Source organism: Streptomyces sp. NPDC049627 (assembly GCF_044465645.1).
GTDB lineage: Bacteria > Actinomycetota > Actinomycetes > Streptomycetales > Streptomycetaceae > Streptomyces.
Map to the genome: position 1 here is coordinate 689,840 of NZ_JBITLW010000002.1, position 57,671 is coordinate 747,510.

The window sequence follows — 57,671 nt, forward strand, 5'->3', positions numbered from 1 at the left end:
CCCGGTGTCCGGGATCGCCCGCGCCATGGGCATCATCCGGCAGAGCGTGCAGCGCATCGCCGACCGGCTGGCGGATGCCTTCGGTGAGGCGCAGCTCGCCGGTGCGGTGCGGGTTCTGGAGCGGTCGTCGCCGAGTTCCGGTCCGCCCGGCCGGGGTGGGGGTGGCCGGGTGCTGGGTGCTGGGTGCTGTGCTCGGCGAACCCCTCCCGGTGTCCGGGATCGCCCGCGCCATGGGCATCATCCGGCAGAGCGTGCAGCGCATCGCCGACCGGCTGGCGGATGCCTTCGGTGAGGCGCAGCTTGCCGGTGCGGTGCGGGTTCTGGAGCGGTCGTCGCCGAGTTCCGGTCCGCCCGGCCGGGGTGGGGGTGGCCGGGTGGCGGGTGCTGGGGGCCGTGCTCCTCGGACCTCGCCGCGCCTGTTACGGAACCGTAGACGCCTACCCGTTCACCTCCCCGTTTGCCGCACTATCGTGGGGCCGAGGGCTTGGGCGGGGGTTGGTTGGGGGGCGTGCGATGGAGCAGTTGGGGGCGGGGGATCCACCGCAGATCGGGGCGTACCGGCTGTTGGGGCGGCTCGGGGCCGGCGGGATGGGGGACGTGTATCTCGCCCGCTCGGACCGTGGCCGTACCGTCGCCGTCAAACTCGTCCGGCGGGAACTGGCCGCGCAGGAGGAGTTCCGGGCCCGCTTCCGGCAGGAGGTGCAGGCCGCGCGGCAGGTCGGCGGGTTCTGGACCGCGCCGGTGCTCGACGCGGACACCGAGGCCGAGGTGCCCTGGGTGGCCACCGGGTATGTCGCGGGGCCCAGCCTCCAGCAGGTCGTCGGGCACGACCACGGGGCGCTGCCCGAGCGTTCGGTACGGATCCTGGCGGCGGGGCTGGCGCATGCGCTCAAGGACATCCATGCCGCGGGCATCGTGCACCGGGACCTGAAACCGTCCAACGTCCTGGTCACCATCGACGGACCCCGCGTCATCGACTTCGGGATCGCCCGGGCACTGGAGACGGTCGGCGAGAGCGGGCTCACGCGCACCGGCGCGCTCATCGGATCGCCGGGTTTCATGGCGCCCGAGCAGGTGCGCGGCGACCGGATCACGCCCGCCTGCGACGTGTTCTGCCTGGGCTCGGTGCTCGCGTACGCCGCGACCGGCAGGCTGCCCTTCGGGTCCCTCGACAGCGGCGCGCACGCCGTGATGTTCCGGATCGCCCAGGAGGAACCCGATCTGGACGGGATGCCCGAGGGCATCGCCGACCTGGTGCGCGACTGCTTGCGCAAGGAGCCGGGGGCCCGGCCGACGTTGAACCGGATCCTGGAGCGTACGGGGGCCGAGGACACCGTCTCCGGCGGACGGTCCCGCGATCCGTGGCTGCCGAGTGCGCTGGTGGCGCAGTTGGGGCGGCATGCGGTGCGGCTGCTGGACGCGGAGGATCCGGTGGGGCCGGGGGAGGGCGGTTCGGGCGCCGGTGCCGGTAGGGGGGTAGATGCGGCTCCGGGTGCAGCAGAAGGAGGCCACAGCGAGCCGACTCCCGCGGCCTCCCCCGAGCACGCTCCGGCCGCCGGCGTGACACCGCCGGATCACCTCCCCACCGTGACCGCCCCGCAGAACGGTCGGACCTCCCCACAGCAGCACCCGCAACAGCCGCAGCAGCCGCCCCACGGCTGTCCGCCGACCGAACCGCCCCCACCGGCCGCCGCGCCCTCGCCGTTCGGCCCGAGTCCGTCGTACGGCCCGGGTCCGTCGTACGGTCAGAACCCGCCGTACGGCCCGAACCCGCCGTACAGCACAAGTCCCCCGTACGGCCCCACCCCGCCCTACGACACCTACGACCCGCCCCTTCCCTACCTCCCCACCACCCCGCCCGAAGGCCCCCGTCGCAGCGGTCGCTCCACGGCGGCGCTCGTGCTCGTCGCGCTGGTCGTCGCGCTCGGGGCCGGTGGCTCGGTGTACGCCCTCATGAACGGTGGCGGTGACGACGGGACCGGCGGCGATCCGACCGCCACCCCGACGGTCACGACCACCACGACCGGCCCCCCGGCCTCCGGTCCGACCGCCTCCACCCCCGCTCCCGCCCCCGCCGACGGTGCGGTCCCCACGGAATACCTCGGCACCTGGACGGCCTCGATCGACAACGGCACCGGCGAGAACACCCGCCGGCTGACCATCCGGCAGGGCGAGGTGGGCGACACGGTCCTCTCCCTCGTCGCCGAGGGCCCCGCCGGCACCGGCACCTACCACTGCGAGTTCGCGGCGGAACTGGCCGAAGCACCCGGCGCGGACGGCCCGCTGGTGCTCGGCCCCTCCACGGTGACGGCCGGTGAGCCCGCGACCGCCTGTTCGCCGGGCGCCGCCACCGAGGTCACGCTGCTGCCGGACGGCAGGCTGGAGCGCGTGAACACGGACAGCGGGGAGAAGCTCACGTACACCAGGCGGTAACGCCAAGTACCGTCACCGGTAAGGCGGTTGAGGCCGTACGTGCCTACGGTGACCACGGTGGAGTGGTTGAGCGCAGAGAACATCGTGGCCGTGGGCACCGCGGTGCTCGGTGTCGTCGCGTCCGGCGTCATGGTCTGGTACGAGCGGCGCGTGCCGCGCAGGAAGCGCATCGGCTATCGCGTCCAGATGGACAACCCCATAGGCGACGACGTGCGGTCGGGCCGGGCCAACGTCAGGCTCGGCCTGTTCGACGCGGACATGGACGATGCGACCCTGGTGCTGCTGCGCGTCGAGAACGACGGCTCGCAGAGCATCGACCGCGACGACTACACGGGCCCCGAACCCCACGGCCTCACCGCGGTGTTCACCGACCGCACCATCCGCGGCGTCTCGGTCACCCAGCCGACCGACATCGACCACCTGATGGACCACTTCACCGCGCAACGCGGCTTCGGCTACGAGGACAACCGGCTGCGCATCCCGCGTGTCCCGCTCAACCCCGGCGACTACTACAAGCTGCTGGTACTGCTGTCCGGCGGTGACGTGGGCGCGGAGATCCGGCTGCGCGGCGGCATACGGGACGGCGAGGTGCACCCCAACCGCAGTGCGACCCCGGACGACAAGGCACCGGTGTTCAGCCCTCCCGCCAGGATCTTCACCGGCCTGCTCACCCTCTCCGTCCTCGCCCTCGCGGGCATCGTCGTCTTCCGCGACGGCAATCCGATCGAATGCGAGCAGGGTCAGCTGACGGTGATCGGCTCGACCGCCTTCGAGCCGGTGATCTCGACGCTGGCGAACCAGTACGAGGGCAAGTGCGCGGGCGCCGACATCGACGTGGAGGCGCGGGGCAGCGAGGCAGGGGTCGCCGAACTCGCCGCCCTGGCCGACCGGTCGAAGTCGTCGGCACGCTCCGTGATCGCGTTCTCCGACGGTCCGCTGGGCGACCGCCTGGGCCTGAAGGGGAAGAAGGTCGCGCTGTCCGTCTTCACGCTCGTCGTCAACGACGGGATCGACCTCGGGCCGGACGGCCTGTCCCTGCAGCAGGTGCGGGACATCTACAAGGGCCGGTACAAGCGCTGGGGCGAGGTGCTCCCCGGGACCGACAAGGCGACCGCCGACCTGCCCATCGTCCTCGTCAGCAGGAGTGACAGCTCGGGGACGCGGCAGGTCTTCCAGGACCGGGTGCTGGGGCAGTGGGAGCAGGCACAGAGCACGTCACTGGACTGCCGGCCGCCCCGGGGCACCGCGACCGCGGTCACGCGCTGCGAACTGCCCGGCACCGGTGACGTCCTGGACAAGGTCGCCGACCAGCCCGGCGCCCTCGGATACAGCGAGCTGGGCGTCGCCGCCCGGCACAAGGGCGTGCGTACGGTGCCCCTGGACGGCGACCGCGCGAACGTGGACGAGATCGAGCGCGGCGACAGCGCCTATCCGTACCGCGACATCGAGTACGCCTACACCTACGGTGCCGCTCCCCTCGACTCCCTCACCGCCGGTTTCCTCGCCTACCTGGACAAGGAGAGCAGCCGACAGGTGATCCGCACCCAGGGACACCTGCCCTGTGGGACGCCGGTGGGGCTGAAGCTGTGCGGGGAGGATGCGGGGCCCGCATCCTCCAGCCCGTCTGGGGGTGCCCCCTCCGGGGGAGTTTGAGGACGAGGCCGTCACCGCGGCTCCGGCGGCCGCTGCCGAGGCATGTTCGGCCGCGCCCCATTAGCCGGTGGCACAGAGAAGCGCCCCGACCCCACCCCCGCGTCCTGCCGCGCCCCGCCGGCCACCGCCGACTGGATCCCCATGGGGGCGGACCCGCTGCGGAACTCCACCATCCAGTCCGCCGTCTCCGCCCGCACCAACTCCGTCACGTCCTCCGAAAACCGCCGCAGAACCCCGAGGCACCGCTCCGCCGCCTCACTGGCCGTCCCCTCGGCCGGCCCCAGAATCTCCCGTACGCACTCCGTCGCCCAGTCGAACTGCAGCACCTGCAACCGCCGCTGCACCGCCTGAGCCGTGGCGACGTCCCTTATCCACCCGGAGGTCAGCCCGAAGAACCGGTCGATCGCCATGCAGGCCACGGACAGCAGCAGCGACAGATACCCCCAGGGCGCCACCCCGTCCGCGGCCCCCGTCAGATCGAGGAGAGGCAGCGCCGCCCCCACGACCGCCCCACCTGCCGCCCCACCCCGCAACGCCCGCGCCCCCCGCCGCTTCCACACCCGGTCCGCGAGATACCACGCGGCCGTGTTCAGCGCCCCCCGCTCCACCCACCGGTACAGCTCGTCCAGCCGCACCGCCGGCTCTCCCCAGTCCCCGAGCGGAAACGTCCGCCCCGTCAGATCACCCGGCCGCAGTCCGGCCGCCCCTTCGCCGCCACGCCCGTCCTGAGGCGACCTCTCGGGCTGCATCTCCGGCTGACCCACCCGGCACTCCCTACTGTCACGGTGCGTGACATCACGTACGACCTACGTCCGGGTATGACCCCCCGCAGCGCACGGAACGTCACGCAACACCTGAGGCTGACGCGCCGGACCCTTCCTACCGCCCAATGGGTGGCGAAGAGATGCCTTTCGCCTCTTTTCCGCCCGGAAGTGGGCCTTGGTCAGGTATAGGACTCCAGTTCCTCTCACTCGAAAGAGTGCTGGAGCGACGGCTGCCCGGACCACGTAGGCTCGTGCTGAACGGGAAAGCCGACGCAAGGAGCTGATCGTGATCCCCGGTGGTGGCCAGCCCAACATGCAGCAGCTGCTCCAGCAGGCCCAGAAGATGCAGCAGGACCTGCAGCGGGCGCAGGAGGAACTGGCGCGGACCGAGGTCGACGGGCAGGCCGGCGGTGGTCTGGTGAAGGCCACGGTGACGGGCTCCGGCGAGCTCCGGGCGCTGAAGATCGACCCGAAGGCGGTCGACCCGGAGGACACCGAGACCCTCGCCGACCTGATCATCGCGGCCGTACAGGCGGCCAACGAGAACGCGCAGACGCTCCAGCAGCAGAAGCTCGGCCCGCTGGCCCAGGGCCTGGGCGGCGGCAGCGGCATCCCGGGCCTGCCGTTCTGACGTCCAGGCGTTCTCCGGTCTCCGGTCTGCCTTTCTAAGACGGGCCGCGGGCAACTACCGTACGTACCGTAAGGAACCCCAGGAAGGACGGCAGTCCGTTGTACGAAGGCGTGGTCCAGGACCTCATCGACGAACTGGGGCGGCTGCCCGGCGTCGGTCCCAAGAGCGCGCAGCGGATCGCCTTCCACATCCTGCAGGCGGAACCGACGGACGTACGGCGCCTCGCCCAGGCCCTCCTGGAAGTCAAGGCGAAGGTCCGCTTCTGCGCCACGTGCGGGAACGTGGCGCAGGAAGAGCTGTGCGGCATCTGCCGGGACGCGCGCCGCGACCCGGCGGTCATCTGCGTCGTCGAGGAACCGAAGGACGTCGTGGCGATCGAGCGCACCCGCGAGTTCCGCGGCCGCTACCACGTCCTCGGCGGCGCGATCAGCCCGATCGAGGGTGTCGGACCGGACGACCTGCGTATACGAGAACTTCTCGCGAGGTTGGCCGACGGGACGGTCACGGAGCTGATCCTGGCCACCGATCCGAATCTCGAGGGCGAGGCCACGGCCACGTACCTCGCGCGCATGATCAAGCCCATGGGCCTGAAGGTCACCCGCCTGGCCAGCGGCCTCCCGGTGGGTGGCGACCTGGAATACGCGGACGAGGTCACCCTCGGCCGCGCCTTCGAGGGGAGACGACTCCTAGATGTCTGACGCCACGCTGCACGCGACCGAGCACAACCCGGACGACTTCGCGGTACAGATCGCGGACCAGATCGAGAGCTTCCTGGTCGCCGTCACGGAGGTCGCGAAGGGCGACGAGCCGGGCTCGACCGTGCCCTTCCTCCTCCTGGAGGTCTCCCAGCTCCTCCTGGCCGGCGGCCGCCTCGGCGCGCACGAGGACATCCTCCCCGAGGAGCGCTACGAGCCCGACCTGGGCCCGGAGCCGGACGTCGACGAACTCCGCGAGAACCTCGCCCGCCTGCTGGACCCGGTGGACGTCTACTCCGAGGTCTTCGACCCCTACGAGCCCCGCAAGGCCCCGGTCCCGGCCCGTATCTCCGACGACCTGGCCGACGTCATCACCGACCTCCGCCACGGCATGGCCCACTACCGCGCCGGCCGCACCACCGAGGCCCTGTGGTGGTGGCAGTTCTCGTACTTCTCCAACTGGGGCTCCACGGCCTCCGCCACCCTGCGCGCCCTCCACTCGGTCCTGGCCCACGTCCGCCTGAACCAGCCCCTGGAAGAGCTGGACGGCCTGGACACGGACCAGGGCGTGATGGGCGACGAGACGCTGGAGTTCGAGGCCGGCCGGGTCATGGAGCAGGAGATCGGGGAGCAGTTGGGGCTGCGGTCGGCTCAGTAGTCGGTGTGACGCGGGTTACAGGAAATGGCTTCTGAAGTGACGTAATGCTCGGGCCCCCCGGGTGGTCTCACAGGCACGACGGCCGCACCCGGCCGCTGCCCCGCCCCCCGAATCGGAGCCCGACCATGCACGTCACCCTGGAGCAGCCGACCGGCGCCCGACTGATCACCGCCACCGACCAGGAAATCGCGATACCCACCACCCTCCGCTACACCTCCGCCGACCCGCTGGCCGTGCACCTCGACTTCCCGCCCCATGTCACGCTCGACGGCGAGGTCACGACCTGGACGTTCGCGCGGGCGCTGCTCAGCGCTGGACTGCGCACCTCCGCCGGTCTCGGCAGCGTCCGTGTCCGGCCGTGCGGGGCGTCCCACACGTATGTCGAGTTCCAGTCACCGGTGGGCACGGCCATGCTCCGATTCACCACCTCGGACCTGTACCGCTTCCTGGCCCGCACGTACACCGTGATCGCGCCGGGCGAGGAGACCGTGGAGGCGGAGCTGGACCACGGCCTTGTGGCGCTGTTCGGGGGGCGGGTGTGATCCGCGGCGGCTCCGGACTCCGCTCCAGGGGGCCCGCTGTCCGCCCCGCGGGCGGTGCCGCGTACTGCCCCCGTACGGCGGCCCTGAACGCCCGAACTCCTCCATGATGGTGGCATGGCGATTCGCTCAAAGGCGTTGGTGTGGACGGGAATCGGGCTTTGCGTTGCGGGGGCCGCGGGGTTGGTCGTGGGCGGTGTGCTGGACGTCGACGCCGCGGATCCCTGGGCGAGCGTGGCCGGGGGAGCGGCGGGACTGCTCGGGCTGGCGGTGACGCTTTACGCCCTCATCGGGCCGGCGCCCACGTCGGCACCCACGGCCGGCGTGACCGCGAGCGGCCCCCGTTCCGTCGCAGCGCGCGGCAGCATCGGGTCGGTCGCAACCGGGGACAGGACCTCCGCGGCGCCGCCACCCACGATGCCCGCCTCGCCCACGCGACCGGCGAGCGGTCCTGTGACCGCGTCCGGGGAGCGTTCCGTGGCGGCCGGGGGTGACATCGGGTCGGTGTCGACGGGGGACGCGTGAGCGGGTCCGCGGAGGCGTCCGGGAACCGTGCCATCGCCGCGGCCGGGTCCATCCGGCAGGCGCTCAGCGGGGACGGCGCGGTCGCGTATCACGTGGAGAAGTCCCTGACACTGCCGCCGGAAGCACTCGAACTGCCACCGCAGGCTCCGCCCAACATGATCAATCTGCCGGAGCGAACGAACCTGTTCGTCGGTCGGCAGACCGAACTCTCGCGGCTGGACGCGGCGTTCGAGGACGCGGGCGGGGTCGTCGTGCACGCGGTGCACGGACTGGGTGGCATCGGGAAGTCGACGCTCGCGGCGAAGTGGGCGGCGGGACGGACGGCGTCGTACAACCCGGTGTGGTGGCTCACCGCCGAGACGCCGGTGGAGCTGGAGTCGGGCCTGGCCCGCCTGGCGGTCGCACTTCAGCCGACGTTACGGGAGGTGCTGTCGCAGGAGGCGCTGGCCGAACGGGCGGTGCAGTGGCTGGCGGCCCACGAAGGCTGGCTGCTGGTCCTGGACAACGTGGCCGATCCAGCGGACGTCCGGACGCTGCTGGGACGGACGGCGGGCGGCCGCTTCCTGATCACGAGCCGTCGGGCCTCGGGCTGGCACGGGATCGCCGAGCCGTTGTCGCTCGACGTACTGGAACTGTCCCAGGCGGTCGAGCTGTTCGAACGGATCTACGGTGGGACGGCCGAAGAGATCGGGGAGTTGTGCGGCGAGCTGGGGTGTCTGCCACTGGCCGTGGAACAGGCCGCCGCGTACTGCGCGGAGGCTCGCATCACTCCCCACGCCTATCAGGAACTGCTCGTGCACCACCCGGCCCAGGTCCTGGCGAACACGACCGAGGGCGGGGACGCCGAGCGGACGATCGCCCGGGTGTGGCAGGTGACCATGGACCGGCTGGCGGACACGCCGGCCGCGGCGGCAGTCCTGCGGGTGATCGCGTGGTGGGCGCCCGAAGGCATTCCACGGGCGTACATCGAGTCGCTGGGGGATGAGCCGGAAGTCCTGGAGGCGCTGCGTCGCCTGGCCGCGCACAGCATGATCACCCTGCACGGCGACGGGACCATCTCGGTGCACCGGCTGGTACAGGCGGTGTCGCGGGCGGGGGACGCCGCCGCCGAGGTGCGCGACACCGCCGCGCGTCTGCTGGTCGCAAGTGCCGACATCTCCAGTGCCCTGTGGCTCACGCACGCGGAGGCATTCACCGAACATGCCCGTGGGGAAGCGCCTTCAGCACCGGTGATCCTGCTGACCATCGTCATCGGCGGTTGGTACAAGGCGCATCTGTCCAGCCGGGCCGCCGATGTGTACGAGGCCGCGATGGCCGCCGCCGAAGAGACCCTGGGATGGCGGGACGACATCACTCTCCTTGCCTCCCGGTCCCTCGCACAGAGTTGTCAGGCGGCAGGCGACCATGACCGTGCCAAACGGCTGCTGACCGAAGGACTGGCCGCGGCCAGAGCCGGTTTCGGACGCAAGGCCCCGCAGACGATCCAGGCGCAGATCGCCCTGGCCGAGTTGAAGCTGGAGATCGGTGATCTCGGCGGTGGACTGTCCCTGGCCGCGAAGACGGTCCGACGAGCCGAGCGTGTCCTGGGTGACGGCGCTCCGCAGACAAGCACGGCCCGAGCGGTGCTGGCCACGGGATGGCGTCTGAAGGCCGCGTCGGATCCCGACCGGCACGCTGTGCGAGCAGTCGCCGAGATCGAGCGGCTGCTGGCCAAGGTGATCCGATCCGAAGGGACGTCCAGCCGAACGGCGCTGGACCTGATGTGGGAGCTCGGCAGCCTCCGGCAGGACGCGGGGGATTTGGCGGGAGCGCTCCGTATCACCGAGGAGTTCATCGAGAAGCGCCGGGCGACGAACGACGGCATCGACCTGCGCGTACTCGTAGCGCGCCACCGAATCGTCTCGCTCCTCTGCCAGAAAGGCGATTTCCAACAGGCACGAGAGCTGGCCGCTCCTCTCCTCGCAGAGACGGAACACGTACTGGTCGGCGAACTCGGCGGCCAGCTCCGCGACTTCCTCACTACCCTCCTCACCCTGGACGCCGCGGAGACGGCATCCGGTCAGGAGGGCGAATTGCGTTCGTAATGGTCACACTGCGGTATCCACTTGGCTACGCTCGGTAGCGGCTCAGGTGGTACTCGCTGTGGCGTATCGACCGGAGGTGGGCGCGGTGCCGAGTCCGAACAACTCCCAGCGGCCAGTCGCGTGGCGTTACAGCGGCGACCAGATGAAACGCCGGCGCACCAAGGCGGACGTCAGCCGCGAGCAGCTCGCCTCCGCCGCCAACTACTCCCCGGACACCATCGAGTCCATGGAGCGCGGCGTACGCAGGCCGACGCCGCGCGTGCTCGACGTGGCGGACGAACTGTGCGGGGCACAGGGCATGTTGAGCGCGGCCAAGGAGTTCCTGGACCGGGAGCGGTACTCGCCGCGGGCGCAGGCTTCATGGAACGCGAGAAGGAAGCGACCAGCATCTGGTGGTACGACGTCGTACGACTCCGATACGAACCAGCGCGACCGAGTCGAGAAACCCGACGGCTACGCGGCCGCCGGCATCCCCGTCTACCTCCTGATCGACCGCGACGACTGCTCGGTCGTCGTGTTCAACCAGCCGGAGGACGGCCGTTACCGGCGCGAGGAGAAGCTCCCCTTCGGCGCAACCGTGAAGCTCCCGGAGCCCGTGAACATCACCCTCGACACCGAGCCCCTGAAGGAGTTCGTGGACTGATCACATCCCCCACAGCCCCTTCCCCACAGCCGTCACCCCACCCGTCAGAGCCAGCAACAGCACGAGCAGCCGGGCTCGCTTCTCCGGTATCCGGGAGGCGAGTCCCCTGCCGATCAGACCGCCCGCTGCCATCGCCCCGACCACCAGAGCCCACTGCGCCCCGCCCAGCTCCGGCACCCCGTTCGACGCCACCGAGAACGCGTTCACGACGACGCCGTAGAACATCGCGTTCGGCACGAACTCCCGTACCGTCCAGCCCGCGTTGAGGGCGTACAGGGACACCGGCGGGCCGCCCACGCCCGCCGCCGAGTTCATGAACCCGCCCGCCGCGCCCGCGACCACGGCGCCCCGTCTGCCGCGCAGCGCCGGTACGCGGGCGCCGCGCAGGACGAGCAGTACGGCTGCGGTGACCAGGCCGCCCATGCTCAACAGGAGCCAGGGTTCCGGGAGTCGACGTGTCAGCCAGGTCCCCGCCGGGACCGTGCACGCCGCCGCCACGCACAGCGGCACCATCGCCGCCGGGCGCACGTACCGCCACCCGCCCACGAGCCCCACGAGGCAGATGGCCCCTGCGGCACAGTTGGCGAGGGAGACTCCCTCCACCGGGCCCAGTAGCAGTACGAGTGCCGGTACGGCGACCAGCGCGAAACCCATCCCCGTGAGCCACTGCACCGAGGCGCCGAGCAGCACGATGCCGGCCAGCAGTGCGTCGCCCGCCATGGTGGAGCCCACTTGTTCCTCTTCCTCTTCCTCTTCAACGCCGTCGGCGCGCCGCGTGAATTGGACGGGTGTTGTCCCGGGGCTGTACGTCCCCTGCACGGGCCCTAACCGGTGCACAGCGAGTCTGGAGTCACTTCCCCACCAGACCCGCACCGGAGACGCAATGACTCGTAGGGCAAGCAGGTCCATCAGTAAGCGCGCAGCCATTGTCACCGCCACCGCAGTGGTCGTCGTCGGCACGGTCACCGCCGGTGCCGCGGTCGCGGGCCCGACATGGGGTGCGGGCAAGCCCGCCGAGCAGCAGATAGCCGGGCTGTTCGACACCTGGAACAGAGCCATGCAGACCGGCGACCCGGAGAAGGTCGCGGACCTGTACGCGAGCGACGCGGTGCTGCTGCCGACCGTGTCCAACAAGGTCCGCGCCGACCGTGCCGCCATCGTCGACTACTTCGAGCACTTCCTGGCGAACAAGCCGGTCGGCAAGAAGATCGAGACGCATGTCAACGTCCTCGACGGGAACTCCGCGCTGGACGCGGGGGTCTACCAGTTCACGCTGACCGACCCCGGGACCGGGGAGAAGAGCGTCGTCAAGGCCCGCTACACGTACGAGTACGAGAAGCGGGGCGGCGAGTGGCTCATCGTCAACCACCACTCCTCGAAGATGCCCGAAGGCTGATCGTCACCTTCAGCCCGCCCCCGGGAGCGTCCCCGAGCGTCACGGTCCCGCCGTCGTCCGTCACCAGCTGTTTGACGACGGCGAGGCCGAGGCCGGAACCGGACTTCCCGGTCAGGCCCTGGCCGCGCCAGAAGCGGTCGAAGGCGCGGGACTTCTCCGCGTCGGACATGCCGGGGCCCTCGTCGAGCACCGACAGCACCACTTCGTCGCCCCTGGGTTCGATCCGGACGGTGATCGTGCCGCCGTCCGGGGACACCTCCAGGGCGTTCGAGAGCACGTTGTCCAGCACCTGGTCGAGATGACCGGGGCTGGCCAGCCCCAGCAGCCGGCCGTCGGCACTCCCCCTGAGCGCGATGGTGACTCCGCGCTCGTCGGCGGCCGGCCTCCACACGTCCAGTCTCTCCCGCACGATGTCCAGCAGGGGCAGCGGCTCCGCCGCCGTGACCTTCGCCTCGGCCCGGGCCAGCACCAGCAGGCCGTTGACCAGGCGGCTCATCCGGACGACCTCGGCCGTGGCCTGTTCGACGTCCTCCCGTACGAACTCGTCGTCCACGCCGTCCGCGATGTTGTCCAGCGACAGCCGCAACGCGGTGAGAGGAGTCCGGAGTTGGTGCGAGGCGTCGGCCACGAAGATGCGCTGCGAGGCGATCAGGGTGTCCAGACGCTCGCCCGCCTGGTTGAGCGTGCGGGCGAGGGTCTGCGTCTCCCGCGGACCCGTCACGGGAGAACGGGCCGTCAGGTCGCCGTCGCTGAACCTGCTCGCCGTGTCGTTGAGCTGGCGCAGCGGGCGGGTGAGCCGACGGGCCACCCCGGCGCCGACCACGGCGGCGACGACGAGCACGGCCACCGCGAGGCCCGCGCGGAAGCCCCAGATCGTCCACAGCCGGCTGGTCAGATCGTCGGTCGAGTACACGATGCGTACGGCGCCGACGACCGGGCCCCGGTTGCGGCCGTCGAGGTCCTCCTTGCTCGCGCGGGCGGGCACCGTGATCTTCAGCTCCGGCCCCCAGATGAAGGAGGAGCCCCAGTCGGTCGTGGACTTGCCCTCCGCCAAGGCCCTGGTCAGGGCCGCGTCCTTGTGCGGGCTCGCCATGTCCGTGCCACAGCGGTCGGTCACCTCGACCGCGCCGGGTGTCTGGCCGGCGTACGCCTCGGCCATCTCCTTCAGCGCCGCGCACGACGGGGCGTTGCCGTTGCCGAGCAGCAGGGCCATGGTGTCGGCCTCACGCCGGACGGACGCCGCGGTGTCGTCCCGCAGCTGGTCCGTGAGCGTGAAGGCCACGGGCACGGTGAACAAGGCGATGGCGCCGGCGACGAGCGCGACGTAGCTGCGGGTGAGCTGGCGGATCATGACGTGCCGCCACCGCCGTCGCCCCGGTCACCGTCCCTGATCTCCAGCCGGAAGCCGACCCCCCGCACCGCCTCGATCGCGATCGCCCCGGCGAGCTTGCGCCGCAGCGCCGCCACATGCACGTCCAGCGTCTTCGTCGGACCGAACCAGTTCGCGTCCCAGACGGCCTCCATGATCTGCTCGCGCGACATCAGCGCCCCGGGCTCCTCGGTGAGGAAGGCCAGCAGGTCGTACTCCTTGGGCGCGAGGGCCACCTCCTCGCCGTCCAGGCGGACCCGGGCCGCCTTGCGGTCGATGGTGAGGCGGGTGCCGTAACGGTCCGGACCGGCCTCGGCGGCGGGCGTACGGGGCTGCACACGGCGCATGACCGCTCGTATCCGTGCGATGACCTCACGGACCCCGAACGGCTTGGACACGTAGTCGTCCGCACCGAGCTCCAGCCCGACCACCCGGTCCGTCTCGTCGCTGCGCGCGCTGATCACGATGATCGGCACGTCGCCGCGCCCGCGCAGCGCCTTGCAGACGTCGAGGCCGTCGGTGTCGGGCAGACCGAGATCGAGGAGTACGACGTCGTAGGGGTCGGCGTGGCTCAGCGCGTCGGCACCCGTGGTGACCCACGCCACCTCGAAGCCGTAGCGCAGCAGTCCTCGCCGGAGCGACTCGGCGACCGGTTCGTCGTCTTCCACCAGCAGTACGCGCACAGGCGAACGATAGTGCTTGAACTTTAAAGACGACCGGCCGCCGAGCCAGCGAGGGATCAATGAGCGGACAAAACGGCTGTTACCACATCACCGGCAGCCGCTCCGGAATCCGCTTCATGAACCCCGTCCGCCACACCAGCTGCTCGATCGGCACCGCGAGCCGCAGCTCCGGCATCCGCTCCAGCAGGACCCGCAGACCGATCTCCGCGTGCCTGCGGCCCAGCGCGGTGGCGGGGCAGTAGTGGCGGCCGCCGCCGAAGGAGAGGTGGGCGGTGGCGTTCTCGCGGCCGAGGTCGACCGTGTGGGGGTCGGGGAAGGCGGCCGGGTCGAAGTTCGCGCCCTCGACCAGGACCAGGACGAGCTCGCCGGCCTTCACCTCCACCTCTCCCAGCCGCACGTCCTGAAGGGCCAGGCGCGGCAGACCGTCGCCGATGGAGAGGTTGATGCGCAGCAGCTCGTCCACGGCGGCCGGGATCTTTCCGGGGTCCGCGACCAGCTCGGCCTGCAGGTCCGAGTGCTGGATCAGCGACACCAGGGCCATGGTGAGGAAGCCCGAGGTGGAGATGACGCCGGCGCCGAACATGGTCACCCCGACCGTGGCGAGCATCTCGTCGGTGAGGTGCGCGTAGTCGGGGTCCGCGCGCAGGGCGGCCAGCTCGCCCATCAGGCCCGCCGTCGCCGGGTCGTCGAGCCGCTCCGTCATGTACGCGATGTCCCGGTCCCAGTTGAGCCGGGCGCCCGCGACGGGGCAGGCCGAGTTCATGAACGCGATGTCCAGGCTCCGCATCAGCTTGGGCGCGTCCCCCGGCGGGATGCCGAGGATCCGGCAGTGCATGCCCGCCGAGTACGGGTCGGCGAAGCCGCCGCGCAGATCCGCCGGGGCGCCCTCGCCGGTCAGCCCGTCGACGAGCTCGGCGGCGTACGCCCGCATCCACTCCGCCAGGCCGGGGCTCTTGGGGTTCAGCGCCTTCAGTACGGCCTTGCGCAGCCCGGCGCCGGTGATGTTCCCCATGTTGTTGACGACCTCGGGCGGGATCGTCAGCGCGTACTGGCGGGGGACGCCGGGGGCGGAGGTGTCCTTGAGGCTGAAGCGCGGGTCTTCGAGGACCTGCTTGCACAGGTCGTACGACGACACGAGCCAGGCCTCGTCGCCGGCGATGGTGCGCACGCGCCGCACCGGGCTGTTGGCGCGCAACTTCTCCACTTCTTCCGGGAGTTGGTCGCCGCGCCAGGAGAACGGGAAGTCGATGAGGTCGTCAGTGAGCATCGGTGGCCTCCTCCGTGCCGGTGTCCTCGGCCGGTGTGACGATGGCGTGCCCCTGGTTGCGCGAGGCGCGCAGGCCGGCGCCGCGGGCGTAGAGCAGCTCGGCCATCGGCAGGAGCTGGTGGTAGCAGTTGAGGGAGGAGGGGACGCCGAGGATGGCGGGGGTGTCGAGGAAGAGGGGCGCCTCGGCGCAGACGTAGGCGAGGCAGACCTCGCGCTGCGCGTCGGTCACCCGCCCTGTCTTGCCGGCCAGGAAGGAGTCGACGAGTTTCTCGCAGGTCGTGCGGAACTCGTCGTCGGTCGTGAGCCGCGCCTGGAGATGGTCGTGGATCTCGCGGTACGCCGTGTTGCCGCGGAAGTCGGACATGGCGTGGGCGTGCAGCCGGGTGCCGCCGGGGTCGACGGCCTGTACGGCGCCGAGGACCTTCGCCCGCACCCCGCGCAGGTTCTTCACCGCCTTGCGGCGGGCGTCGCCGGGCGGATATCCGGACGCCGCGTACATCTCGGCCACGTACAGGTCGGTGTAGACGAAGTCCACCCGGTCGAAGAGGGCGAGGCCCCAGCGGGCGAGGTCGTGGACGCGTTGGGCGGAGAAGTAGCTGTTGCCCGGGGAGACGCCGATGACGGCGTGGTCGCCGGCGGCGCGGATGACTTCGCAGTGGGGTGTGAAGGGCTGGATCTCGAAGATCTGAGTGACGTGCTGGATCTCGGAAACGGTCGCAGTCGTCAAAGGAGGAGAATCCTTCGCGTCGCAAGTCCCGATGGAGCCTTGTGCTCCTGGTGTGGCGACGACGACGCGAAGTTAGCGTTCGACTACGGAGAGCGTCAATGGTTGATCTTTCGACGTCCGGTCGCCTCCCCAGTGACCTGCACCACTTCTCCGTATGGCTTCGCCTCCACCGGGCAGGCACCAGACCGAGCGCCCGAATCTCACCATCTGGGAACCCCAAGGTCGTTTTCGGATGCTCGGTAAACTGAGCCGACACACACGGACTGAGCGAGGAGCGCACGTGGGCCTTGTCGTGCAGAAGTACGGAGGCTCCTCCGTAGCCGATGCCGAAGGCATCAAGCGCGTCGCCAAGCGAATCGTCGAAGCGAAGAAGAACGGCCACCAGGTGGTCGTCGTCGTTTCCGCGATGGGCGACACGACGGACGAGCTGATCGATCTCGCCGAGCAGGTATCGCCGATGCCTGCCGGGCGTGAGTTCGACATGCTGCTGACCGCCGGAGAGCGTATCTCCATGGCACTGCTGGCCATGGCGATCAAAAACCTGGGCCACGAGGCCCAGTCCTTCACCGGCAGCCAGGCAGGCGTCATCACCGACTCGGTCCACAACAAAGCCCGGATCATCGACGTGACGCCGGGCCGGATCCGGGAGTCCATCGACCAGGGCAACATCGCCATCGTCGCGGGCTTCCAGGGCGTCAGCCAGGACAAGAAGGACATCACCACGCTGGGCCGCGGCGGCTCCGACACCACCGCCGTCGCGCTCGCGGCCGCGCTGGACGCCGAGGTGTGCGAGATCTACACCGACGTCGACGGCGTGTTCACCGCCGACCCGCGCGTGGTGAAGAAGGCGAAGAAGATCGACTGGATCTCCTTCGAGGACATGCTGGAGCTGGCCGCGTCCGGCTCGAAGGTGCTGCTCCACCGCTGTGTGGAGTACGCCCGCCGCTACAACATCCCGATCCACGTCCGGTCCAGCTTCAGCGGACTGCAGGGCACGTGGGTCAGCAGTGAGCCGATCGATCAAGGGGACAAGCCGGTGGAGCAGGCCATCATCTCCGGTGTCGCGCACGACACCTCCGAGGCCAAGATCACGGTCGTCGGTGTGCCGGACAAGCCGGGCGAGGCCGCCGCGATCTTCCGTACGATCTCCGACGCCGAGATCAACATCGACATGATCGTGCAGAACGTGTCCGCCGCCTCCACCGGTCTGACGGACATCTCCTTCACGCTCCCCAAGTCCGAGGGCCGCAAGGCCATCGACGCCCTGGAGAAGAACAAGCACGGCATCGGCTTCGACTCGCTGCGCTACGACGACCAGATCGGGAAGATCTCGCTGGTCGGCGCGGGGATGAAGACCAACCCGGGCGTCACCGCCGACTTCTTCACCGCGCTCTCCGACGCCGGTGTGAACATCGAGCTGATCTCGACCTCCGAGATCCGTATCTCGGTCGTCACCCGCGCCGACGACGTCAACGAGGCCGTCCGCGCCGTGCACACCGCCTTCGGGCTCGACTCCGACAGCGACGAGGCCGTCGTGTACGGAGGCACCGGACGCTGATGGCGGGCGTGGAGTCCCGCCGGCCGACGCTCGCGGTCGTGGGAGCGACCGGAGCCGTCGGCTCGGTCATGCTCCAGATCCTGTCCCAGCGCGCGGACATCTGGGGTGAGATCCGTCTGATCGCCTCGCCGCGCTCGGCCGGCCGCAAGCTGGCCGTGCGCGGCGAGGAGGTCGAGGTGGTGGCGCTCACCGAGGACGCCTTCGCCGGAGTCGACGTCGCGATGTTCGACGTCCCCGACGAGGTGGCCGCGCACTGGGCGCCGATCGCCGCCGCCAAGGGCGCCGTGGTGGTCGACAACTCGGGCGCCTTCCGGATGAACCCGGAGGTGCCCCTCGTCGTTCCCGAGGTCAATCCGCATGCCGTACGGATGCGGCCGCGCGGGATCGTCGCCAACCCGAACTGCACCACCCTCTCCATGATCGTGGCGCTGGGCGCGCTGCACGCCGAGTTCGGGCTGCGCTCGTTGGTGGTCTCCTCCTACCAGGCGGTGAGCGGGGCCGGGCGGGCCGGAGTGGAGACCCTGAGGCAGCAGCTGTCCCTGGTCGCCGGTACGGAACTGGGGACCAGCCCCGGTGACGTACGGCGGGCCGTCGGGGACAACACCGGGCCCTTCCCGGAGCCGGTCGCGCTGAACGTCGTGCCGTGGGCCGGGTCGCTGCGCGAGGACGGCTGGTCGTCGGAGGAGATGAAGGTGCGGGACGAGTCCCGCAAGATCCTCGGGCTGCCGAAGCTGCCGGTCGCGGTGACCTGTGTGCGGGTGCCGGTGCTGACCGGGCACTCGCTGACCGTGCACGCCCGCTTCGAGGGCGAGGTCACCGTCGCCAAGGCGCGCGAGATCCTGGCCACAGCGCCCGGGGTCGTCCTGTACGACGACCCGGAGGCCGGGGAGTTCCCGACGCCCTCCGATGTGGTGGGCACCGATCCGACCTGGGTCGGACGGGTGCGGCGCGCGCTCGACGATCCGACGGCGCTCGAACTCTTCGTCTGCGGCGACAACCTGCGCAAGGGCGCCGCGCTCAACACCGCACAGATCGCCGAGCTCGTGGCGGCGGAGTTTGCGTGAGGAGCCCGTGGCGCCGCAAATCTCCTGGGGCATCCCCGGAACGTTTGTAGGATCTGTGTGAACAGTGTGAGCCGAACGATGGTCCGGACCACTTGATGCGGACCTCTGCGGCAGCAGAAGATTTCCTCCCCGCCCTGCAACCGCTTGCAGGGCGGGGAGCGTCTTTGCGATCGCCCTTCGGGGCGTGAGGCGCGTTTTTCGGCGTGGGGACGCCATGAGCAGGGCGTGGGGACGCCCGTTCAGATGGACATAAGGGAAGAGCGGGTAGGCATGTGGGCGTTTGACGCACGGTCAGTTGTACTGCCTGGCACGAGACGGCCGGCTGCGGGGGCCGGAGGGCCGGCTGCGGGGACTGACGCAAAAGTGACGTCCGGCACGTACAACCCTCACGGGGGGACGCGTGTCCAACTGGCGTGGCAGAGGTACTCGACTTCACAGCGGCGACGCGCGGCACTGCGCTGCGCCCCCGCAGACCCCGCATGCCCGGCGCGCCCGGCGGCATGCCGGTGATCGCGCCCATGCCCGCAGCGCGGCCCGCCCGCATTCCCAGTCAGCGCGACGGCGCCGAGCATGCCGAGAACACCGCGGCGGCCGGCACGACCGTCGACCACCTCACCGAGACCTACCGGGCGCACTACCGCTCGCTGCTGGGCCTCGCCGCCCTGCTGCTCGACGACACCGCCTCCTGCGAGGACGTCGTCCAGGAGGCGTTCATCCGCGTCCACTCCGCGCGCAAGCGCGTCCGTGACCCGGAGAAGACGCTGGCGTACCTCCGCCAGACCGTCGTCAACCTGTCCCGCTCCGCCCTGCGCCGCCGCATACTCGGACTGAAGCTGCTGTCCAAGCCGATGCCCGACATGGCGAGCGCGGAGGAGGGGGCCTACGACCAGCTGGAGCGCGACTCGCTGATCCGGGCCATGAAGGGCCTGCAGCGGCGGCAGCGCGAGGTGCTGGTCCTCAGGTACTTCGCGGACATGACCGAGGCGCAGGTCGCCGAGACGCTCGGCATCTCGCTGGGGTCGGTGAAGGCGTACGGCTCGCGCGGCATCGCGGCGCTGCGGGTCGCCATGGAGGCGCCGGCATGAGCACGGACCACGACGGGCGGCGTCATCTGCACGTCCCCCACGAGCATGAGCCGTACGCATGGCACGAGCCGACAGGCCGGCCGGACAAGCAAGAGCCGAAGCAATCGCACGCTGGGAACGGAACTGTGAACCACGGCCCCGAAGACCAGGGCCCCGAGGGGTTCGACTCGGACGAGCTGGCACTGCGCCGCATGCTGCACGAGGCGGTCGAGGAGATCGAGCCGCGCGACGGCACGCTGGACCATCTGCGGCGGGCGGTGCCCGCGCGGCGGGCGCGCAAGCGGCAGGCGCTCGTCGGCATGGCGGCCGCGGCGCTCTTCGTCGGCACCGCCGTCCCGGCCCTGGTGCACGTCTCCAACTCCACCGACTCCAGCGTCAACCCGGAGTACGCCGGCCACGGCGAGCAGGCGCAGGGCGGGGCCGGTCAGGGCAAGGAGACGGCAGGCGGCGACAGCACCTCCGGCGGTTCCTCGGGCAAGACCTCGGACAAGGGCAAGGGGAGCGAGAAGGAGGAGGACAAGGGCACCGGCACCGGTCCCGGCAGCGGCTCCTCGGGCTCCGGCGACTCCTCGGTGACCAGCCCGGCCGGCGTCGCCGCGTGCACCGCCGAGCAGCTCGGCGGGAGCGGCACCACCGACGGCCCCGACTCGTCCGGCACGGTGTACGGCACCTTCAGCTTCAGCAACATCTCCACGGCCGACTGCACGGTGAGCGGCCCGGGCCTGATCAACCTTGCCGCCGGCGGAGCGGCGGACGGCACGAAGATCACCGACCTCCGGCACGTCGCCGGTGACCCGGCTGCCAATCTGCCCGACCCGTCCCTGGAACTCACCTCACTCGTCCTCAAGCCGGGAGCGTCGTACCAGGTCAAGTTCGCCTGGGTCCCCTCGGAGGGCTGCCCGACGACGAGCGACCCCACCGGCGGCGGCACCGGCGGCCCCGACCCCTCGCCCACCCCGACGCCGACCGAGAACAACTCCGGCACGACGGACGGCACCTCCACGGGCGACACCGGCACCTCCACCCAGCTGATGAGGCAGGACACGACGGCCGACGGAAGCGTCACGATCACCAACACGTCGGCGGCGGGTACGACGGCCACGGTCGTGGTGTCGAACGCGTGCGCGGGCGTCGTCTACTGGACGGGCGTGCTGGCCGGGGCGTAGGGGGCCTCGTGCCCCGCCTCGGGCTCCCGGGACTCAGACCCGGGACTCAGACTCCCGCAGAGGGGGCACTGCCGGACGGGCTGGGAACAGGCTCCTCGTCCGGCGTCAGCCCCAGCTCGGCGTCCCGCGCGAACTCCACCTCGCGCCGCAGCAGCCGGAACCACATGAAGACCACGAAGCCCGCGAAGACGAACCACTCACCGGTGTAGCCGAGGTTCTGGAACGCCTTCAGGTCGAGGCCGGTGTCATTGGCGGCGGTCACCGGGACGGGCTTCATGCCGGAGTCGGCCCGGGTGAGGGTGACCCAGGCGTCGTAGACGTCGTACGACACCAGGTTCACCAGTGACGCCGCGCTGATCGCCGTCGTCTGGCCGGACGGCAGACCACCCTGCGCGGGCACGCCGTTCTCGCCCGGCACCTCGGACGCCTGGAGCGCGCCGGTGACCGTGACCTCGCCGGCCGGTGCAGCCGGGGCCTCGGCCCGGTCGGCGGTGCCGGGCAGCCAGCCCCGTACGACCGGCAGGGCCTTGCCGTCGTCGGTGCGCAGCAGCGTCAGGACGTAGAAACCCCGCTTGCCGTCCAGCTCCCGGTCCGGCACGAGCAGCTGCTCGCCGTACCGTCCGCGCGCGGTGACCTGCCGGCCGACCGTCGCCTTGTCCACGGGCAGCAGCTCGGTCAGCGGACGGTACGGCTCCTGCTGGTGCTCCTCGGCCTGCTCACCGGCGCTGCGATGGTCCTCGACCCGCGCCTCGAACCGGCTCAGCTGCCACGACCCCATGAACACGCAGAAGGGGATGGCGAGCAGTACGAAGACGTTGATCCCCCACCAACGGGGCGTCAGCAGAAACCGGTACACGCCCTCAACGGTACGGGGCTCCTGCGGAGGGCCGGGGCGCGGGGTCGAAGGGGCGGGGCCTCGTCAGGGATGGGACGGGTAGGGGCGGCGGGGGCGATGCACGCAGGTCTGCGGAGTTATCCACAGGCTGGGGGCCGCGCCAGCGGATTGTCGGTCGGGCCAGGCACTATGGGGCCATGACTGGTAGCCACGGGTCCGATTCGCGGGATCACCACATGCAGGACAAGGACATGCCGGACTGGGAGCGGCGCTTCCGGGCGCCCCGGGTGTCGCTGCCCGACTGGGCGGAGGACGCACCGGACCGCTCCTTGTTCGTGTCGAACGCCACGGGGACGTACGAGCTGTACGCCTGGAACCGTTCGACGGGCGAGCAGCGCCAGGTGACCGACCGGCCGAACGGCACGACGGACGGCGTGCTCTCCCCGGACGGCGCGTGGATCTGGTGGTTCGACGACAAGGACGGCGACGAGTTCGGCGTCTGGCGCCGCCAGCGGTTCGACGGCGGCGAGGACGAGCTCGCGGCGCCCGGCCTGGACCCGTCGTACCCGGCCGGCCTCGCCCTGAGCCGGGACGGCCGCACGGCGATCGTGGGCCGCTCCACGGACGAGGAAGGGACGACGATCCATCTCGCCCGCACCGGCGAGCCCCCGGTGGAGATCTACCGCCACCGCGAGTCCGCGGGCGTCGGTGACCTCTCGCACGACGGCACGCTGATCGCCATCGAGCACACCGAGCACGGCGACGCGATGCACTCGGCCCTGCGCGTGGTGCGCCCCGACGGCACGGCGGTCGCCGAGCTCGACGACACCAAGGGCGGTTCCGAGGAGCTGGGCCTGGAGGTCCTGGGCTTCGCCCCGGTGGACGGCGACACGCGTCTGCTCATCGGCCACCAGAGGCGCGGCCGCTGGGAGCCGCTGGTGTGGGACGTGGCCACGGGGAAGGAGACGGACCTCGGTCTGGAGCTGCCCGGTGACGTCAGCGCGGAGTGGTACCCCGACGGCACCGGTCTGCTGATCGCGCACAGCTTCGAGGCGCGCAGCGAACTGTTCCGGTACGACCTGGCCGCGCGGGAGCTGGTGCGGATCCCGACCCCGGCGGGCTCGGTGTCGGGGGCGACGGCCCGGCCGGACGGCAGTGTGGAGTACCTGTGGTCGTCGGCGGCGGAGCCGTCGGCGGTGCGGTCGACGACGGGGCGGGTGGTGCTGGACCCGCCCGGTATGAAGTCCCCCGGCTCGGTCCCGGTCGAGGACGTGTGGGTGGAGGGCCCGGGCGGCCGCATCCACGCACTGGTCCAGCGACCTGCGGGCGTCGAGGGCCCGCTCCCGACGGTCTTCGACATCCACGGGGGCCCGACCTGGCACGACAGCGACGCGTTCGCGGCGGGCCCCGCGGCCTGGGTGGACCACGGATACGCGGTCGTACGGGTCAACTACCGTGGTTCCACGGGCTACGGCCGTGCCTGGACCGACGCCCTCAAGCACCGGGTCGGCCTGATCGAGCTGGAGGACATCGCGGCGGTCCGGGAATGGGCGGTGACGTCCGGCCTCGCCGACCCCGACCGCCTGATCCTGACCGGCGGTTCCTGGGGCGGCTACCTCACCCTGCTCGGCCTCGGCACCCAGCCCGACGCGTGGACGCTGGGCATCGCGGTGGTTCCGGTCGCCGACTACGTCACGGCGTACCACGACGAGATGGAAGCGCTGAAGGCCATGGACCGCACCCTGCTGGGCGGCACACCGGAGGAGGTGCCCGAGCGTTACGAGGCGTCGTCCCCGCTGACGTACGTCGACCAGGTCAGGGCCCCGGTCTACATCTCGGCCGGTGTGAACGACCCACGCTGCCCGATCAGGCAGATCGACAACTACGTCAAGCGCCTCCAGGCCCGGGGCGCGGTCCACGAGGTGTACCGGTACGACGCCGGCCACGGTTCGCTGGTCGTGGACGAGCGGATCAAGCAGGTGAGGCTGGAACTGGACTTCGCGGAACGCCACTTGAAGGGATAACAGCAACCTCCCGACGTCGGTCCAGGCAATCCAGCCCGTCCGGCGTTTGAGGACGAGGCCCTTTCGGGGCCGAAGCGGGGGTCTGCGGGCGGCAGCCCCCAGGAACCGGGGTCGAAGGGGCGGAGCCCCTTCAGGATGGGACGGGGTAGGGGCGGCGGGGGCGAAAAAGAAGGCGCTAAGCCCCCGCCCGCTCCCGCGACCGCCTCCCCAGCAGCTCCGCCAGCCCCCGCCGCGTCGCAGCCAGCACCACCCGGTCGTCCTTCTGAAGGACGTACGAGTCGGGCAGATCCCACACCCACCCCGACCCCCCACCCGCCCGCGACTCCTCGTACGCCTCCTCCACCGCCGTCTCCTCCCGGCGTTCCTCCGCGGGCGTCCGATCCAGGGCCAGCACCCGCCACGCCCCCGCCCGAAAGGCGTCACCGACGGTCTTGTCCTCCAGCTGGGGATGCCCGGCCACATCCACCGCGGCGAACAGCAGCACCCGCCGCTCCACAGGAATCGCCCCCAGGATCTGCCGCCCCATCATCGCCCCGGCGAAGGCGGGCGCGGCCAGATGAGTCACACTCCGGCTGCGCGTGGACGCATGCGGGTGCGCGGCGCGCAGGGTGCGATAGACGGCGGTGGCGAAGTCGTCGTCGTACAGCCGCAGGACGACCCGCAGATCGGGCCGCACGGAACGGGCGTACAGCGCGGCCTCGAGGTTCGTCGTGTCCGCACTGGTCACCGCGAGCAGCGCATGCGCCCGGTGAATCTTGGCCGCCTCCAGGACCCCCTCCTGAGTGACGTCCCCGAGCACCACCGGCACCCGCAGCCGCCGCGCGGTGGCCAGCCCGCGCGCCTCGGGGTCGGCCTCGACGCACACCACGGGAATGTTCAGCTCACACAGCCTGGTCAGCACCCGGGTGCCGATCTTGCCCAGCCCGAGCAGCACCACATGGCCACCCAGCCCCCGCGGCGGCTTGCGCAGCGCGGACGCGGTGCGGAACGTACCGAGGGCCTCCAGCACCGCCGCCAGCAGCACCGGAAGCAGCAGCAGCCCGACCAGCCCGGACAGGAGCTGGAGGATCTGGCGGGCCAGGGACTGGTGGAGCGCGGGGTCGTTGATGGCGAAGAGGTCGAGGAGGGTCATGTACGTGGCGTACAACGGGTGTTCGCCGGTCACCACCATCAGCGCCACGGCCAGCGCCGCCACACACCCCACCAGGCCCGCCAGCGACCACCGCAGCCGCCGTGAGAACAGCGAGGCGAACGCCGGTACGACGCCCGGCCCGCCGCGGTTCGACGGCATCGACGGGCCCGCGTACGACACCTGCTCCAGGACGACCGTCCCCCGCGTCCCGGCCCCCCGCACCGCAGCCGCGTCCGGCAGCAGCAGCGGGCCCTGCTCCTCGCCGCCCTCCGAACCGTTCGCTGCGGCCGGTTCGTTGCTCGACAGCAGCGCCAGCGTGGCCAGCCCGGAAGGGGCCGTCTGCCCGGGGCGGCCCGGGCGCAGGGGCGGCCGCTCCACCGCGCGCAGCAGCAGGCCGTCCGTCTGGACGACCTTGGTGGTGCCGGCGACAGCGGTGGCCGCCAGCGCGGGGGCGGCCGTATCGGCGTCGGACAGGACGGTCGTGGAGGCGTCCAGGCCCGCGTCGCCGCTGCCGGTCGCCAACGCGGCCGCCTGGTCGAGGAGTTCCTCGATGTGCTGGCCCAGCCGGCGGTTGTAGAGCCGCAGGACGAGCCGGAGGCGGGGGTTGAGGCGGCGGGCGGTGAGGGCGGCGCGGATGTTGGTCTCGTCGTCGTCATAGACGAGGGCGAGCGCGGCGGCCCGTTCCACGCCCGCCTCGGCGAGCTTGGCCTCCGTGGCCTCGGCGGCCTCCACCACCCGGATGCTCCCGGCCGGTTCACCGGCGCCGCCGGCCGCGCCGCCCGCCCGGTTGACGGCCGCGTTCACCATCCGGTCGAACAGTGCCGCCGACACGGCCCGGGCCCGGCCCACGACCGGTGGCCGTTCCGTGCGCGCGGCGGGCGGCACGACAAGCGTGACCTGTTCGCCGTACACCCCGCGCAACTCGGCGGCCAGCCGGTGCGCGAGCCCGTCGTCGCCGCACACCACCATGTGCGCGGTCGTGTCACTCCCTAATGCCTGATTCGGAACGCTCGCCACAAGGGGCAAGACTGCCTCACCGTGACGGGTGGTTCCACAGGTGCCCCCTCGGTACCTGAACGCCCGCGCCCGTCCGGCCGTATGAGAGGGGAGGGAAACCAACGCCCTTCCGCACCACCGGAGGTACCTCGCCCGTGGCGATCACCAAGACCGTCCCACAGCGGACCGACGACCGCAGGGACCCGGAGCGGGCCAGGGACCCGGAGCCGAAGGACGAGGGCCGGTACCTCACCTCCCCCCTCCTCCTCACCCTGCTTCTCCTCACGCTGGTGCTCCTGCAGAGCCCCATCCGCCGCGCGCTCTCCGCACCGGTGATGCAGAGCTGGACGACGGTGTTCGTCGCGGTGATGGTCCAGGCGCTGCCCTTCCTGGTCCTCGGCGTGCTGCTCTCGGCGGCGATCGCGGTGTTCGTGCCGCCGTCCTTCTTCGCCCGCGCCCTGCCCAGCCGCCCCGCCCTCGCCGTCCCGGTCGCCTCGGCCGCGGGCGCGGTGCTGCCCGGCTGCGAGTGCGCGTCCGTGCCGGTGGCCGGGGCGCTGGTCCGGCGCGGGGTCACCCCGGCCGCGGCCCTGGCGTTCCTGCTCTCCGCCCCGGCGATCAACCCGATCGTGCTGACGGCGACGGCCGTCGCCTTCCCCGGCAACCCCGAGATGGTCCTCGCCCGCCTGGTCGCGAGCCTGCTCGTGGCCTGTGCGATGGGCTGGCTGTGGCTGCGCCTCGGCCGTACCGACTGGCTGCGCCCTCAAACGCGCGCGTCCCACGACGGCCAGAGCAAGGGCGAGGCCTTCTGGGACTCCGTCCGGCACGACGTGATGCACGCGGGCGGCTTCCTGGTGGTCGGCGCGATGGCCGCGGCGACCCTCAAGGCGGTGGCCCCGGAGAGCTGGCTGCGCACGGCGGCCGACAACCCGGTGCTGTCGGTGCTCGCCCTCGCGGTCCTCGCCGTCGTGCTGTCGATCTGCTCGGAGGCGGACGCGTTCGTGGCGGCGTCACTGTCGCAGTTCTCGCTCACGGCCCGGCTCACCTTCCTCGTCGTGGGTCCGATGATCGACCTGAAACTGTTCGCGATGCAGGCGGGCACCTTCGGCCGCGCCTTCGCCCTGCGCTTCGCACCGGCCACCTTCGCCCTGGCCGTGGCCGTCTCGGTGCTGACCGGGTGGGTGATCCTGTGAACCGCCAGGCCCAGTCGGCCGTCCTGTTCCTGCTCGGCGCCTCCCTGCTGCACGCCGGCAGCACCGACCTCTATCTGCGGTACGTCAAGCAGGGCCTGCGCCCGCTGGTGCTGGCGTCCGGCGCGGTGCTCATCGCGGCGGCGGTCGCGACGGTCTGGTACGAACGCAAGCGCGCCCGACGCCAGAAGCAGACCGACCATCAGGACAGCCACGCCCACCCCCACCACGAACCCCGCATCTCCTGGCTCCTGGTCCTCCCCCTCTTCGCCCTGATCCTGGTCGCCCCACCGGCCCTCGGCTCCTACAGCGCGACCCGCACCGGTACGGCCTTGCAGGAACCCCTCGCCTACCCCGCCCTCCCGGCCGCCGACCCCCTGCCCCTCAGCGTCGTCGACTACGCGGGCCGCGCCGCATACGACCACGGCCGCACCCTGCGCGACCGCCGGATCCAGCTCACCGGCTTCCTGGCCCTGGACCGCGACGGCACCCCCTACCTCGTCCGCATGGCCCTCAACTGCTGTGCCGCCGACGCCCAGCCGGTCAAGGTCGCCCTGACCGGCGACGTCCCGCCCGTCCTCCAGCCGGACACCTGGCTCCGGATCACCGGCACCTACACCCCACGCCGCGCCAAGGACCCGGTCAACGGCGGCCCCATCCCGTTCATCGAGGTCACGGAGGCGAAGCCGGTGGCGGCGCCGAAGGATCCGTACGACGAGAGCTGGAACAACTGACGCCGACGCCGCCCGGCAACCCGGTCGCCGCCCTCCGCCAGTCGTCCTCACCTCCGCCCCCGCGTACCTCCGGCACCCGAGGGGTATGGGGGCCGCTGTGGGGGAGCGGGCACAGGGACTGCAAGCGGGGCGGGTCGCCGAGGTACTGGTGCGCAGGCAGGACGGACTGCCCGGGCGGCGCGGTTCCGGATACCGGGTGGGCGAGGCCTGCGTACTGACGGCCGCTCATGTCGTGGCGGGCCCGACGGCATCGGTCCGCGTGCGCTTCGACGCCGACCTGCCGGGGGAGTGGAGCGCGGACGCCCGCGTCGTGCTGCTGGCCGAGTCCGCCGACGTCGCACTGCTGGAGATCGCCGACGTGCCGAGGGACCTTCCCCCGGCCGGTCCGCCCCGCTACGCCGCGGTGCCCGACGCCGATGTGACCCTGCCCTTCAGCGCGATGGGCTTCCCCCGCTTCAAGCTCCGCGACGACACCGCGCACCGCCTCGACGACGGGTCCCCCAGCCAGTACCGGGACTCGTGCCATGTCTCGGGCACGGTCTCCGTGCTGTCCAACCGCCGTGAGGGCACGCTGGAGCTGGCCGTCGTCGCCCCGCCCGCCGACGTCGAACCGGAACGCTCGCCCTGGGAGGGCATGTCGGGTGCCGTGGTGTGGTGCGGCGGCTGTGTGATCGGCGTGGTGAGCGCCCATCACCGCTCGGACGGGCTGGGCAGGCTCGCGGCCGGGCGGTTGGAACGCTGGTACGACGTGCTGGCACCCACCGAGCTGGAGCTTTTCCAGCGCCACGGCGGCCTGCCCCCGCGCGCCGCGCTCGCCCCGGCCGACGGAGCGCAGGAAGCCCGCCCGGTCCCCGCCCTGGCCGATCTGCCCGCGGATCTGCCGCTGCGCGAACTGACGGGCCTCGTCGACGCCCTGACGGCGCTTCCGATGCTGCGCGGCGGGAGCGGGACGATCCTCCTCCTGGAGAGCATCGACGCCCGCGTCGCCGCCCACAGCCCTCGCGACCCCCGGCCGCGGATGGACGTGTACGGCATCGTGCGCACCTGCCTGCGGTACCCCGGCACCCTCGACCAGCTCCTGGAAGCCGTGCGTCTGCTGGAGGGGCCGTCACCGGAAGTGGAACGCGTGGACCGTGCGGCGGCCGGGCTCGCGCGGCGCAACGGGTGACGCCGGGGTGCTTTCAGCAAGGTGACCCATGGAACCCCCATGGTGTGGGCCATTGGCTGACTTGATGTAGTGGCGCGGCCGGGATACGGGGTTTCGACATGTGTCCTGCTGGGTCATCATGGATGAGGCACCGACAGCGCTGACTGGTAGGCACGGGAGGGGACTTGGCAGCCGTGGAGCAAACGATGCCTGCCGTCGAGTCCGGTCTCGTCGATCTCTCGGGGGTCTCTCTTGAAGCGCTGCGTTCCATGGACGGCACCGTCATCGGCGAGTCGCTGGAGCAAGTGGTGCACGACATCGACGGCCCGCAGGGCATCACTGCGGGGGGTTACAACGGGTCCCGCTTCGACGCCTGACGAGGTGATCGACCCGGTGCGGTGGGGCGTCCGTGGCCGCTGAAGCCACGACCCCACGGGATCGCCTGCCCTTCCATCGGCTCTCGGCGGACGGCGTTCAGGCGCTCGCGCGGGGCGAGGGCGACAGCGCGGTGGTGAAGGCACTGATCCGCGCCGAGCGCAGCCGCCGGCTCCTGCTGCTGCGGGCACTCGACAACGAGCTGTCCCGGCCCGGTCCCGCTTCGGCCCCGAAGGACCCGGCCCCGTACCCGGAGGCCTGGGCCCTGCTGGAGCGCGCCCAGCGGCAGGCGCCCGAGGCGTTCGAGGACGCCCTGATGTCCCCCGGTACCGGCATGTGGGCCTCACTCGCGGTCCGCAGGGTCAGGGGATGGGCGGCCGAAGAAGAGGCGCCGCACTGGGTGGTCACGGGGCATCTGGCGGCGCTGGCCGCCGCCGCGGGGGCGCGGGCCGGACTGGACTTCTCGATCACCGTTCCCGTGCGTCAGGGGCTGGTGCTGTTGCCGACCCTCGGATGCGCGGTCCTGCCGGCCACCGAACCGTGGAGCACCGCCCGGGTCAGGGGCCGCGAGGGCCGGTTATGGATCACGGGTGCGGGCGGCGAGGTGGAGGTCGCACCCGGATGGGACCGGCGCGGTCCGGACTGGCTGCCGGTGCGCCGGATGACGCTGGGGGCGGCGCCGGCAGCGAAGTCCCTGGTGCTGGAGGACCTGGACCCCTACCGGACGTTCCCCCGCCCCAGCGAGCCCCGGCCGTTGTCCGAGGCGGAGGCGGAGGCGTGGGCCTCGCTCCTCACCGATGCCTGGAAGGTGCTGCTGCGCGACGATCCGGTGAGCGCCGGGGCGATGCGTGACGGGTTGATCGCGCTGGCTCCCACCCCGGCAAGAGAAAGGTTTCGGCCGTACAGCTGCACGGCCGCCGCCGCGTTCGGCGGGGTCGTGGCCTCCCGTCCGGACGACGCTGCCCAGCTCGCCGCGACCCTGGTGCACGAAGTGCAGCACATCAAACTGGGCGGCCTGATCCACCTCGAACCACTGACCGTGCCGCCACCGGACTCACAGGGGCCGGAACAGCTCTTCTACGCCCCCTGGCGCGACGATCCACGTCCGCTGGGCGGTCTGATCCAGGGCATCTACGCGTTCCTGGGGGTGACCCGGTTCTGGCGCGCCCACCGGCACGCCGCCGATCCGGCGTACGCGCCGCTGGCACACTTCGAGTTCGCGCTCTGGCGCGGCCAGGTGTGGGCCACGCTGAGTCGGATCCGCGGACACGAGCGCCTTACCTCGCTGGGCCGGCGGGTCGTGGAGTGCCTGAGCGAGCGCTGCGCGCAGTGGATGACCGAGGAGGTGCCGGCGGCCGAGCTGCGGCTCGCCGAGGACGCCGCGCACGACCACTTCGCGCGCTGGCGGGCCCATCACCTGCGCCCTCCGGCCGGGGCCGTCGAGGACGCCGTACAGGCCTGGCGGCGCGGCGACGCCCGGCCGCCGGCCGCCCTCGCCGAAGAGCCCGTGCTGGTCCCGGACACCGAGGTCCGGTTCCTGGACAGCGCGGCCGTCCTCGCCCGGCACCGGCTCGGCGAGCCCGAGGGGGCCTGGCGGCACACCGCCGCCCGGTACGGCCCGGAAGCCGGGGGCGTCAACGGCGCCGAAGCGGCCGACGTGCTGCTGGCCTGCGGTGACCTTGCCGCAGCGCGGGCCGCCTTCACCGCCCGGCTGGCCGGCAAGGGAGCGCCGGTGGCCGCCTGGGCCGGCCTCGGCCGTGCCCTGTCCGCCGACCCGGCCCACGCGGCCGCGTCCCGCCTGCTGCTCGGCTTCCCGGAACGTGCCGTAGCCGTGCAGGACGCCTTGGAGACGACGACGGGACGGGGCGCGGACCCCATCGGCCTGGCGACCTGGCTGGCCCGCCGCTCGAGCTGACCGGGCGTGGCACGCCGTCGCCACCGGGTGTCCGGCACACACGGTCGTGTGCGTCGTTCGACGGCCCCCGCGCGGGCGGGCTCGCATCGGTGCGCCGCGCTCTGCCTCAGGACGTGGCCGGGCGCACCGTGGCTCCACAGCTCGGCAGGTGGGGCGGGGCCGGTGGCCCCGCCCGTTCACAGCGGCAGCGGGTCGATGTCGCAGTTGGCGCGTTCGCGGTCCCTGAACTGGACCGTGGCCGGGTGCGGAGTGCCGTGCTCCGCGCGCAGCCGGGGCGCGTCGAGCACGCGCTCCATGCGGGCCATGGTCTCCTCGCGCAACGCGGTGCCCTGGGCCTCCGCACCGACGGAGACGAGGTCCATCGCCAGATTGCCCGCGCACGCCAGCGTGGTCGGATGGTCCTCCCCGAAGGTGACCCGGCACAGGGCCAGCGCGTCCTCACCCCGGCGCCGCGCGTCCTCGTGCCGGTCGAGCGCGGCCAGGTCGCTGGCCAGGTTGATGGCGCAGATGAGGGAGAGCGGATGGTCCGCGCCGAGCCGGTCGGTGAGCGAGGCGAGTGCCGTCTCGTCCAGGCGGTGCGCCTCCTCGGGTTTGCCGAGCAGGCGCAGCGTGACGGCGAGGTCGACATCGGCGGAGAGCACGTGCGGGTGGTGCGGGTCGTAGATCTGCCGGTATCCCTCGCTGGCCTTGAGGCCACGGGTCCGGGCGGCCTGCAGATCACCGTTCTGGCGCAGCGCCACCGACAGGGTCAGGGCGGAGGCCAGCGACTGGGGGTTGGTCTCGCCGTAGCGGCGGATGAACATCGCATGCGCCTCGGTGGCCAGTTCCAGCGAGCGCACATGGTCGCCTTCCTTGCGGCAGGCCTCGCTGAGCTGGCGCATCGCGCCGATCGTGGCGGGGTTCTCCTGACCGAAGACCTCACGGTAGGCCGCCAGCACGGTCTCGTGCAGCGACCGGGCGCCGACGTAGTCGCCCCTCTCGCGCACGTCGATGGCGGCGCCGCTCTCGGTGATCAGGGTCCGCCGGTCGTCACGGCCGTACAGCCGCAGTTTCAGCGCGAACGTGCGCTGGTCGAGTTCGAGCGCCTCGCGGAAGTCACCGACCAGACGCAGACTCACCGCGAGATTGTGCGCGATGTTGAGCGTCGTGGGATCGTCCTCGCCGAAGGCCCTGCGGGCCCGCTCGTATGCGATCTTGTCCAGCTCGGCACCGGTGGCGAACCTGCCTTCGACACGGCGTACGGCGGCTTCGAGCTGGAGGGCGTCCAGCGCGTCCTCCCGGGTGTCCTCCTGGCCGGCGGGGGCGGTGCGCTCGTAGACCCCCTTGAGGTGGGCCACCAGCCGTGCCGCGTCGTCGAAGCGGCCCACCACCATGTACATCCAGCACAGCCACTGCCCCATCAGCAGCGTCTGCTGGTCCTCCTCGCCGAAGATGGTGAGCCAGGAGTCCCAGGCCTGCTCGGAGAAGTCGAGCGACACCTCGTGGTCGCCCCAGTAGTAGAGGTACTCGGCGATGTTCCTGACCAGCTGGCGCACCCACGGCTGGTCGGACTTGATCGCCTCCGCGGCGATGACATGGCTGTAGAGCTCCGCATACCGGGACCAACTCGCCGGGTCATTGGGAGATTTGGGGTCGGCGGCGGCCATGAGGGTGTGGGCGCCATGGCGCATGCGGGACTGCTCCTCGGAGGTCATCCGGTTGTTCAGGACGAGCTGCACCAGACGATGCATCTCGATGGAGTTCGTACGGTGGTCGATGCGGGCGAGGGAGTAGCGGTTCACCTCCCTTATCGCGCGCGCGAGTTTCATCGGGTCGTTCAGGGCGGCGTCCAGCTCCGGGAAGATGCTGCTGTTGCCGAGGCCCGAGAAGATGGAGCGGGAGATCGGGTCGGGGGCGAAGTAGGAGCACAGCTGCAGCAGGCGCAGCGCGGCGGGGCTGCGGGTCTCCAGGTGGTCGAGGGAGACGTTCCAGGCCGCGGCGACGGGCAGTTGGTAGTCCGGCGGCGGCGCCACTTCCAGCAGCTCCATGCGCTTGTTCTCGAACAGCCGCAGATACTCGGAGGCGGGCATGCCCGTCTCGGCGCGCCAGGCGGCGGCCTGTTCAAGCGCCAGCGGCAGATCGCCCAGCGCCTCGGCCAGCGCGTCGGCCTCGTCGTCGTGCAGCGGTGGCCCGGAGCGGCGCAGCAGCTCCTTGCTCTCCTCCCGGGTGAACACGTCCACTTCCAGGGACCCGCCCACCTGCCCCCACCGCCGGTTGCGGGAGGTGACGAGGATGGTTCCGTTGCCGCCCTGGGGGAAGTAGTGGCGGACCTGCTCGGGATTGTCGGCGTTGTCGAAGATGAGCAGCCAGCGGGAGTACGGCCGTCCCTCGCGCAGCGCCTCCCGCACCGCGGGGCCGGCGATGTTGGCCTCGGTGGTGGTCACCAGACCCAGCCGCTGGGCCAGTTCCACCAGCGCCTGGCCGATCTGACCCGGCCGCTCCGCGGGGATCCACCACACGATGTCGTACTCCGCCTGATGGCGGTAGGCGTACTCGATCGCCAGCTGTGTCTTGCCGACGCCGCCCATGCCGTGGATCGCTTCGGGCAGCACCGTGGTCGTGCCTTCCTGCAGGCGCTGGTCGAGCAGCTCCAGCAGGGCGGTGCGGCCCGTGAAGTTCGGGTTGCGTGGCGGCAGGTTCCCCCAGACACGCGGCCGTGTCGCGCGATCCTCCTCCACGGTCCGCTGGGGTGTTGTCGACATCTGTGTGGCTCCTTCGGAAGCGGGCCGGGACTGAGGACCGGGTGCGACCGCCGCCGGGGCCGAACCGGACGCTGCGGGTCCCGTGGAAGTACGGGGCGGTTTCTCCAGGCTGACGGCGTATCGCCGATCGTGCCAGCTCAGCACCCTGGCCAACATGGCGGCACGCTGGCCGTAGCGCCCGGACAGGGCCCGCAAGGCGGTCAGCTCCACCCGGAGGAAGGCGATGTTGTCGAGGTTCACGCGCGGCATCGCCAGGGTGTCGAGCGGTTCGGCGGGGTCGGGCAGCAGGGAGCGGGTCGCCGGGTCCCCGGCGAATAACGCGCGTACGTCGTGCAGGACCCGGGCGGTGGCGCTGCGGCGCCCCAGCGCCAGCAGTTCCTCGCGTGTGTTCGGGGCGAAGGTGAACGCCACGTCGGCCGGGCCCTCGTCCTCCGTCCGGGTGGGCCGGACGAGGCCGCTCAGCAGCAGTTCGGAGACGTGGACCGGGCCCGCGTTCGGCGCGGTCCCCGTGATGGCGCGGATGACGGGCAGGCTCAGTGGCGCGGCGGCCAGCCGGGTGGCGAGCAGGAACGCCGTGGGGCTGGCGGCGGCACGGAAGTCGGAGACGCGTTCCGCGGCGGGCACGGTGCTGTGCGGGTCGGGCACGTCCTCCGCCCAGGGCAGGGCGCGCGCCGCGTCGGGCCTGCGCTTCCATTCCCGAGCCTGGATGGCGGGCAGGTCCCGCCGGTCGGGCTCCGGTCCGGACAGCACACGGGCCAGGGACTCCGCCGAGCGGTGGGTCAGGGCGAGCACGGGCACGATCACGGCGCCGGCCTCGGGTTCGGACTCCTCGGCATCCCGTAATCCGGCCGGGACCTCGCGCTCCACCCAGTCCCATTCCCGGTTCGCCGCCCAGGCGTGCGGGGCGCGCACCCGCACGCGGTGCACGTCCAGCCCGGTGCGGAACCACAGCCGCTGGGGGAGCAGGTGCACCACGGCGACGGGGGTGGTGCGCCCGGCCGCACGCAACAACGGCTGTACGGCGCCGAGCCGCCAGCCGGCCGCCAGGGCGTCGGTCAGCACCAGCACCAGCCGGCGTACGTCCGCGGGGGCGGGGGCGAGCGGCTCCTCGGTGCTCACCCGCGCCGCGTCGGTCTCGTCGGTCCCGAGCAGGCGTACGACCCGGACCCGGGAGAACCCTCCGGCCCGCCGCAGCTCGTCGACCAGGTCGTCGACCTCGGAGTCCCACACCCGCATGGTCGGGTGGGTGTCGATGACGAGAACCGCCTCCGCGAGCTCCGGCCCGTCCGGCTGCCCGAGCCGGCTCAGGACCTGAGCGGCCTCACGACGTGCGCGCGCAGCACGTGCCGGTCGCCGTCCGTCGTCATCGTGCATAGGTGCTCTCAAGGCGTCGAAGTGACGGTGAGAGTGCTGAGGAGCCGCGCAGACCGCGGGCATGCGTGACATCCACGGGCAAAGCCTTGCAGTGCGTGCACTCCCGAAGCAAGTGCGTACGGAGGCACATGCACGGTGTGCGCATGAGCATGGTAGGGGCAGGAATGCCGGTCCGAAACCGGCGGGGACCAGCGGATGCACACTGCTGCATGTCGGGGCAGCCCCTCTCGCCGCGAGCGGGCGGACCGTGGACCCGCGCCCCCCGTGACCCGCCCCCGTTCACGGCTTCACCGGCGAATGGGCGGGACCCGGAGGGCCGGGTCTGCGTTCCGGATCGTCGAGCAGGATCGCAAGATGGCGTCCCACGTGGTTGTCCCAGCCCTCCGGACCCATGGCCAGAGCCTCCTTGCGCCATTTTCCGGTCCGCTCCACCAGGCCGGCCAGTCCACGGTCCTGCACGAGGTCGGCCACCGCCTCCTTGAAGGCGGGATCGGAGCAGTCGCCCCGGTGCCAGATCATGGCCGGTACACCCGACCGCAGTCCCGCGAAGTACTCCTGACGGCTGGACAGGGAGTCCGTGCCCGGCGGCTCGCTGAGGACCAGACAGACCGCGTGCTCGTCCTCCTTCAACTCCCGCTCCAGATGGAAGTGGGAGCGGCCCGGCCGGTTCCAGTGCGAGTGGGTGTCGGCCGGGCGTTCCTTGAACTGGCGCCACTTGTTGTGCCACGGGCGGTGCCAGGCGGCCTTGCGCAGCCGCTCGAAGCTGCGCACGAGGACCGCGTAGTCCATCACGAGCGGGGTCGGCGAGTCCGAACTCGATTCCTTGTGCCACCACTCGACCGGCTCCCCGAGGAGTTCCCACGGGAGGATGAATTCGAGCACCACGGGCTGGCGCAGGTCCGACCAGCGTTCCTCGGTCTGCTCGATGAGGAGCTCGACCTCCGAGGGAAGCTGGTCGCGGTGCAGGTGCAGCGTCTCGCCCGGGACGGGATGCCAGCCCTCCGCGTCCGACTGCCGCCAGTGGGACAGGTAGTACCGGTCGGGATCCACCCCGTCGGGTTCGAACTGGATCATGAGGTAGGCGGGGACGAGCGAAGGGGGCGGCTGGGCGACCCCGCCGCGCTGCCACTGCGCCAGTTTGTCCTCCAGCTCCCAGGCGCGCGCCTGCCGGCGGACCCAGCGGCGCAGTTCCTCGGCCGCGCCGGCCTGCCCGTCCTCCATGAGGTGGTCGGCGGCCAGGGAAAGGAACGCCATGCTCACGGGCAGGTCCTTCGCCGCGGAGTTGTCGCCGGCCAGCCGCAGGAACACCGTCCAGCCCGTGTCGCACCACGCGGGCAGCTCCTGGGTGCGGGAACGGCTGGCGCGGCGCGCCATGGCCGCGAGAGCGGAGGCGGACCGCATCTCGCGCAGGACGGGCCGCAGCGGATGCAGGTCGGCGCCGTCGAAGAAGTCCACGGCCTCCCACTCGTCCACCAGGGGCCGCAGTGTCGTCACGGCGACGGACTCCTGCTCGATGTAGCCGAGGCAGCGCACCAGGCACGGCAGTCCGTCGGGAAGCTGTGTGCACCGCTCGACGAGGTGCAGCAGCCACGGACGCAGTGTCTCGTTGCGCAGGGGTTCTACGGATGAGCCCAGTTCCTGGCTCAGCATGGTCACCAATAAGTCGGCACTGTTCGGCTGCCGCATGGTGGCCGATTCCTGGAGGACGTCGACGACCTCGGCCATCAGCTCGTTGCGAACCCGCGCAGGGCTGCGCCCTTCCACCCCCGTGACCTCCCGATCGCCACCAGTCGTCATCGAGTTCCTACGGACAGTCGTCGACCCAGCGTACGGCTCCCCGTCCGGCGACGTCAGGGGGCGGAAGCGGTCAGGGTCAGCGTTCCGTGCCGGCCTCGTCCCCGGCGATCAGCACAGTGCGGCGGGTGCCGTCCGGTGCGACCAGCCTGGGCTGCAGGGTGAGGCTGATCCGGTGGGTCCGTGACGACTCCAGTTGCGCGTCGCCGCCCGCCTCGACGACCCAGAACCGCACCTTCCCTCCTGCTCCGGCCTTGCGTCCCACCATGACCGTCGCCTCGATCTCCACCGTTTCGAGCTCGAACCGCAGCGGCGCGGCCGTCCCGTCCGCCAGCGCCGTGGTCAGCTCGTGGCGCAACTCCCGGATCATTTCTGCGAGTTCGATCACTCCCGGGATGTTAGCGGTGCGGGCGCGGCCCGGCAGCCCTCTCGCCCGACTCCGGTCCGGGCGCGGCTCGCCGACCGGATGTGCCCTTGCCGTCCTCGGGGGAGGCCCCTAACCTGAACCCTAAATCTGATGGACCGTCAGATTTCGTGGTGACGGTCCGCCGGCAGGGACGAGGGGGCAAGACGTGGCGACCGCCGACCGAAGCACCACCGACCGCAGCACCAAGGACCTGCCCAAGGTCATCAGCGTGGACGATCACGTGATCGAGCCCGCGCACCTCTTCGAGACCTGGCTCCCGGCCAAGTACCGGGACCGGGGCCCGAAGCCCCTCACCGCCGGGATCGGCGAACTCGCCTACGTCGGCGGGAAGTACCGGTTCACCACGGACCCGGACGGCCAGCTCACCGACTGGTGGGAGTACGAGGGCGACCTCTTCCCGTACAAGCGCATCATCGCGGCCGTCGGCTTCTCCCGGGACGAGATGACGCTCGACGGCATCACCCGCGAGCAGATGCGGCGCGGCTGCTGGGACCCCAAGGCGCGGCTGGAGGACATGGACATCAACCATGTCGAGGCCTCGCTCTGCTTCCCCACCTTCCCGCGCTTCTGCGGCCAGACCTTCGCCGAGGCCAAGGACAAGGAGGTCGGCCTCGCCTGTGTGCGCGCCTACAACGACTGGATGGTCGAGGAGTGGTGCGGCGACAGCGGCGGCCGGCTGATCCCGCTGTGCCTCATCCCGCTGTGGGACGTCGACCTCGCGGTGGCGGAGATCCACCGGAACGCGGCGCGCGGGGTGCGCGCGGTGACCTTCAGCGAGATCCCCACCTACCTGGGCCTGCCGTCCATCCACTCCGGCTACTGGGACCCGTTCTTCGCGGCCTGCGAGGAGACCGGCACGGTCGTCAACATGCACATCGGGTCCTCCTCCCAGATGCCGGCCGCGTCCCCCGACGCCCCGCCCGCCGTCCAGGCCAGCCTGAGCTTCAACAACGCCATGGCGTCGATGATGGACTTCCTCTTCTCCGGGGTCCTGGTGAAGTTCCCGCGGCTGAAACTGGCGTACAGCGAGGGGCAGATGGGCTGGATCCCGTACGCCCTGGAGCGCGCGGACGACGTCTGGGAGGAGCACCGGGCCTGGGGCGGCGTGAAGGACCTGATCCCCGAGCCGCCGTCGACGTACTACTACCGCCAGATCTTCTGCTGCTTCTTCCGCGACAAGCACGGCATCGAGGCCATCGAGACGGTCGGCGTCGACAACGCGACCTTCGAGACGGACTATCCGCACGTCGACTCGACCTGGCCGGAGACGAAGCGGGTGGCCGAGGAGCACGTGGGCGGGCTGCCCGAGGACGTGGCCTACAAGCTGCTGCGCGGCAACGCGATCCGGATGCTCGAACTGCCCTTTGACCAGGAGGGATGAGCACCCGACCAGGAGGGATGAGTACCTCCCTCACCGAGCGGCGCAGGGATACCGCCACCCGAACGCCGCCAGCGCCCGTGCCCTCGCCTCCACCACCGCCATCCGTGCCTCCCGCTCGGCCGGGTCGACATGCGAGGCCTGCCCCGTCGCCTGCCCCTCCCACTTCCGGTACAGAAGGCCCACCTCCCCCGAGAACCAGCCCCGGCTCACCGAGTTGAGGGCGAGCAGCAGGCCCGTGTCCTCCGATGCCGGGAGGGCCATCCAGCCGCCGAGGCCGAGGAGCAGGTCGCGGCGGACGCAGAGGGTCGCCGGGTGGACCTGGGCGCGGAAGTCGTTCGCCTTCCAGAAGTCGAGCACGGCGCCCCGCTCGATCGGCCCGTCGTCGGGGTCGCCGGGGAAACCGGCCGTAGAGCCGTCCGGCAGGAGGTCCAGGACCCGGGAGGTGGTCCAGCCGATGCCGGGGTCGGCTTCGAGGACGGCCAGGTCACGGGCCAGCGTCCCCGGCGTGAGCTGGTCGTCGGCGTCCAGGATCTTCACGTACGCGCCCTCGGCGTGCGCCAGCGCGAAGGTGCGCGCCACGCCCGGCCCGCCGGGCCGGCCCTGACGGAAGGTCACGCGCACGTCATCGGGGACGTACGGGCGGACCTCCTCGGTCCTGCCGTCCTCCTGGATCACCCACTGCCACTCCCAGCCCGCCGGCAACTCCTGCTGCTCCAGCGACTTGTAGGCCTCCGGCAGGAACGCCGCCGAAGGGCCGTGGACAGCGGTGACGATGATGACGCGCCGGGTCACGGCGGGACTCACCACCTTTCCAGAGGGGTCGTGAAGAGCAGTTCGGTACGGTCGCCGGGCAGCGTGGCCTCGGAGACGTCCACGACGCGGCCGTCGATGCCGTACGACGTCTTGCGCAGCAGGATCACCGACGTCCCCGGCGGCAGGTCCAGCTCCCGCGCCTCCTCCGGCGTCGGCGGCCGCGCGGTGACCCGTTCCTCGACCCGGCCCACCTCGATGCCGACCGTGTGCAGCTGGTGCTGCGTGCCGCCCGGCCAGGGCTCGTTGGCCTCGTCCAGCAGCTCGGGGTTGGCGGCGACCATGTCGCGGACGAGGTAGGACGTCACGAGGCTGAACGGGGCGTTCTCGGCGGAGCACCGCGTGCGGTAGGTGCGCTCCAGGAGCGTCGTCCCCTCCGGCACCCCGAAGGCGTCCGCGAGGTCGGGCGGCGCGGGGACCTCGCGGTACCGCGCGTGGAAGACGAGGTCCCGCGGCTCCAGGCCGGTCTCGTGCTCCGTGGCCCCGGTCGCGGCCCGGGTGTCGAGCGGGCAGCGGGCCCGGTCCTTCTCCCACTGGTGCCGGTGGTTGTCGCGGAGGATCGGGGTGCGGGGCTCGGGCACAGGATCAGCGTACGACTGCTCGCAGCCGCGGACATGCTCGCAGCCGCGGACATGCGAAGGCCCGATCGCTGGCGACGGGGGATGCACCAGCGATCGGGCTGTGCCCAACAGTAACAAGGCTGCCTGCCTCGCGGGAGTCGACTGATCGGGTGTGGGCGGGGGTTGTGATCGGGATCACGGAAAACGCTGTCCGCCAAGCCCTCGCCATATCACTTGCGTCCCGGCTCCGTCACTGTGCGCAGGGCGGCTCGTACGACAACCGGGGCAAGTACTCGTGCCACTTCTCCCGCGTCAGCACGCCGTGCGTCGTCGAGCAGACGCGGCGGACCGCCTCGTCGACGTCCAGGTTCCAGAGCCGGACGGTGTCGGTGCCGCTGGAGACGCCGAGCATGTGGCTCGTCGGGCTGAACGACAGGAAGTTGCCCGTCTTGGCGTTGGGGCTCATTGCCTGGCCGATGGGCGAGACGTCGGACGGATCGGTGACGTCCCAGGCCCGGACCGTGTTGTCGTTGCCGCCGCTGGCCAGGGTGTGGCCGCCCTTGCTGAACGTCACGGACACGACCGCCTCGGTGTGCCCGATGAGGGGGGAGCCCTGCGGCCTCGCCTCGCGGGGGTCGGTGACGTCCCACAGCCGTACGGTGTCGTCGTCGCTGCCGCTGGCCAGCGTCCGGCCGTCCGGGGTGTAGGCGAGCGCGTTGACGGGGCCGGTGTGACCGGTGAGCGGTGCGCCGAGCAGGGTGGGGCGGCGGGGATCGGTCACCTCCCACAGCCGGATGGTGCTGTCCGCGCTGCCACTGGCGAGGGTGCGGCCGTCCGGGCTGAAGGCGAGGGAGTTGATGTATCCGGCGTGCCCGGCGATCGGTGCGCCGAGGGGAACGACATGGGCGGGGTCGCTGACGTTCCACAGCCGAAGGGTGCGGTCGTCGTAGGCCGTGGCCAGTGTGCGCCCGTCCGGGCTGTACGCCAGCGCGTCGGGGCCCATGAACCGGGTGCGCAGGAAGATGGGGGAGCCGTAGGGGACCGGGCGGGACGGGTCACCGACGTTCCACAGGCGCACGCTCTTCTCGCCCGTCGTCACCGCGAGCGTGCGGCCGTCGGGCGAGAACACCAGGGAGCGCTGGCCGGTGTCCCCGGGCAGGAACGGCCTGCTCAGCGCCACCGGCCGGGCGGGATCCCGTACGTCCCACAGCCGGATCTGTCCGTCGCGCGCGGAGGTGGCGAGCACCTTGCCGTCCGGGCGGAACGCCCCGTTGCCGCCGATCATGTCCGACGTCGGGATCGACCACAGCCGGACCTTGCTGTCGCCGCTGCCGGTGGCGAGGGTGCGGCCGTCCGGGCTGAACCCGAGCGCGTACATCTCCCCGCTGGCGCCCGCGAGGGGCTCGCCGACCTGGGAGGGATACGCGGGGTCGCTGACGTTCCACAGGCTCGCGGTGCTGTCCGCGCTGGCGGCGGCGAGCATCGTGCCCGCGGGGTTGAAGGCCACCGACCAGATGGGGCCGGTGTGCCCGGTGAGCGGTGCGCCGAGCTGGGTGCCGTGGTGCCGGTCGGAGACGTCCCAGAGGCGGACGGTGTCGTCCGCGCTGCCGCTGGCGAGGGTGCGGCCGTCCGGGCTGAAGGCCACGGAGTGCACCAGATCGGTGTGCCCGGTCAGCGTGGAAAGCGCCTTCGGCCGGTCCGGTTCGGCCACGTCCCAGAGGCGGATCGTGTCGTCGTCGCCCCCGGCCGCCAGCGTGCGGCCGTCCGGGCTGAACGCCACGGACCGCACGGCGGCCTCGGCGCCGCCCAGCGTGGCGCGCGCCTTCGGCCGCGTCGGATCGGCCACGTCCCACAGTCGTACGGTGCGGTCCTCGCTGACGGAGGCGAGGGTACGGCCGTCCGGGCTGAAGGCGATCAGGTAGATCGTGCCCTCGTGCCCGGTCAGGGGCGCGGCGAGCGGACGCGGCCGGCTCGGCTGCCGTACGTCCCACAGCCGGATCGTGCCGTCGTCGCCGGCACTGGCCAGGGTGTGGCCGTCCGGGCTGAACACGGCGCTGCTCACCCAGCTCTCGTGTCCGGTCAGCGGCTTGCCGAGCGGCTCGGGCCGGGCCCGGTCCGCCACGTCCCACAGCCGTACGGTCCGGTCGTAGCTGGCGGTGGCCAGGAGCCGTCCGTCCGGGCTGAAGGTGGTGAGGTAGACGGCGCCGGTGTGGCCGCGCAGGGGCGTGGCCAGCGGGGCGTTCACGATCGAGATCAGCCGGCTGCTGGCGTCCGCGTCGTCCGGGCGCAGCCGGTGGGCCACCAGGTCGAGCTGGGCGGACAGCGAGGGGTCCGTGTACTGGAAGCGGTCGGCCTCGGCGAGCACCTGCGCGAACCTGGCGTCGTTGCGCTGCTGCCAGGCCACCACCGCCGCACCGACGGCCACCATCGCCAGCGCGACCAGCGCCGCGACCGCGCTGCGCATGATCCAGACGGTGCGCCTGCGCAGCCGTACCGAAGCGGCCAGGAACTCCACCGCGCCGCGGGTCAGGAACGTGTCACCGGCCGAGCGCGCCCAGCCGTGGGCCTGCTCCAGCCGGGAGCCCCGGTACAGCAGCGAGGAGTCCCGGTCGGACTCCTCCCAGGCCCGGCCGTCCTCCTCCAGCCGCTGGCGCAGCAGATTGCCCTGCCGGTCCTCGTCGATCCAGTCCCGCAGCCGCGGCCAGGCATGGAGCAGGGCCTCATGCGTGATCTCCACGGTCTCCGCGTCCAGCGTCACGAGCCGGGCCCGCACCAGCGCCTCGAGCGACTCCTCGGTCTTGCCCGGATCCGCCGACTCCGCCGCCAGCTGCCGCCGCGTGCCGCGCCGCCGGGTCGCCTGCGTGTCCTCGCCCAGCCGGACCAGCCTGAGCAGCAGCAGCCGCGCGGCGGTACGCGCCGCCGGGTCCAGCCCCGACCAGGCGCGCTCGGCGGTAGCGGCGACGGCCCCCTGAATGCCCCCGGCCGCCCGGTACCCGGCCACCGTCAGCCGCCCGGCCTTCCGCCGCTGCCAGGTGGCGAGCAGCGCGTGCGAGAGCAGCGGCAGCGCCCCCGCGTCATGCTCCCCCACTGCCCGAAAGGCGTGGGAGGTACCCCCACCGCGGGGTCCGTCCGCGCTCACCTCCCGCACGATCAGCTCCGCCAGCCCCGGTTCCAGCTCCAGCCCCACCGCCTTGGCCGGCCCGGTCACCGCCTCCCGCAACTCGGGGGTCGTGAGCGGTCCGAGCACCATGTGCCGGTGCTGCAGCGCGTCGGCCAGCTCCGGGTGCGCCAGGCACTGCTCGTAGAAGTCGGCGCGGATGCCGAGGACGACGAGGACGGGGGCGGGGTCGCCGGGTCCGGGAGGCGTGCAGGCGGCGTGCAGGAGCTGGACGAAGGTACGGCGGGCTGATTCGTCGGGGCAGAGGGTGAACGTCTCTTCGAACTGGTCGACGATGACGACGGGGGGAGCACCCGAGGCCGCCGCCTCGCGCCGGGCCCAGGCATGGACGGCGTCGCGCGCGGCTTGAAGGGCAGCGTCGGCGGGTTCCGGAACAGCGTCCGCGAGCGCAGGAACGACGTCTGCGAGCCCCGGAACGCGACGGGTCAGCTCGGCGAGCGGATCACTGCCCGGAACGAGCTGTACGACCGTGCTCGGCCGCTCGTCGCTCTCCTCGCCGCCCAGCGCACCGCTCTGCAGGGCAGGCACCAGGCCGGCGTTCAACAGGGACGACTTGCCCGCCCCGGAGGCGCCGACGAGCATGACCAGGCCGCCGGTCTTCTCCACGGCGCGGAGCTGCCCGACCAGGGTGTCCGTACTCCGCTCCCGGCCGAAGAACCACCGGGCGTCCTCCTGCCGGTACGAGGCCAGCCCCCGATACGGGCACACCCCACCGGAAACGGCCGGGACCTCGACCGCCCCGGGCTCCCCGTCCTCCCCCTCCCCGGAGGTCGCACGCTCCCACAGGCGCTGCCAGTGGGCGAGGTCGTACAAACCGGTGGACACGGGAGTGGGGCGTGCGCGCCGCGCCTGGGGGATCAGGACGTGCAGTACGGCGGAGAGGGCGGCGAACTGGGCCGGCACGTTCTTGGCCCGCCGCCAGTCGCTGATCCGCTGAGCGGACACCCGTACGGGCCGCCCTCGCTCGTCGACCCGCTGCAGCCGGACGACCGCTTCGGCGACGCTCTTGAGCGGAGGGTTGCCGGCCTCCTTGTACAGCAGCGCGAGCCGTTCCGCGAAGGCTGTCCGCGCCCCGGAGTCGGAACTCAAGGCCTCCACTCCTTCACTTCCGCTACGTCCGCCGCACCCGGACATCCGGACCGGAAAACTCACTTTATATGGCTGACCTGCGATGAAGGCCTCGTCCGGAGACCGGAACCTCCTCGCGGGCCCCCTCCAGCTGGCAGGATCATGGCGCAAGTGCACAACCCTCGCGCGTCGCCCGGACAGGCCGTCGGCCCGGAGCCCGGGAGACCACTCGTGGCGCCGCGCGTTCTCCGTCACCCCCCACACTCGTTCGATCCCCACTGACCCGCCGCCCACCGAACCGGCCCGTCGGATCCCGGATCGACCCCGCTCCGCCGTCCGGTACCGGTCCCCACGAGGGGAGGGACCGGTACCGGACGACGCGGTCAAGCTGTTAGTACGCCTTACCCAAGCGCGGAGTGAGGGGACTCGGCCATGCCGAGGGCTGTCGGGCGCGGCAGGCGGATTCCTCACTTCGTAGGCGATTTTCGGTCGACCCATCACCCGGCTTCACAGGAAACGCTCAGGTAGCCCGTGGATTGCGGGCGGCACCCTGCGACCGTTTCAGGTCAACCAGCGGTTGAGCCTGCAGTTATCCCTTGTTGCTCGCTGGTGGCCTGTGTCTATGGTGACTGCCGTGCTCGGCGGGACGTGACCACCCCGCTCAAGCGCTTTCAGTCAGCGACCGGGAAACCAGCGTCGCTACGGGGGGAGTTCGTTGTGCCGCGATGCATCTCCGAAGTGCTGCACGTCCAGGGGCTGGGCAAGAGCGTCTCCGCACGGGACCGCCGTCCCCGTTGGGTGCCGTTTCCACCGCGAGACCGATGAGCGCCGTCGCGGTGACGTGATCGGCGGCAACCCCCGGCGACGTCCGTGAGGGCCTCGCGGTGCCGTGCTGAGCCCGAACCCAGCCATCGGCGGGATTGGGCGATGGCCGCGACTGCCTCTCCAGCACGGCCTTGGAGCCCCGAGGTGCGCCACCGCCGGGGTCGATCTTTCCAGCGGAGGCGGCGTCGGCCGCGCAGCCCCTTGTCCCCCTGAATGCTGCGTCGGTTTCTCATCCATGCCCGGAAACCCCTTTTGGAGGAGAGCAGTTGAGAGTACGCAGACCGGCCCGTGCCGGGATCGCGGGCCTTGCGGCCACCGCGGTCCTGACCGGGCTCATACAAGCCGCACCGGCGTTCGCCGACACCAGCCCTCCCGCCCCGAAGCCCTCCGGCCAGCCGTCGGCTGATCCGTCGACCGATCCGCCGACGCGTGTGCGGGATCCCGGCAAGAGGCTCGGCAAGGGCTGGAAAACCTCCGCGGACCGGGCCGTGACCACCGCGGCGGACAGCGGCGGCTTCAAGGTCCTCGTGGCGGACAGCAAGGACGCCTACCAGTGGCGGACCGTTGCCACGCTGGCGGAACCCGGCATGCCGGCCGACTCGTGGATCGGCAACTCCTGCGTCATGGACCGTGATCACGCGGCGGTCGTGTACGCGCCGCGTACGTTCACGAACAAGCCGGACCTGATGCAGGGCGGGGCGTTCACGGCAGTCGTCGACCTGAAGTCCGGCCGGGTGACGAAACTGCCCTTCACCGGCTCGCTGGCCTACTTCGACCCGTCGTGCAACCCCGAGACCGGTACGGCCGTTTTCACCGCGTTCCGCGACAGCAAGACGCGGCTCGTCACGGTCGACACCAGGGGCAGAACGACCACCGATACCGCGGTCACCGGTCAGGTGACCTCGGCCGTCCCGACGAGGGACGGTCTCGTCGCCGCACACGGCCGTCACCTGGTGCACGTCGAGCCGGCGGACGGGAAGCTGCGGAAGCTGGCTGCCGCGGACAGTGTGCCGTTCGACATTCGCCCCACCAGCAAGGGGATCGCGTTCCTCGACCGCAGCGGCACCGCGGCTCGCGTCAAGCTGTGGAGGGGCCAGGGCACACCGTCGACCCTCGCGTCGGGAAAGCTCGGAGACGTGGCCCTCGAGCAGGGCACCGGGGGCCGGGCATTCCTCACCGGGAAGACGACGAACGCGAAGCTCACAGGCACAGCGGTGGCCCGCCTGAACGTTCCGGCGGATACGGATGTGTCCAGCCACGGGCGACTGGCCGTCGACCCGGTGCTCATGCCCGGCGTGCGTACGGGCCTGGACCGGATCAGGAACGCGGGGCAGGGGTTCACCAAGGCCGAACCCTCGCCCCGGACGCGCACGTCCACGGATCCCACGGACCCCACGGACAAGAATGCCGCGCCGCTGACCATCACCAGTGTCGCGACCAGCACCGGGGAGAAGATCACCGAAACGGTCGCCGACACGACCAGCGACTCGGGAAAGGAGTCCTTCTCACCCGCCCTGCGCACGGCCGGCAAGAGCGGGCGGACACCCGAGAAGAGTGGGCGGGCCGCCCTCGTCGACGACGAGCGGGCGCACAACCCGGTCGACACCGACCGCTGGTGCTCCGTCCCTCGCAACGACGTCAAGGCGCTCGCCCTGCAACCGACCCCGAACCAGGTCGAGTGGGCCGTCGACATGGCGATCCGCGGCGAGCTGCGCGCCAGGTGGATCAAGCAGGGCGACTGGCGCGCCCAGGCCGGTCTGGGCACCGTAGACCCGCAGGGCCTGTTCCCGCCCCCCACGCTGAAGGGCGGCGGACGGATCCCCGCGCAGGTGCTGCTGGGTGTGCTCGCGCAGGAGTCGAACCTGTGGCAGGCCGAAGGGGGCTCGATCCCCGGCCAGATGGGCAACCCGCTGGCGGCGATCGCCGGTTTCTACGGGCACAAGGGTGATACGTCCGAGGCGTACTGGCGGATCAACTGGAACCTGTCGGACTGTGGCTACGGCGTCGGCCAGGTCACCGACGGCATGCGCCTCGCGGGGCACGAGAAGCCGGGCGAGACGTCCCTGTCCCCGGCGAAGCAGAAGGCCGTGGCGCTGGACTACGCGGTGAACATCGCCGCGTCGATGTACATCCTCGCGGACAAGTGGAACCAGGTGCACACCGCCGGTCAGACCATCACCGTCAACAACGACGACCCGTCGAAGCCGGAGAACTGGTTCGCCGCACTGTGGAACTACAACCTCGGCTTCAACGAGAACAAGGGTGACGGCAAGCCGTGGGGCCTGGGCTGGTACAACAACCCCGCGAACCCGTTCTACCCGCCGTCGCGGCACCCGTTCATGTCCGACCCGCGTGACGCCGCGAAGCCTCAGAACTGGCCGTACGAGGAGAAGGTGATGGGCTGGTCCGCCTACTCCATGGACACCGGCTACTCCTACGCCACCGACGGCCGGCAGGACTGGCCCGGCGACTCCGGGTACTCCACCGCCGGGTTCCGGCCCGCCTGGTGGGTCAACCCCGGGCAGCGCGACCGGGTGAAGCCGCCGCTGGACGCGTTCTGCAACTCCACCAACAACTGCGACGCCGCCAACCCGCCGGACTGCCCCGACGCCAAGTGCTACGAGAAGTACTGGTGGCGCGGCTCGAACGTGACGTGGAAGGCGAACTGCGCCAACGACTGCGGCAACGAGAACATCAAGTACGTGACGCTGCGGGAGGAACCGGGCCGCGGCTACCGGCTGAAGCACGGCACCCCGGAGTGCGACCCCGCTCCCGCCGGGGCGCTGATCGTGGAGTCCGTGCCCGACAACGTCGACACCTACAGTTCCTGCGGATCGTCCGGCACCGACGCCGGGAGCTTCCAGTTCACGTTCCACCCCAACCCGGCGGCGACCGGGCCGGGTCTGGGCCCGTTCGAGGCCAAGGGAGACCTGCACCAGATCGGCGGTGGGCACGGCGGCCACTTCTGGTACGCGCACACCCGCGACGACGCTCATCTCGGCGGCGCCGGCGGCCGGATGACCGTCGACGGCACCTGGACCCTCGGCCGCAACGTCGAATGGGCCCGCGTCTTCGCTCACCTGCCGGACACCGGGGCGCACACCCAGCAGGCCCACTATGTGATCAAGGGAGTCGCGGGCGCTGACCGTGACCGCTATGTCAACACCCACTTCAGCAAGAACACCTGGGTCGAACTCGGCGTCTACCGCTTCACCGGCACTCCACGGGTGGAGCTGACCAACACCACGGACGACGGCACCGCGGACGAGGATGTCGCCTGGGACGCCGTCGCCTTCCAGCCGCTGTCGGGCAAGCCGAAGCACATGGTCGTCGCCATGGGCGACTCCTACACCTCCGGTGAGGGTTCCGGGGCCTATTCGCCCGAGTCCGACAGGGACCACGGGACGAGCACCTGGAACGCCTGCCGACGCAGCGACAACTCCTGGCCGCGCAAGGTCGTGTTGCCCGGTCAGAGCTCCAGCCTCGGTCGGCTCACGAACGACAGGAGCGCCACAGTCGACTTCCTGGACGTCAGTTGCTCCGGGGCGAAGACTTCGCAGCTGACCATGGGAGACCCCACCCCATGGGGAAGGATCGGCAACTACCGCGAGAAGAGCCAGATCGACTCCGGTGTCCTCAGCCCGGACACCACGCTGGTCATGCTGACCATCGGCGGCAACGACGGGGACAACTTCACCAACGCCGTCAAGAACTGCTACATCATCGGGGTATGCGACCCGGCCGACTACACGGGCAAGGTCGACCAGTCGGTCGCGGCCATCGGGAGCCTGATCAGTGACATCTCGTTTGCCGCGCCGAACGCACAGATAGTCCTCATGGGCTACCCACGCCTGGTCAGTGACCAGCAATGCGTGACAGCCGACTTCGACGCCCTGAACCAGCTGGCCGACTACGTCCGGGACAAGCAGAAGGCAAAGGTGGCCGAGCTGAACAGGGCCGGAACCAAGGTGGCCTTCGCCGACCCGATACCTGCCTTCCGGGGACACGGAATCTGTGACGGCGACGAGTGGATCAACCGTGTCGTCGCCGGCCCGAACGGCGACGGCGACTTCCACGACGGTGACCCGGCCAACCAGGCTCCCTGCCTGCCCTGGCCCGGAGAGAACGTCTGTGCCAGCCTCGAGTCGTTCCACCCGAAGAACGCCGGTACGACGGGCTACGCTCGGGTCATGGACCAGGCACTGGCCGACTTGGGGTACAAGGGCAGTTAGTGGAAGCTGACGAGACTGGCAGCGCGGTGGTCACGAGACGGGCGAACCGTCTGGTGACCACCGGCTGCCTGACCATCCTGGTCGGGCTGATCACCGTTCTCGGCGTCCTCGTCTCCTGGTTGTGGTACCGGCACTGGCACGACGGGAACGTCAACAGTGAGCGCAGGGACAAGGCGTTCGCATCGATCCTGAAGCAGGCCCGTGCCACGGCGGACGACACGGCCCGCGCACTCGACACGAGCGGCGCCACCGACCCCGACGCTCTCACCGGCGTGATCTGGCGGCACACAGAAGCCCCCGTGATCACCTACGACGCCTCCCGCCGCGAGTTCACCGCCATGGCCGCGAGATCCACCCTGTACGACGAAGAGGTCATGCTCCCCGGTGGCGGGCCCGTCGAGGTGACCCGGTGCTTCGCCTTCACCTACACCCACCGCCCCGGTCAGGCGTGGACGCCGAGGGTTTCCGAGCGGGACGACGACGCATGCCGTCCGGGCACCGAGATCGGCGGTCTGGTACGCCTCGCGCGCACGCGCATCTCCCACATGCATGCCGAGGACTTGACGCGAGCCGGAGTGCAGAAGGCCTTGGATCCCACGGGACGGCTGCGTTCCTACGACGTCAAGAGCGCGCTGCGCAAGGCAGACACGGTGACCGTCACCATCCTGCTCTCCAGTCCGGACACAACGGTCGACCAGTGCTACCGCTTCACCCGCCCCGTCTCCGACGACGCCGCCCAGGGCTCCACCACAGCGGTTCCGACGCCTTCGTGCTGACCCTGCGACGTGACGTCTGAACAACGCCCTGCTTTTCTCCCGAACGATCTCCAGAAACCACTCAGGGGCCTGACCCATTCACTGGATCAGGCCCCTGACCTGGTACTTCACTGTCGGGGTGGCGGGATTTGAACCCACGACCTCTTCGTCCCGAACGAAGCGCGCTGCCAAGCTGCGCTACACCCCGATGTCACTGCTTGTCGCGGCGACGTCGTTTACTTTAGCCCACTGGTGGCTGGAGACGAAATCCGGTTTTCGCGCGGCGACGGATGCGGCGGCGGATCGGGTTCGGGCGGGCGTGGTCGAGGGCCACGAGGAGGATCGCCAGGGCGTAGATGGCGAGGCCGATGAGGAGGGCATTGCCCAGGATGCTCTTGTAGCCGTGCCGGGCCACGTCGAGGAACGGGTAGAGGTAGCGGGCCGGGCTGCCGGGGAGGAGCTCGCCTCGGACGAGGGTGAACGCCAGGTAGGCGAGGGGGTAGAGCATCCAGGTCGCTGCCTGGCGCAGGCGCAGCCGGCCGGGGGAGCTCAGGAGCAGCCAGTCCAGTACGGCCGCCACGGGCGTCGCCGTGTGCAGGACCTGGTTGGTGAGCGCGTGCCAGCCGGTCGGGGCGGTGGCCTCGCCGGTGAGGACGCCGGGGAGTGCGTGGGGGCTCGTCCCGTGGGCCAGCAGCAGGTGGTGGACGAGGCCGGTGACCACCGCGTAGAGCAGCGTCGCGCCGGTGAGGGTCGACGGCAGGGGCCGGCGGGCGGTCCAGGCGCGGCGGGCCTCGGCGGCGAGGACCAGGGCCAGCAGGATGTTGCTCTGGATCGCGAAGAGGCTCAGGGTGCGCAGAGGACTGCCGAGGGCCAGCTCGACCGTCACTGCCGCGGCCGCGGCCAGTGCGACCAGTAGGCGGTACGCGGCGGCGAAGGGGCGAGGTACGGGGCTCATCACCGCCGCGGCGGGGACATGGGAGGGCAGCAGCACGGGCATGCCCGGTATCGCGGGGAGATCCGGGATGTCCCTGGGTATCGGGGCGGTCATGCCCTCACGCTAAGCAGGATGGGCAAATGGGGCGATACGGGTAATCCGTGCGGGTTACCCGGGCCGCGGGTCGCCCGTGCATCATCACGCCGCTGACCCGCTGACCCGCTGACCCGCTGACCCGCTGACCCGCTGACCCGCTGACCCGCTGACCCGCTGACCCGCTGACCCGCTGACCCGCTGACCCGCCGACGGCCCCCCCCGCTCGCGTCCCTACTCGCGCCCCACCAGCGTCAGCAACGTAGCCTCCGGCGGGCAGGCGAAGCGGAACGGGGTGTAGCGGTTCGCGCCGCAGCCCGCCGAGACGTGCAGGTAGGACGTACGGCCCTGCGCCGCGTGTGTCGACAGGCCCTTCACACGGTCCGTGTCCAGGTCGCAGTTGGTGACCAGGGCGCCGTAGAAGGGAATGCAGACCTGGCCGCCGTGGGTGTGGCCGGCCAGGATCAGCGGGTAGTCGTCGGCCGTGTACGCGTCCAGAACGCGCAGGTACGGTGCGTGCACCACGCCCATCGAAAAGTCCGCGGCGTCCGACGGACCGCCTGCCACCTGCTGGTACCGGTCCCTCTTGATGTGCGGGTCGTCCAGGCCGGTGAGCTCCACCGACATGCCCTCGATCTTCAGCGTCCCGCGCGTGTTCGTCAGGTTGAGCCAGCCCGCGGCGTCGAAGCCGTCGCGCAGGTTCTCCCAGGGGTTGTGGATCGCGCCGACGACGGGCGGGTTGCCGTTCAGGCCGTGGCGGCCCTGGACCTTCTCCAGCAGGTAGCGGGCAGGGTTGCGCGGCCTGGGGCCGTAGTAGTCGTTGGAGCCGAAGACGTACGCGCCGGGGAACTCCATCAGCGGGCCCAGCGCGTCCAGCACCTCGGGCACGCCCTCCGGGTCCGACAGGTTGTCGCCCGTGTTGATCACGAAGTCGGGGCGCAGGCCGGCCAGTGAGCGCAGCCAGCGCTGCTTCTTGCGCTGGCCGCTCACCATGTGGATGTCGGAGACCTGGAGCACGCGCAGCGGGCGCATTCCGGCGGGCAGGACGGGGACCGTCACCCGTCGCAGGCGGAAGGAGCGGGCCTCGAAACCCGCCGCATACAGCAGACCGGCGGCGCCAACCGCCGTGATGCCCAGGGGTACTCCGTATCGCGCTTGCATACGACCATCGTGTCAGACCGCGGAAGTGCCCCCTGCCCGGCCGCGGTCGACCCCTTCGGTACGACGCCTGTGCGCAGGCCCCTTGAAATCAACGGGCGTTCCGCTCCCCACACCTGCGACAATCAACCCCATGACCACGCTCAAGTCGAAGCTGCAGGAAGACCTCAACGCCGCGATCAAGGAGCGCGACGAGCTCCGCTCCTCGACGCTCCGGCTGACGCTCGCCGCGATCACCAAGGAGGAGGTCGCGGGCAAGGAGAAGCGCGAGCTCTCCGACGACGAGGTGCAGAAGGTGATCACCCGCGAGGCGAAGAAGCGCCGTGAGGCGGCCGAGGCCTTCGCGCAGGGCGGCCGCAGCGAGCAGGCCGAGCGGGAGAAGGCCGAGGGCGAGGTGCTTGCCACGTACCTGCCGAAGCAGCTCAGCGACGACGAGCTGAACCGGATCGTCGCCCAGGCCGTCGAGGAGGCCAAGGCGGCGGGCGCCGAGGGTCCGCGGGCCATGGGCGCCGTCATGAAGATCGTGAACCCGAAGGTGGCCGGCCAGGCGGAGGGCGGCCGGGTTGCCGCCGCGGTGAAGAAGCTGCTCGCCGGCTGAGCGCGGCCCGGCCCGCCCCGCAGCGCTCGTCGGGCGGACGGAACGAAAAAGCCCGGGGCCGCCGTCGGCGACCCCGGGCTCGCGCCAAGTCCTCACGGAAGGTGGGCCGGCTGATGGCGGCGGCCGTGGTGTTCCCGCCGTCCGCCGTCGCCGCCGCCGTCATCCCCTGAGGTGAGCCCGGCGGGAGGCAGCAGCCCGAGTTCCTGGGCGCGCGCGCCCAGGGCCACCCGTCCGTTGGCCTGTAACCGCTCCATGAGGCGCTGCACCTTGCGCTGCACCGTCCGGTGTCCCACCCCCAGATGCCGGGCGATCGATGCGTCGTTCAACCCCGTGTAGAGCAGATTCAGGATTCTTCGCTCATCGGTATCCACACCAGACGCACCGCCGGTTTCGGATTTCGGCGGAATGGTCAATTTCGCCTCCCCCTGTGACGCTGTTTGCACAGCCACTTCGCAGAGCAGTCTAGGAAGGGCTTGTGACCATGAACAGCCGAATAAATGTCACCAAAGGGCAGCAAAGGGGCGCGCGGGATGGCGTAATCACGCCATCCCGCCGACGGTATGTCCGATTATTGAACGTCCGGTTACTGAACCGTCTGGGCCGACTCAGTACCAGTGCGACTCAGTACCAGGGCGTGCAGTACTCCCTGCCCGAGGGGTTCTCGACGCAGGCGCGCATTTCGTGGGTCGACGGGTTGTAATACATCGGCGTACGGGTCTGGTAGAAATTCGCCGTGCCCGACACCTTGGTGGTCCAGCCGGATGCCCCGCCCTCCTTCAGGCCGAGCCTCCAGTAACAGGTGGAGTGGTCCTTGGTGCAGCGCTGGACGTACACCGACCAGTCGTGCTCGCCCGAGCCGCTGATGAACTTGAAGCGCCCCCAGCTGTACTGGTCGCCGTCCGTCTTCCCCCACCGCAGCTCGTACGAGAACGAGTTGCCGAGGTCGTAGGGGCCGTGCGGCGTGACCGGTCCGGTGTCCCAGCTCTGGATGTTCGGGTCGTGGCCGTCACAACCGAAGTTGTCACAGGCCAGGGCGGCGGCCGAGGCGGAATTCGGAACGGCGAGTGCAAGGGCACTGAGCACCATGCCGAGCGTGAGGCCGATGCGTGACCGGAGTTTCATTTCCCCTCCATGTGAAACGGCGGGCAGCAAAATGGGCACCCTCTGGCGGGGCTGCACGTGAATATGTCACGGCGTCCGCCGGGAGAATGCCCATCCTGCTCAACTGGCGCAATTACGCCCGGGCCCTGGGAGAGTCAGCCGCGGCCTCCGTTGCCGTTGCCGTTCGTCTGGCCCTGCCACCAGCCCTCCGGGATCGAGAACGAAGGCGACGGGAAGGTGCCGCCGTCCGTGCCGCCGTCCGCACCGCCGGTGATGCCTCCGTCGGTCAGGCCGCCGATGAGGCCCCCGTTGCCGTTTCCGTTGCCGTTCCCGTTGTCGTCGCCCTTGTCGTCGTCATCGTCGCGGCCCTTGTCCTGCTTGCGGTCCGGGATGTCCACCAGATTGAAGGGCAGCACTTCCTTGCCGTCCAGGGCGCCCGTCATCATGTCGCGCCAGATCGGGCCCGGCACCTCGCCACCGAACACCTTCTCGTGCCAGACCCCGCCGATGCTGATGCCCTGCATCTTCCGCTTGTGGGCGGGGTCGCCGACCCAGACGGCGCCGGCCATGTTCGGCGTGTAGCCCACGAACCAGGCCGCGTACCGCTCGTCCGTCGTACCGGTCTTGCCGGCGCTGGGACGGCTGCCGAGGCCCGCCTCCGTGCCCGTACCGTCCTCGACCACACCCTTCAGGAGGGTGTTGATGGTGTCGGCGGTGGTCTCGGACATCGCGCGCCGGCAGGTCGACTTCGGCACCTCCAGGGACCGCGTCTTACCGCCGACCTTCTGGGTGACCGACTCGATGGCGACCGGCGTGCAGTACATCCCGCGTGAGGCGAACGTCGCGTACCCGGCCGCCATCGTCAGCGGAGACATCTCCATCGTGCCGAGGGCGATGGACGGGGCCTGGGCGAGTTCGCCGCCGTCGGCACGCTCGACGCCCATCTTCTTCGCCATCGTCGTCACCGGGCAGATCCCGATCTCCGAGATCATCTGCACGAAGTAGGTGTTGACCGACTTCGCGGTCGCCTCCTTCATGTCGTACGGGCCCACCTCGGACTCGTTCTCGTTGGTGAGCTTGACGCCCTTCTCGTTCCAGACCTTGCCGTCGCATTCCTGGACCGGGCTCGGGTACTCCATCTCGTACGGCGAGGAGTACACCTGCGTCGGAGCCATACCGCCCTCGAGGGCCGCCGCGGCCACGATCGGCTTGAACGTCGAGCCGGGCTGGTAACCCGCGCCGCCGCCCATGTTCAGGTCGGCTGAGAGGTTGAGCACCGTCTCGTTCTTCTTGACCTCGTTGCCGTACGGCCGGGACTGGCCCATCGCCAGGATCTTGCCGGTGCCGGGTTCCACGATGGTGGCGGCGGTGGCGACGTCGTCCTTCTGGTAGACGTGCTCCTTGACGGACCGCTGCACCGACTTCTGCGCCTGCGGGTCCATGGTGGTCCGGATCGTCAGACCGCCCTGGTTCCAGATCTTGGCCCGCTCCTCCTTGGTCTTGCCGAAGACCGGGTCGGTCTGGAACACCTTGCGCACGTAGTCACAGAAGAAGCCGCCGCCCTTGACCGCCGTGATGCAGCCGTTCTTGGGCTTGCTGACCTTCAGGCCCAGCGGCGTCTCCTTGGCCTTGTCGGCGTCCGCCTGGGAGATGTCGCCGAGGTCGGCCATGCGCTGCAGCACGATGTTGCGCCGCCTGGTGGCCTCGGCCTCGTCGTTGATCGGGTCGTACCGGCTGGGCGACTGGACGATGCCGGCGAGCAGGGCCGCTTCCTGGAGCTGGAGGTCCTTGGCGGACTTGGAGAAGTAGCGCTCGGCGGCGGCCTCGACGCCGTACGCCTGCTGGCCGAAGAACGTGATGTTCAGGTAGTTCTCGAGGATCTTCTTCTTGCCGAGCTCCTCCTCGACCTGGATCGCGTACTTCAGCTCCTTGATCTTGCGGCCGATGGTCTGCTGGGTGGCCTGCGCGACCTTCGTCGCGTCGTCGCCGGCCTCCTCGACGAAGACGTTCTTCACGTACTGCTGCGTGAGCGTGGACGCGCCCTCGGCGACGCCGCCGCTCTGGGCGTTGCGGTTGAGGGCACGCAGGACGCCCTTCAGGTCGACCGCGCCGTGCTGGTAGAAGCGGGCGTCCTCGATCGCGACGATCGCCTTCTGCATGTACGGCGAGATGTCCTTGAGGTCGACCACCGTACGGTCGCGTGAGTAGACCGAGGCGATCAGACCGCCGTTGGCGTCCAGGATCTTGGTGCGCTGGCTCAGCGGCGGGGTCTTGAGGTTGACCGGGAGCTCGTCGAAACTCTCGACCGAACCCTTGGCCGCAAGTCCCAGTGCGCCGACGGCCGGTAGCGCGATACCCGCCAGCACGGCTCCCGCGAGCACACTGACACCGAGGAACTTGGCGGCCTGCTGCGTTGGCGAGAGACCACCGCCCGAGCGCTTCTTTGGCATGAGGGCAGCCTAAACCGTAGAGATGAGCGAACCGATGGCCGACCGTGCGTGAGCACGGCACGGCGAAGTGATGTCGGCCATCCCGATTCGCCGGACAGGCACGCAGGCCTTGGCCTAAGCTGCTCTCAACTGTCACAGCAGTGCGGCCACGTATCAATACGTCCGGCGACCCCGAATCGTTCCGGAGGTTCCCCAACTTTTTTGTTGGGCACGTGTCCGAATCCGCCTTGTGTGTCATCCGGCGTCCGTTGTGACTCAACAGAACTGTCCCGGTTTGCCGGGAAGGTCACGCATGTCGCCAGCTCACTCCCCCGGGTGATCTGCCGCTTACGCATAGTCCGTTCGGGCCATTCAAGATTGGGCCCGCTGGGGGTGTTGCGCTGTGCCCACCTTCCGTAACGTCCTCAACTGGCGGCGGTGAATATGCCGCTGCCGCCGTGGGGGAGCCTCGATTCGGGAGAGGACGGCGCCGGTATGGGCTGGGTAGTCGACTGGAGTGCGCAGGCGGCCTGCCGCACTACCGATCCGGATGAACTGTTCGTTCAGGGAGCAGCGCAGAACAGGGCCAAGGCGGTGTGCACCGGATGCCCGGTGCGCACGGAGTGCCTGGCCGACGCGCTGGACAACCGCGTCGAGTTCGGCGTGTGGGGAGGCATGACGGAGCGGGAGCGCCGCGCACTGCTGCGCAGGCGGCCGACCGTCACCTCGTGGCGCCGGCTGCTCGAGACGGCACGTACGGAGTACGAGCGCGGGGTGGGCATCCTGCCGCTCGACGACGACGAGGTGTACGAGAACTACGCGGCGGTGAGCTGAGGGGCCCCAAGGGGCTCCCCGCAGGCGGACCCGAAGGGCTTCGGCCCGACGGGACTCCCTCAGGCACCGACCGCAGGATCAGGCAGCTCCGGCC

45 protein-coding genes, 1 tRNA gene and 1 pseudogene (1 of these 47 cut by a window edge) are annotated in these 57,671 nt (G+C 70.9%); 26 read left to right on the plus strand and 21 right to left on the minus strand.

Going from position 1 to position 57,671, the window contains the following annotated elements; translation table 11 throughout:
* Window positions 1–143: 143 nt before the first annotated feature.
* The 3 genes and pseudogenes from ACIBU0_RS08190 to ACIBU0_RS08200 all read left to right on the plus strand — a co-directional run.
* A pseudogene (locus ACIBU0_RS08190) lies at window positions 144–335 on the plus strand (MarR family transcriptional regulator); the annotation flags it as partial.
* Window positions 336–513: 178 nt separating this feature from the next.
* On the plus strand, window positions 514–2,433 hold the full coding sequence (locus ACIBU0_RS08195; RefSeq protein WP_398813415.1) for a serine/threonine-protein kinase: 1,920 nt from the start codon (window positions 514–516) through the stop codon (window positions 2,431–2,433).
* A gap of 57 nt (window positions 2,434–2,490) precedes the next feature.
* Window positions 2,491–4,086: a PstS family phosphate ABC transporter substrate-binding protein gene (locus ACIBU0_RS08200; RefSeq protein ID WP_398813418.1), complete on the plus strand. Its 1,596-nt coding sequence runs from the start codon at window positions 2,491–2,493 to the stop codon at window positions 4,084–4,086.
* 11 nt (window positions 4,087–4,097) lie between these two features.
* On the opposite strand, the gene ACIBU0_RS08205 is transcribed toward ACIBU0_RS08200, so the two are convergent.
* Window positions 4,098–4,850 carry an SLATT domain-containing protein gene (locus tag ACIBU0_RS08205; RefSeq protein WP_398813421.1) on the minus strand — a complete coding sequence of 251 codons (753 nt, stop codon included), beginning with the start codon at window positions 4,848–4,850 and terminating at the stop codon, window positions 4,098–4,100.
* 286 nt (window positions 4,851–5,136) lie between these two features.
* On the opposite strand from ACIBU0_RS08205, the gene ACIBU0_RS08210 reads away from it, so the two are divergent.
* From ACIBU0_RS08210 to ACIBU0_RS08240, 7 genes are all read left to right on the plus strand, one after another.
* The gene (locus tag ACIBU0_RS08210) at window positions 5,137–5,481 is read left to right on the plus strand and encodes a YbaB/EbfC family nucleoid-associated protein (protein ID WP_398813424.1); all 345 of its coding nucleotides are present in this window, start codon (window positions 5,137–5,139) and stop codon (window positions 5,479–5,481) included.
* 98 nt (window positions 5,482–5,579) lie between these two features.
* A complete protein-coding gene (gene recR, locus ACIBU0_RS08215; protein ID WP_132856910.1) occupies window positions 5,580–6,179 on the plus strand; it encodes a recombination mediator RecR in 600 nt (199 codons plus the stop codon).
* Entirely contained in the window at window positions 6,172–6,834 is a 663-nt protein-coding gene (locus tag ACIBU0_RS08220) for a DUF5063 domain-containing protein (protein WP_398813429.1), read from the plus strand. The genes recR and ACIBU0_RS08220 overlap by 8 nt, the downstream gene beginning before the upstream one ends.
* A 125-nt stretch (window positions 6,835–6,959) precedes the next feature.
* Complete coding sequence (locus ACIBU0_RS08225) at window positions 6,960–7,376, plus strand: SsgA family sporulation/cell division regulator (protein ID WP_398813432.1); 417 nt, start codon at window positions 6,960–6,962, stop codon at window positions 7,374–7,376.
* 114 nt (window positions 7,377–7,490) lie between these two features.
* On the plus strand, window positions 7,491–7,898 hold the full coding sequence (locus tag ACIBU0_RS08230) for a hypothetical protein (protein WP_398813435.1): 408 nt from the start codon (window positions 7,491–7,493) through the stop codon (window positions 7,896–7,898).
* Window positions 7,895–9,982 carry an NB-ARC domain-containing protein gene (locus tag ACIBU0_RS08235; protein ID WP_398813438.1) on the plus strand — a complete coding sequence of 696 codons (2,088 nt, stop codon included), beginning with the start codon at window positions 7,895–7,897 and terminating at the stop codon, window positions 9,980–9,982. The genes ACIBU0_RS08230 and ACIBU0_RS08235 overlap by 4 nt, the downstream gene beginning before the upstream one ends.
* Before the next feature lie 85 nt (window positions 9,983–10,067).
* Complete coding sequence (locus tag ACIBU0_RS08240; protein WP_398813441.1) at window positions 10,068–10,625, plus strand: helix-turn-helix domain-containing protein; 558 nt, start codon at window positions 10,068–10,070, stop codon at window positions 10,623–10,625.
* On the opposite strand, the gene ACIBU0_RS08245 is transcribed toward ACIBU0_RS08240, so the two are convergent.
* Window positions 10,626–11,345 carry a TSUP family transporter gene (locus ACIBU0_RS08245; protein ID WP_398814014.1) on the minus strand — a complete coding sequence of 240 codons (720 nt, stop codon included), beginning with the start codon at window positions 11,343–11,345 and terminating at the stop codon, window positions 10,626–10,628. It abuts the gene before it with no gap.
* 163 nt (window positions 11,346–11,508) lie between these two features.
* Between ACIBU0_RS08245 and ACIBU0_RS08250 the strand changes: the two genes are divergently transcribed.
* Window positions 11,509–12,021 carry an SgcJ/EcaC family oxidoreductase gene (locus ACIBU0_RS08250; protein ID WP_398813444.1) on the plus strand — a complete coding sequence of 171 codons (513 nt, stop codon included), beginning with the start codon at window positions 11,509–11,511 and terminating at the stop codon, window positions 12,019–12,021.
* Here ACIBU0_RS08250 and ACIBU0_RS08255 read toward each other — a convergent pair.
* The 4 genes from ACIBU0_RS08255 to ACIBU0_RS08270 form a co-directional block, all read right to left on the minus strand.
* Window positions 11,987–13,372: a sensor histidine kinase gene (locus tag ACIBU0_RS08255; protein WP_398813446.1), complete on the minus strand. Its 1,386-nt coding sequence runs from the start codon at window positions 13,370–13,372 to the stop codon at window positions 11,987–11,989. The two genes, ACIBU0_RS08250 and ACIBU0_RS08255, sit on opposite strands and share 35 nt — an antisense overlap.
* Complete coding sequence (locus ACIBU0_RS08260) at window positions 13,369–14,073, minus strand: response regulator transcription factor (protein WP_398813449.1); 705 nt, start codon at window positions 14,071–14,073, stop codon at window positions 13,369–13,371. The genes ACIBU0_RS08255 and ACIBU0_RS08260 overlap by 4 nt, the downstream gene beginning before the upstream one ends.
* A gap of 79 nt (window positions 14,074–14,152) precedes the next feature.
* A complete protein-coding gene (locus tag ACIBU0_RS08265) occupies window positions 14,153–15,340 on the minus strand; it encodes a cytochrome P450 (protein ID WP_398813452.1) in 1,188 nt (395 codons plus the stop codon).
* The gene (locus ACIBU0_RS08270; protein WP_398813454.1) at window positions 15,330–16,067 is read right to left on the minus strand and encodes a tRNA-dependent cyclodipeptide synthase; all 738 of its coding nucleotides are present in this window, start codon (window positions 16,065–16,067) and stop codon (window positions 15,330–15,332) included. The genes ACIBU0_RS08265 and ACIBU0_RS08270 overlap by 11 nt, the downstream gene beginning before the upstream one ends.
* A gap of 280 nt (window positions 16,068–16,347) precedes the next feature.
* Here ACIBU0_RS08270 and ACIBU0_RS08275 point away from each other — a divergent pair, with 280 nt between their 5' ends.
* The 4 genes from ACIBU0_RS08275 (at window position 16,348) to ACIBU0_RS08290 (ending at window position 20,940) form a co-directional block, all read left to right on the plus strand.
* Complete coding sequence (locus ACIBU0_RS08275; RefSeq protein ID WP_398813457.1) at window positions 16,348–17,625, plus strand: aspartate kinase; 1,278 nt, start codon at window positions 16,348–16,350, stop codon at window positions 17,623–17,625.
* Window positions 17,625–18,689: an aspartate-semialdehyde dehydrogenase gene (locus ACIBU0_RS08280; protein WP_398813460.1), complete on the plus strand. Its 1,065-nt coding sequence runs from the start codon at window positions 17,625–17,627 to the stop codon at window positions 18,687–18,689. The genes ACIBU0_RS08275 and ACIBU0_RS08280 overlap by 1 nt, the downstream gene beginning before the upstream one ends.
* A 413-nt stretch (window positions 18,690–19,102) precedes the next feature.
* Window positions 19,103–19,774 carry a SigE family RNA polymerase sigma factor gene (locus tag ACIBU0_RS08285; protein ID WP_398813463.1) on the plus strand — a complete coding sequence of 224 codons (672 nt, stop codon included), beginning with the start codon at window positions 19,103–19,105 and terminating at the stop codon, window positions 19,772–19,774.
* Window positions 19,771–20,940 carry a hypothetical protein gene (locus tag ACIBU0_RS08290; RefSeq protein ID WP_398813466.1) on the plus strand — a complete coding sequence of 390 codons (1,170 nt, stop codon included), beginning with the start codon at window positions 19,771–19,773 and terminating at the stop codon, window positions 20,938–20,940. The genes ACIBU0_RS08285 and ACIBU0_RS08290 overlap by 4 nt, the downstream gene beginning before the upstream one ends.
* Window positions 20,941–20,986: 46 nt before the next feature.
* Here ACIBU0_RS08290 and ACIBU0_RS08295 read toward each other — a convergent pair whose 3' ends face one another.
* Window positions 20,987–21,796 carry an SURF1 family protein gene (locus ACIBU0_RS08295; protein WP_398813468.1) on the minus strand — a complete coding sequence of 270 codons (810 nt, stop codon included), beginning with the start codon at window positions 21,794–21,796 and terminating at the stop codon, window positions 20,987–20,989.
* Window positions 21,797–21,972: 176 nt separating this feature from the next.
* On the opposite strand from ACIBU0_RS08295, the gene ACIBU0_RS08300 reads away from it, so the two are divergent.
* A complete protein-coding gene (locus tag ACIBU0_RS08300) occupies window positions 21,973–23,799 on the plus strand; it encodes a prolyl oligopeptidase family serine peptidase (protein WP_398813470.1) in 1,827 nt (608 codons plus the stop codon).
* Window positions 23,800–23,974: 175 nt separating this feature from the next.
* On the opposite strand, the gene ACIBU0_RS08305 is transcribed toward ACIBU0_RS08300, so the two are convergent.
* Complete coding sequence (locus ACIBU0_RS08305) at window positions 23,975–25,900, minus strand: NAD-binding protein (RefSeq protein WP_398813471.1); 1,926 nt, start codon at window positions 25,898–25,900, stop codon at window positions 23,975–23,977.
* A gap of 182 nt (window positions 25,901–26,082) precedes the next feature.
* Here ACIBU0_RS08305 and ACIBU0_RS08310 point away from each other — a divergent pair, with 182 nt between their 5' ends.
* The 5 genes from ACIBU0_RS08310 to ACIBU0_RS08330 all read left to right on the plus strand — a co-directional run bounded on the left by ACIBU0_RS08310 (window position 26,083) and on the right by ACIBU0_RS08330 (window position 31,285).
* On the plus strand, window positions 26,083–27,117 hold the full coding sequence (locus ACIBU0_RS08310; protein ID WP_398813474.1) for a permease: 1,035 nt from the start codon (window positions 26,083–26,085) through the stop codon (window positions 27,115–27,117).
* Window positions 27,114–27,848 (plus strand): TIGR03943 family putative permease subunit, encoded by a 735-nt coding sequence (locus tag ACIBU0_RS08315; protein WP_398813477.1) that lies wholly within the window; start codon window positions 27,114–27,116, stop codon window positions 27,846–27,848. The genes ACIBU0_RS08310 and ACIBU0_RS08315 overlap by 4 nt, the downstream gene beginning before the upstream one ends.
* A gap of 85 nt (window positions 27,849–27,933) precedes the next feature.
* Window positions 27,934–29,016 carry a trypsin-like peptidase domain-containing protein gene (locus tag ACIBU0_RS08320; RefSeq protein WP_398813480.1) on the plus strand — a complete coding sequence of 361 codons (1,083 nt, stop codon included), beginning with the start codon at window positions 27,934–27,936 and terminating at the stop codon, window positions 29,014–29,016.
* 185 nt (window positions 29,017–29,201) lie between these two features.
* The gene (locus ACIBU0_RS08325) at window positions 29,202–29,372 is read left to right on the plus strand and encodes a hypothetical protein (protein WP_398813482.1); all 171 of its coding nucleotides are present in this window, start codon (window positions 29,202–29,204) and stop codon (window positions 29,370–29,372) included.
* Between the two features lie 32 nt (window positions 29,373–29,404).
* Window positions 29,405–31,285 carry an HEXXH motif domain-containing protein gene (locus tag ACIBU0_RS08330; RefSeq protein ID WP_398813485.1) on the plus strand — a complete coding sequence of 627 codons (1,881 nt, stop codon included), beginning with the start codon at window positions 29,405–29,407 and terminating at the stop codon, window positions 31,283–31,285.
* 176 nt (window positions 31,286–31,461) lie between these two features.
* Here the strand turns inward: ACIBU0_RS08330 and fxsT are convergent, their stop codons facing one another.
* From fxsT to ACIBU0_RS08345, 3 genes are all read right to left on the minus strand, one after another.
* On the minus strand, window positions 31,462–35,400 hold the full coding sequence (fxsT, locus tag ACIBU0_RS08335) for an FxSxx-COOH system tetratricopeptide repeat protein (RefSeq protein WP_398813488.1): 3,939 nt from the start codon (window positions 35,398–35,400) through the stop codon (window positions 31,462–31,464).
* Window positions 35,401–35,679: 279 nt separating this feature from the next.
* Window positions 35,680–37,197: a hypothetical protein gene (locus tag ACIBU0_RS08340; protein ID WP_398813491.1), complete on the minus strand. Its 1,518-nt coding sequence runs from the start codon at window positions 37,195–37,197 to the stop codon at window positions 35,680–35,682.
* Between the two features lie 76 nt (window positions 37,198–37,273).
* Complete coding sequence (locus ACIBU0_RS08345) at window positions 37,274–37,582, minus strand: trypco2 family protein (RefSeq protein ID WP_398813494.1); 309 nt, start codon at window positions 37,580–37,582, stop codon at window positions 37,274–37,276.
* Window positions 37,583–37,766: 184 nt separating this feature from the next.
* Between ACIBU0_RS08345 and ACIBU0_RS08350 the strand changes: the two genes are divergently transcribed.
* Complete coding sequence (locus ACIBU0_RS08350; protein WP_398813497.1) at window positions 37,767–39,002, plus strand: amidohydrolase family protein; 1,236 nt, start codon at window positions 37,767–37,769, stop codon at window positions 39,000–39,002.
* Between the two features lie 30 nt (window positions 39,003–39,032).
* On the opposite strand, the gene ACIBU0_RS08355 is transcribed toward ACIBU0_RS08350, so the two are convergent.
* The 3 genes from ACIBU0_RS08355 to ACIBU0_RS08365 form a co-directional block, all read right to left on the minus strand.
* Entirely contained in the window at window positions 39,033–39,794 is a 762-nt protein-coding gene (locus ACIBU0_RS08355) for a glycosyltransferase family 2 protein (protein WP_398813499.1), read from the minus strand.
* A gap of 8 nt (window positions 39,795–39,802) precedes the next feature.
* Entirely contained in the window at window positions 39,803–40,393 is a 591-nt protein-coding gene (locus ACIBU0_RS08360; RefSeq protein ID WP_398813502.1) for a UTRA domain-containing protein, read from the minus strand.
* A 229-nt stretch (window positions 40,394–40,622) separates the two neighbouring features.
* Window positions 40,623–44,648 carry an AAA family ATPase gene (locus tag ACIBU0_RS08365; RefSeq protein ID WP_398813505.1) on the minus strand — a complete coding sequence of 1,342 codons (4,026 nt, stop codon included), beginning with the start codon at window positions 44,646–44,648 and terminating at the stop codon, window positions 40,623–40,625.
* A gap of 1,061 nt (window positions 44,649–45,709) precedes the next feature.
* Here ACIBU0_RS08365 and ACIBU0_RS08370 point away from each other — a divergent pair.
* Both ACIBU0_RS08370 and ACIBU0_RS08375 read left to right on the plus strand, forming a co-directional pair.
* Window positions 45,710–49,675 carry an SGNH/GDSL hydrolase family protein gene (locus ACIBU0_RS08370; RefSeq protein WP_398813507.1) on the plus strand — a complete coding sequence of 1,322 codons (3,966 nt, stop codon included), beginning with the start codon at window positions 45,710–45,712 and terminating at the stop codon, window positions 49,673–49,675.
* 26 nt (window positions 49,676–49,701) lie between these two features.
* On the plus strand, window positions 49,702–50,451 hold the full coding sequence (locus tag ACIBU0_RS08375) for a hypothetical protein (protein ID WP_398813510.1): 750 nt from the start codon (window positions 49,702–49,704) through the stop codon (window positions 50,449–50,451).
* Window positions 50,452–50,564: 113 nt separating this feature from the next.
* On the opposite strand, the gene ACIBU0_RS08380 is transcribed toward ACIBU0_RS08375, so the two are convergent.
* The 3 genes from ACIBU0_RS08380 to ACIBU0_RS08390 all read right to left on the minus strand — a co-directional run bounded on the left by ACIBU0_RS08380 (window position 50,565) and on the right by ACIBU0_RS08390 (window position 52,618).
* Window positions 50,565–50,638 (minus strand) — tRNA-Pro (locus ACIBU0_RS08380).
* A gap of 33 nt (window positions 50,639–50,671) precedes the next feature.
* Entirely contained in the window at window positions 50,672–51,478 is an 807-nt protein-coding gene (locus ACIBU0_RS08385; RefSeq protein ID WP_398813513.1) for a Pr6Pr family membrane protein, read from the minus strand.
* Between the two features lie 213 nt (window positions 51,479–51,691).
* Complete coding sequence (locus tag ACIBU0_RS08390; protein WP_398813516.1) at window positions 51,692–52,618, minus strand: metallophosphoesterase; 927 nt, start codon at window positions 52,616–52,618, stop codon at window positions 51,692–51,694.
* Between the two features lie 130 nt (window positions 52,619–52,748).
* Between ACIBU0_RS08390 and ACIBU0_RS08395 the strand changes: the two genes are divergently transcribed.
* On the plus strand, window positions 52,749–53,213 hold the full coding sequence (locus ACIBU0_RS08395; protein ID WP_398813519.1) for a GatB/YqeY domain-containing protein: 465 nt from the start codon (window positions 52,749–52,751) through the stop codon (window positions 53,211–53,213).
* A gap of 92 nt (window positions 53,214–53,305) precedes the next feature.
* On the opposite strand, the gene ACIBU0_RS08400 is transcribed toward ACIBU0_RS08395, so the two are convergent.
* The 3 genes from ACIBU0_RS08400 to ACIBU0_RS08410 all read right to left on the minus strand — a co-directional run bounded on the left by ACIBU0_RS08400 (window position 53,306) and on the right by ACIBU0_RS08410 (window position 56,764).
* Window positions 53,306–53,626, minus strand: a complete 321-nt coding sequence (locus tag ACIBU0_RS08400; RefSeq protein WP_398813522.1) for a response regulator transcription factor — start codon at window positions 53,624–53,626, stop codon at window positions 53,306–53,308.
* Window positions 53,627–53,834: 208 nt separating this feature from the next.
* Window positions 53,835–54,335 (minus strand): hypothetical protein, encoded by a 501-nt coding sequence (locus ACIBU0_RS08405; protein WP_398813525.1) that lies wholly within the window; start codon window positions 54,333–54,335, stop codon window positions 53,835–53,837.
* A gap of 134 nt (window positions 54,336–54,469) precedes the next feature.
* Entirely contained in the window at window positions 54,470–56,764 is a 2,295-nt protein-coding gene (locus ACIBU0_RS08410; RefSeq protein WP_398813527.1) for a transglycosylase domain-containing protein, read from the minus strand.
* 474 nt (window positions 56,765–57,238) lie between these two features.
* Between ACIBU0_RS08410 and wblA the strand changes: the two genes are divergently transcribed.
* Window positions 57,239–57,577 carry a transcriptional regulator WblA gene (wblA, locus tag ACIBU0_RS08415; RefSeq protein ID WP_391241848.1) on the plus strand — a complete coding sequence of 113 codons (339 nt, stop codon included), beginning with the start codon at window positions 57,239–57,241 and terminating at the stop codon, window positions 57,575–57,577.
* Between the two features lie 59 nt (window positions 57,578–57,636).
* Here the strand turns inward: wblA and ACIBU0_RS08420 are convergent, their stop codons facing one another.
* A protein-coding gene (locus ACIBU0_RS08420) for an ArsA family ATPase (RefSeq protein WP_398813531.1) crosses the window boundary here: on the minus strand, window positions 57,637–57,671 show its 3' portion. It continues 1,381 nt past the right edge of the window; only the last 35 of its 1,416 coding nucleotides appear in the window; its start codon lies beyond the right edge, outside the window; its stop codon occupies window positions 57,637–57,639.

Coding starts and splice junctions, on each gene's coding strand:
- ACIBU0_RS08225 (WP_398813432.1), top strand. CDS start 6,960: ATGCACGTCACCCTGGAGCAGCCGACCGGCGCCCGACTGATCACCGCC.
- ACIBU0_RS08325 (WP_398813482.1), top strand. CDS start 29,202: ATGCCTGCCGTCGAGTCCGGTCTCGTCGATCTCTCGGGGGTCTCTCTT.
- ACIBU0_RS08220 (WP_398813429.1), top strand. CDS start 6,172: ATGTCTGACGCCACGCTGCACGCGACCGAGCACAACCCGGACGACTTC.
- ACIBU0_RS08305 (WP_398813471.1), bottom strand. CDS start 25,900: ATGGTGGTGTGCGGCGACGACGGGCTCGCGCACCGGCTGGCCGCCGAG.
- ACIBU0_RS08290 (WP_398813466.1), top strand. CDS start 19,771: ATGAGCACGGACCACGACGGGCGGCGTCATCTGCACGTCCCCCACGAG.
- ACIBU0_RS08280 (WP_398813460.1), top strand. CDS start 17,625: ATGGCGGGCGTGGAGTCCCGCCGGCCGACGCTCGCGGTCGTGGGAGCG.
- ACIBU0_RS08255 (WP_398813446.1), bottom strand. CDS start 13,372: ATGATCCGCCAGCTCACCCGCAGCTACGTCGCGCTCGTCGCCGGCGCC.
- ACIBU0_RS08410 (WP_398813527.1), bottom strand. CDS start 56,764: ATGCCAAAGAAGCGCTCGGGCGGTGGTCTCTCGCCAACGCAGCAGGCC.
- ACIBU0_RS08245 (WP_398814014.1), bottom strand. CDS start 11,345: ATGGCGGGCGACGCACTGCTGGCCGGCATCGTGCTGCTCGGCGCCTCG.
- wblA (WP_391241848.1), top strand. CDS start 57,239: ATGGGCTGGGTAGTCGACTGGAGTGCGCAGGCGGCCTGCCGCACTACC.
- ACIBU0_RS08265 (WP_398813452.1), bottom strand. CDS start 15,340: ATGCTCACTGACGACCTCATCGACTTCCCGTTCTCCTGGCGCGGCGAC.
- ACIBU0_RS08390 (WP_398813516.1), bottom strand. CDS start 52,618: ATGCAAGCGCGATACGGAGTACCCCTGGGCATCACGGCGGTTGGCGCC.
- ACIBU0_RS08250 (WP_398813444.1), top strand. CDS start 11,509: ATGACTCGTAGGGCAAGCAGGTCCATCAGTAAGCGCGCAGCCATTGTC.
- ACIBU0_RS08300 (WP_398813470.1), top strand. CDS start 21,973: ATGACTGGTAGCCACGGGTCCGATTCGCGGGATCACCACATGCAGGAC.
- ACIBU0_RS08320 (WP_398813480.1), top strand. CDS start 27,934: ATGGGGGCCGCTGTGGGGGAGCGGGCACAGGGACTGCAAGCGGGGCGG.
- ACIBU0_RS08385 (WP_398813513.1), bottom strand. CDS start 51,478: ATGACCGCCCCGATACCCAGGGACATCCCGGATCTCCCCGCGATACCG.
- ACIBU0_RS08230 (WP_398813435.1), top strand. CDS start 7,491: ATGGCGATTCGCTCAAAGGCGTTGGTGTGGACGGGAATCGGGCTTTGC.
- ACIBU0_RS08340 (WP_398813491.1), bottom strand. CDS start 37,197: ATGACGACTGGTGGCGATCGGGAGGTCACGGGGGTGGAAGGGCGCAGC.
- ACIBU0_RS08395 (WP_398813519.1), top strand. CDS start 52,749: ATGACCACGCTCAAGTCGAAGCTGCAGGAAGACCTCAACGCCGCGATC.
- fxsT (WP_398813488.1), bottom strand. CDS start 35,400: ATGCACGATGACGACGGACGGCGACCGGCACGTGCTGCGCGCGCACGT.
- ACIBU0_RS08195 (WP_398813415.1), top strand. CDS start 514: ATGGAGCAGTTGGGGGCGGGGGATCCACCGCAGATCGGGGCGTACCGG.
- ACIBU0_RS08405 (WP_398813525.1), bottom strand. CDS start 54,335: ATGAAACTCCGGTCACGCATCGGCCTCACGCTCGGCATGGTGCTCAGT.